Source organism: bacterium, assembly GCA_024226335.1.
Lineage (GTDB): Bacteria > Myxococcota_A > UBA9160 > SZUA-336 > SZUA-336 > JAAELY01.
Genome location: JAAELY010000333.1, coordinates 1 through 57,671 on the forward strand (window position 1 = coordinate 1; position 57,671 = coordinate 57,671).

Annotated in this window: 55 protein-coding genes and 1 pseudogene (1 of these 56 running past the window's edge); 19 read left to right on the top strand and 37 right to left on the bottom strand. The window is 60.9% G+C overall.

Annotated elements, in window-relative coordinates; translation table 11 throughout:
- The 5 genes from GY725_17125 to GY725_17145 all read right to left on the bottom strand — a co-directional run.
- Positions 1–505: enoyl-CoA hydratase/isomerase family protein (locus tag GY725_17125; GenBank protein MCP4005914.1), on the bottom strand; the 505-nt coding region annotated here is incomplete at its 3' end.
- Between the two features lie 29 nt (positions 506–534).
- Positions 535–771: a hypothetical protein gene (locus GY725_17130; protein MCP4005915.1), complete on the bottom strand. Its 237-nt coding sequence runs from the start codon at positions 769–771 to the stop codon at positions 535–537.
- A complete protein-coding gene (locus GY725_17135) occupies positions 768–1,436 on the bottom strand; it encodes a helix-turn-helix transcriptional regulator (protein ID MCP4005916.1) in 669 nt (222 codons plus the stop codon). The genes GY725_17130 and GY725_17135 overlap by 4 nt, the downstream gene beginning before the upstream one ends.
- A gap of 199 nt (positions 1,437–1,635) precedes the next feature.
- Entirely contained in the window at positions 1,636–3,873 is a 2,238-nt protein-coding gene (locus GY725_17140; protein MCP4005917.1) for a hypothetical protein, read from the bottom strand.
- Positions 3,874–4,041: 168 nt separating this feature from the next.
- Entirely contained in the window at positions 4,042–4,860 is an 819-nt protein-coding gene (locus tag GY725_17145; protein MCP4005918.1) for a glycosyltransferase family 2 protein, read from the bottom strand.
- Between the two features lie 111 nt (positions 4,861–4,971).
- On the opposite strand from GY725_17145, the gene GY725_17150 reads away from it, so the two are divergent.
- Entirely contained in the window at positions 4,972–5,721 is a 750-nt protein-coding gene (locus GY725_17150) for a transaldolase (GenBank protein ID MCP4005919.1), read from the top strand.
- Positions 5,722–5,746: 25 nt separating this feature from the next.
- Here GY725_17150 and GY725_17155 read toward each other — a convergent pair whose 3' ends face one another.
- The 10 genes from GY725_17155 to GY725_17200 form a co-directional block, all read right to left on the bottom strand.
- Positions 5,747–6,403 (bottom strand): SIS domain-containing protein, encoded by a 657-nt coding sequence (locus GY725_17155; protein ID MCP4005920.1) that lies wholly within the window; start codon positions 6,401–6,403, stop codon positions 5,747–5,749.
- Entirely contained in the window at positions 6,369–7,430 is a 1,062-nt protein-coding gene (locus GY725_17160; protein MCP4005921.1) for an alpha-ketoacid dehydrogenase subunit beta, read from the bottom strand. Before GY725_17160 ends, GY725_17155 begins: the two co-directional genes overlap by 35 nt.
- 3 nt (positions 7,431–7,433) lie before the next feature.
- Complete coding sequence (locus GY725_17165) at positions 7,434–8,375, bottom strand: thiamine pyrophosphate-dependent dehydrogenase E1 component subunit alpha (protein MCP4005922.1); 942 nt, start codon at positions 8,373–8,375, stop codon at positions 7,434–7,436.
- 16 nt (positions 8,376–8,391) lie between these two features.
- Positions 8,392–9,681 carry a UDP-glucose/GDP-mannose dehydrogenase family protein gene (locus GY725_17170; protein MCP4005923.1) on the bottom strand — a complete coding sequence of 430 codons (1,290 nt, stop codon included), beginning with the start codon at positions 9,679–9,681 and terminating at the stop codon, positions 8,392–8,394.
- A gap of 26 nt (positions 9,682–9,707) precedes the next feature.
- The gene (locus GY725_17175) at positions 9,708–10,634 is read right to left on the bottom strand and encodes a Gfo/Idh/MocA family oxidoreductase (GenBank protein ID MCP4005924.1); all 927 of its coding nucleotides are present in this window, start codon (positions 10,632–10,634) and stop codon (positions 9,708–9,710) included.
- Complete coding sequence (locus GY725_17180) at positions 10,631–12,187, bottom strand: adenylyltransferase/cytidyltransferase family protein (protein MCP4005925.1); 1,557 nt, start codon at positions 12,185–12,187, stop codon at positions 10,631–10,633. The genes GY725_17175 and GY725_17180 overlap by 4 nt, the downstream gene beginning before the upstream one ends.
- Positions 12,184–13,134 (bottom strand): NAD-dependent epimerase/dehydratase family protein, encoded by a 951-nt coding sequence (locus tag GY725_17185; GenBank protein ID MCP4005926.1) that lies wholly within the window; start codon positions 13,132–13,134, stop codon positions 12,184–12,186. Before GY725_17185 ends, GY725_17180 begins: the two co-directional genes overlap by 4 nt.
- A gap of 54 nt (positions 13,135–13,188) precedes the next feature.
- Entirely contained in the window at positions 13,189–14,190 is a 1,002-nt protein-coding gene (locus GY725_17190) for an SDR family oxidoreductase (protein ID MCP4005927.1), read from the bottom strand.
- Between the two features lie 104 nt (positions 14,191–14,294).
- The gene (locus tag GY725_17195) at positions 14,295–14,477 is read right to left on the bottom strand and encodes a hypothetical protein (protein MCP4005928.1); all 183 of its coding nucleotides are present in this window, start codon (positions 14,475–14,477) and stop codon (positions 14,295–14,297) included.
- A 333-nt stretch (positions 14,478–14,810) separates the two neighbouring features.
- Positions 14,811–15,032 (bottom strand): hypothetical protein, encoded by a 222-nt coding sequence (locus GY725_17200; protein ID MCP4005929.1) that lies wholly within the window; start codon positions 15,030–15,032, stop codon positions 14,811–14,813.
- Between the two features lie 71 nt (positions 15,033–15,103).
- On the opposite strand from GY725_17200, the gene GY725_17205 reads away from it, so the two are divergent.
- From GY725_17205 to GY725_17230, 6 genes are read left to right on the top strand one after another with little or no spacing between them, the layout of a single operon-like run.
- Positions 15,104–15,994, top strand: coding sequence for an NAD-dependent epimerase/dehydratase family protein (locus GY725_17205; protein MCP4005930.1), 891 nt, complete (start codon positions 15,104–15,106; stop codon positions 15,992–15,994).
- On the top strand, positions 15,994–16,653 hold the full coding sequence (locus GY725_17210; protein ID MCP4005931.1) for a class I SAM-dependent methyltransferase: 660 nt from the start codon (positions 15,994–15,996) through the stop codon (positions 16,651–16,653). Before GY725_17205 ends, GY725_17210 begins: the two co-directional genes overlap by 1 nt.
- 57 nt (positions 16,654–16,710) lie before the next feature.
- A complete protein-coding gene (locus GY725_17215) occupies positions 16,711–17,703 on the top strand; it encodes an NAD-dependent epimerase/dehydratase family protein (GenBank protein MCP4005932.1) in 993 nt (330 codons plus the stop codon).
- A 24-nt stretch (positions 17,704–17,727) separates the two neighbouring features.
- Positions 17,728–18,552: an SDR family NAD(P)-dependent oxidoreductase gene (locus tag GY725_17220; protein MCP4005933.1), complete on the top strand. Its 825-nt coding sequence runs from the start codon at positions 17,728–17,730 to the stop codon at positions 18,550–18,552.
- Between the two features lie 22 nt (positions 18,553–18,574).
- Positions 18,575–20,374, top strand: a complete 1,800-nt coding sequence (locus GY725_17225; protein ID MCP4005934.1) for a thiamine pyrophosphate-binding protein — start codon at positions 18,575–18,577, stop codon at positions 20,372–20,374.
- Positions 20,375–20,406: 32 nt separating this feature from the next.
- A complete protein-coding gene (locus GY725_17230; GenBank protein MCP4005935.1) occupies positions 20,407–21,264 on the top strand; it encodes an FkbM family methyltransferase in 858 nt (285 codons plus the stop codon).
- Between the two features lie 16 nt (positions 21,265–21,280).
- Here GY725_17230 and GY725_17235 read toward each other — a convergent pair whose 3' ends face one another.
- The 4 genes from GY725_17235 to GY725_17250 form a co-directional block, all read right to left on the bottom strand.
- Complete coding sequence (locus GY725_17235) at positions 21,281–23,455, bottom strand: hypothetical protein (protein MCP4005936.1); 2,175 nt, start codon at positions 23,453–23,455, stop codon at positions 21,281–21,283.
- A gap of 141 nt (positions 23,456–23,596) precedes the next feature.
- Positions 23,597–24,388, bottom strand: coding sequence for a phosphotransferase (locus GY725_17240; protein ID MCP4005937.1), 792 nt, complete (start codon positions 24,386–24,388; stop codon positions 23,597–23,599).
- Positions 24,389–24,621: 233 nt separating this feature from the next.
- Positions 24,622–25,017 carry a hypothetical protein gene (locus GY725_17245; GenBank protein ID MCP4005938.1) on the bottom strand — a complete coding sequence of 132 codons (396 nt, stop codon included), beginning with the start codon at positions 25,015–25,017 and terminating at the stop codon, positions 24,622–24,624.
- A gap of 26 nt (positions 25,018–25,043) precedes the next feature.
- Entirely contained in the window at positions 25,044–25,721 is a 678-nt protein-coding gene (locus GY725_17250) for a DUF4336 domain-containing protein (protein ID MCP4005939.1), read from the bottom strand.
- A 104-nt stretch (positions 25,722–25,825) separates the two neighbouring features.
- Here GY725_17250 and GY725_17255 point away from each other — a divergent pair, with 104 nt between their 5' ends.
- Together GY725_17255 and GY725_17260 are read left to right on the top strand one after the other, a co-directional pair.
- Complete coding sequence (locus tag GY725_17255) at positions 25,826–26,590, top strand: glucose 1-dehydrogenase (protein MCP4005940.1); 765 nt, start codon at positions 25,826–25,828, stop codon at positions 26,588–26,590.
- Positions 26,590–28,155, top strand: coding sequence for a long-chain-fatty-acid--CoA ligase (locus GY725_17260; protein ID MCP4005941.1), 1,566 nt, complete (start codon positions 26,590–26,592; stop codon positions 28,153–28,155). The genes GY725_17255 and GY725_17260 overlap by 1 nt, the downstream gene beginning before the upstream one ends.
- 12 nt (positions 28,156–28,167) lie before the next feature.
- On the opposite strand, the gene GY725_17265 is transcribed toward GY725_17260, so the two are convergent.
- Positions 28,168–29,463, bottom strand: coding sequence for an MBL fold metallo-hydrolase (locus GY725_17265; protein ID MCP4005942.1), 1,296 nt, complete (start codon positions 29,461–29,463; stop codon positions 28,168–28,170).
- An 11-nt stretch (positions 29,464–29,474) separates the two neighbouring features.
- The gene (locus GY725_17270) at positions 29,475–30,656 is read right to left on the bottom strand and encodes a CoA transferase (GenBank protein ID MCP4005943.1); all 1,182 of its coding nucleotides are present in this window, start codon (positions 30,654–30,656) and stop codon (positions 29,475–29,477) included.
- Positions 30,657–30,807: 151 nt separating this feature from the next.
- On the opposite strand from GY725_17270, the gene GY725_17275 reads away from it, so the two are divergent.
- Entirely contained in the window at positions 30,808–32,241 is a 1,434-nt protein-coding gene (locus tag GY725_17275) for an amidase (GenBank protein MCP4005944.1), read from the top strand.
- A gap of 243 nt (positions 32,242–32,484) precedes the next feature.
- Here the strand turns inward: GY725_17275 and GY725_17280 are convergent, their stop codons facing one another.
- The gene (locus GY725_17280; GenBank protein ID MCP4005945.1) at positions 32,485–32,982 is read right to left on the bottom strand and encodes a hypothetical protein; all 498 of its coding nucleotides are present in this window, start codon (positions 32,980–32,982) and stop codon (positions 32,485–32,487) included.
- Between the two features lie 186 nt (positions 32,983–33,168).
- On the opposite strand from GY725_17280, the gene GY725_17285 reads away from it, so the two are divergent.
- Positions 33,169–33,666, top strand: a complete 498-nt coding sequence (locus GY725_17285; protein ID MCP4005946.1) for a YajQ family cyclic di-GMP-binding protein — start codon at positions 33,169–33,171, stop codon at positions 33,664–33,666.
- Between the two features lie 33 nt (positions 33,667–33,699).
- Here GY725_17285 and GY725_17290 read toward each other — a convergent pair whose 3' ends face one another.
- A complete protein-coding gene (locus GY725_17290) occupies positions 33,700–35,166 on the bottom strand; it encodes a wax ester/triacylglycerol synthase family O-acyltransferase (GenBank protein MCP4005947.1) in 1,467 nt (488 codons plus the stop codon).
- Positions 35,167–35,366: 200 nt separating this feature from the next.
- On the opposite strand from GY725_17290, the gene GY725_17295 reads away from it, so the two are divergent.
- Positions 35,367–36,563 carry a TIGR04372 family glycosyltransferase gene (locus GY725_17295; GenBank protein ID MCP4005948.1) on the top strand — a complete coding sequence of 399 codons (1,197 nt, stop codon included), beginning with the start codon at positions 35,367–35,369 and terminating at the stop codon, positions 36,561–36,563.
- A gap of 479 nt (positions 36,564–37,042) precedes the next feature.
- Here GY725_17295 and GY725_17300 read toward each other — a convergent pair.
- The 6 genes and pseudogenes from GY725_17300 to GY725_17325 form a co-directional block, all read right to left on the bottom strand.
- A pseudogene (locus tag GY725_17300) lies at positions 37,043–37,383 on the bottom strand (LLM class flavin-dependent oxidoreductase).
- Positions 37,384–37,432: 49 nt separating this feature from the next.
- Entirely contained in the window at positions 37,433–37,852 is a 420-nt protein-coding gene (locus GY725_17305; protein MCP4005949.1) for a GFA family protein, read from the bottom strand.
- A gap of 23 nt (positions 37,853–37,875) precedes the next feature.
- On the bottom strand, positions 37,876–38,361 hold the full coding sequence (locus GY725_17310; GenBank protein ID MCP4005950.1) for a dihydrofolate reductase: 486 nt from the start codon (positions 38,359–38,361) through the stop codon (positions 37,876–37,878).
- Between the two features lie 3 nt (positions 38,362–38,364).
- The gene (locus tag GY725_17315; GenBank protein MCP4005951.1) at positions 38,365–39,159 is read right to left on the bottom strand and encodes a thymidylate synthase; all 795 of its coding nucleotides are present in this window, start codon (positions 39,157–39,159) and stop codon (positions 38,365–38,367) included.
- A 78-nt stretch (positions 39,160–39,237) separates the two neighbouring features.
- Positions 39,238–40,545 carry a VWA domain-containing protein gene (locus tag GY725_17320; GenBank protein ID MCP4005952.1) on the bottom strand — a complete coding sequence of 436 codons (1,308 nt, stop codon included), beginning with the start codon at positions 40,543–40,545 and terminating at the stop codon, positions 39,238–39,240.
- A 288-nt stretch (positions 40,546–40,833) separates the two neighbouring features.
- Positions 40,834–41,307 (bottom strand): MarR family transcriptional regulator, encoded by a 474-nt coding sequence (locus tag GY725_17325; GenBank protein MCP4005953.1) that lies wholly within the window; start codon positions 41,305–41,307, stop codon positions 40,834–40,836.
- A 64-nt stretch (positions 41,308–41,371) separates the two neighbouring features.
- On the opposite strand from GY725_17325, the gene GY725_17330 reads away from it, so the two are divergent.
- Positions 41,372–42,133 (top strand): methyltransferase domain-containing protein, encoded by a 762-nt coding sequence (locus tag GY725_17330; protein MCP4005954.1) that lies wholly within the window; start codon positions 41,372–41,374, stop codon positions 42,131–42,133.
- A gap of 13 nt (positions 42,134–42,146) precedes the next feature.
- Here the strand turns inward: GY725_17330 and GY725_17335 are convergent, their stop codons facing one another.
- Positions 42,147–42,986: an outer membrane lipoprotein-sorting protein gene (locus GY725_17335; protein ID MCP4005955.1), complete on the bottom strand. Its 840-nt coding sequence runs from the start codon at positions 42,984–42,986 to the stop codon at positions 42,147–42,149.
- 138 nt (positions 42,987–43,124) lie between these two features.
- Between GY725_17335 and GY725_17340 the strand changes: the two genes are divergently transcribed.
- Both GY725_17340 and GY725_17345 read left to right on the top strand, forming a co-directional pair.
- Positions 43,125–44,315: a M20 family metallopeptidase gene (locus GY725_17340; protein MCP4005956.1), complete on the top strand. Its 1,191-nt coding sequence runs from the start codon at positions 43,125–43,127 to the stop codon at positions 44,313–44,315.
- Complete coding sequence (locus GY725_17345) at positions 44,312–45,547, top strand: aspartate aminotransferase family protein (GenBank protein MCP4005957.1); 1,236 nt, start codon at positions 44,312–44,314, stop codon at positions 45,545–45,547. The genes GY725_17340 and GY725_17345 overlap by 4 nt, the downstream gene beginning before the upstream one ends.
- A 185-nt stretch (positions 45,548–45,732) precedes the next feature.
- Here GY725_17345 and GY725_17350 read toward each other — a convergent pair whose 3' ends face one another.
- Together GY725_17350 and GY725_17355 are read right to left on the bottom strand one after the other, a co-directional pair.
- Complete coding sequence (locus GY725_17350) at positions 45,733–47,421, bottom strand: NAD(P)/FAD-dependent oxidoreductase (GenBank protein ID MCP4005958.1); 1,689 nt, start codon at positions 47,419–47,421, stop codon at positions 45,733–45,735.
- Entirely contained in the window at positions 47,333–49,795 is a 2,463-nt protein-coding gene (locus tag GY725_17355; protein ID MCP4005959.1) for a PBP1A family penicillin-binding protein, read from the bottom strand. The genes GY725_17350 and GY725_17355 overlap by 89 nt, the downstream gene beginning before the upstream one ends.
- Positions 49,796–49,922: 127 nt before the next feature.
- On the opposite strand from GY725_17355, the gene gshB reads away from it, so the two are divergent.
- The 4 genes from gshB to GY725_17375 all read left to right on the top strand — a co-directional run bounded on the left by gshB (position 49,923) and on the right by GY725_17375 (position 53,231).
- The gene (gene gshB / locus GY725_17360) at positions 49,923–50,879 is read left to right on the top strand and encodes a glutathione synthase (protein ID MCP4005960.1); all 957 of its coding nucleotides are present in this window, start codon (positions 49,923–49,925) and stop codon (positions 50,877–50,879) included.
- Position 50,880: 1 nt separating this feature from the next.
- Entirely contained in the window at positions 50,881–51,852 is a 972-nt protein-coding gene (locus tag GY725_17365) for a phosphoribosylaminoimidazolesuccinocarboxamide synthase (protein ID MCP4005961.1), read from the top strand.
- Positions 51,853–52,081: 229 nt separating this feature from the next.
- Positions 52,082–52,570, top strand: a complete 489-nt coding sequence (locus GY725_17370; protein ID MCP4005962.1) for a hypothetical protein — start codon at positions 52,082–52,084, stop codon at positions 52,568–52,570.
- Between the two features lie 136 nt (positions 52,571–52,706).
- Positions 52,707–53,231 carry a methylated-DNA--[protein]-cysteine S-methyltransferase gene (locus GY725_17375; GenBank protein MCP4005963.1) on the top strand — a complete coding sequence of 175 codons (525 nt, stop codon included), beginning with the start codon at positions 52,707–52,709 and terminating at the stop codon, positions 53,229–53,231.
- Positions 53,232–53,305: 74 nt separating this feature from the next.
- Here GY725_17375 and GY725_17380 read toward each other — a convergent pair whose 3' ends face one another.
- From GY725_17380 to GY725_17400, 5 genes are all read right to left on the bottom strand, one after another.
- On the bottom strand, positions 53,306–54,502 hold the full coding sequence (locus tag GY725_17380) for an aminotransferase class I/II-fold pyridoxal phosphate-dependent enzyme (protein ID MCP4005964.1): 1,197 nt from the start codon (positions 54,500–54,502) through the stop codon (positions 53,306–53,308).
- Positions 54,499–55,416, bottom strand: a complete 918-nt coding sequence (locus GY725_17385; protein ID MCP4005965.1) for a PHP domain-containing protein — start codon at positions 55,414–55,416, stop codon at positions 54,499–54,501. Before GY725_17385 ends, GY725_17380 begins: the two co-directional genes overlap by 4 nt.
- Positions 55,417–56,361 (bottom strand): hypothetical protein, encoded by a 945-nt coding sequence (locus GY725_17390; protein MCP4005966.1) that lies wholly within the window; start codon positions 56,359–56,361, stop codon positions 55,417–55,419.
- A complete protein-coding gene (locus GY725_17395; GenBank protein MCP4005967.1) occupies positions 56,358–57,209 on the bottom strand; it encodes a hypothetical protein in 852 nt (283 codons plus the stop codon). Before GY725_17395 ends, GY725_17390 begins: the two co-directional genes overlap by 4 nt.
- Positions 57,210–57,276: 67 nt before the next feature.
- Positions 57,277–57,671, bottom strand: the 3' portion of a protein-coding gene (locus GY725_17400; GenBank protein MCP4005968.1) for an NAD(P)-dependent glycerol-3-phosphate dehydrogenase. 604 nt of this gene lie beyond the right edge of the window; only the last 395 of its 999 coding nucleotides appear in the window; the start codon falls outside the window, past its right edge — the gene reads right to left on this strand; the stop codon is at positions 57,277–57,279.

Here is a 57,671-nt window from a genome sequence, read left to right on the forward strand (position 1 = left end):
CGTCACCGGGGACCAGGCCGAAACCGTAGTGATCATCCAGGATGATCGCGTCGTCAGAGGCGATCACAATGTCCATCATCAGACCGATCTCACTGTGAAACCCGAAGCCTGGGAACGCACAGATCGTCGGAAATTCGACATCGTGGATCAGGGAGATCAGCATCTGACGACCGTCGTAGAACATGTTCTCGTAGGTCGCGCGCTTCGGGTCACCGCCCATGGCCGGCTCTTCGATCTGGGCCCAGCTATCGTTGTCGAAACCACGCATCCAGTTCTCGCCCTTGGCCGTGAAGATGAGCACCTCATTCTTCGGATCAGAGCCGATGGTGCGGAATAGCTGCCAGATGGCACGGTGCAGCTCAGCGTTCCACTGAACTTCGCCACCCAGCGTGTGCATGCAGACGTAAAGAACACCGTCGTCACGGCGCTCCATTTCAAAGTGCTCCTTGAAGAGTTCCTTGTATTCTTTGAACTCCGGTGTGGGGATCCAGTTGGTAAGTGACATGTCTGATTCTCCGTGGTTATTAGTTGGGTTCAGTTGATCTGTGCGGCCAGACCTCGTACGGGTCTACCGGTCTGTTCATAGATCTCGAGTCCGAGCATGGGTAGGTCGAGTCCGCCATAGATCGTGTGGTCGCCGACGAAAAGCACGGGACCGCTTGCGAGTACCTGCTCGAGGCCAGTCGAAACAGGGTTCGCCAGCAAGGAGAGCGGGCGGAAGACTCTTTGGAGACGTTCCAGGGAAATGGGTGCAAAGTCTACGTCGCTCACGAAGATTCCCTTTCGAGCTGGTCCAACGAAACGAGATCCTCTTCCGCAATGGCGGAAGCCTCGTCATCGGGGAGGCCTAGCAGTCGCAACGCGAGCGCGGTGAAGGCGATTTCGGACTCAGCGGGCAGTTCGCCTTCGAGACGTCTGCGCAGCAGAGTTTCAGCGCCGCCGCTGATCATCGTGAAGACGATCTCGAGATCATCAAAGTGGAAGCGTCCAGAATCGAGACCGCGCTGAATATCTCGCCGCCCGAAGACGCCCAGGCTCATGCTACCCACGGCCATCAGTTCCCCTGCGCGCAATGCGAACCGTCCAAGCGTCGGGTCTTCGACATAGACGCGGAACGAGTGACGCAGGCAGGTGGCAATCACCCGAGCCGGATCGTCGCGCATGGGTTCGCTGAGCACGTCGAGTCTGCGAACGAGTTCGGCGAGAGTCTTTTCGACGACCGCCTCCAGACAGGCTTCCTTGGAATCGAAGTGGTTGTAGAAGCTGCCCTTCGCGACGTCTGCCAGATCAGTGATGTCCTGGATGGTGGTAGCCCCGACACCCTGTGACGCGAACACCTGGCGGGCGGCCGTCAGTACGGCAGTTCGGGTTCGGAGACGTCTCCGGTCGGCTCGGTTGTTGGGCTTGGCTTCGGGCATGTCCGAATTGATACTCATAAATGACCAAATAGTCAAATTTGACGAAGAGGTCATTTGGCGAATGGCGAACCGATATCTCGGACTGGCCTCCCTAAAGAGTTGATTTTGCGCGCTTTTCTTCGCCTCAAAGGCTGGTGAAAAGGGTGGGTCGCGGGAGCGTCCGAAGCTCCCGCGTCGAATTCAGGTCAGCGAAACCTCATCGCTCCGCTCGGGGCGGCTACTGAAATCCGCGTATCGCTGGCGCGGCCCGGTCCACTTTGAGGGGGTAGGAGCCGCCACTGCGTCGGTAGATGTTTTCCAGTCTTCCGTGTAGACCCCGCCAGTCTGCGTTTTCCTGTGCCTCCTCCACCATTCGTGCGTAGCTCGAGAGGAACTCCTCGGGGATCGGCGCAGACCCGGGCTGTGACCAGGAGAACACCCAGGCGTCGTCCTCTCGCCACGCGACCGACAACCAGTCGCCGATGTTCTCCGGTCGGAACAGCTCGGCGTGGGGTAGAACGTCGAAGAGCGGACGCGAAGTGTCGACGAGGAAGTAGTCGAGTCCGGCCTCGCGAAGAAGAGAACGAGCTCGCTTGGGGGATTCGAAAAGCACTTCTTCGTATTTCAACGACATACCGAAGGAAAGGAATCCCTCTATGCGCGGGCTCGGCGCCATGCTCAGGTGGTAGGGGCCGTTGAGCGACCAGACGCGGGCATTGGGCTCCAGCGTTCTGGCCAGTCGCTCGGCCGGTCTCCACAAGGAGCGGTCCTGTTCGTATACGTCCGCAAATGAAAGCGTACCGCTCACGAAGCGCAGGCCCGTTTCAATTCGTCGAGGTCCGAGTTGTTTGGCCTCGCTCAGGAAGGCGAACACCGCGACCAGTGCCGGAAGCCCGTAACTCAAAAAGTCGCGCGCGCGCAGATTGCTCATGCGCTGCCAGATCGGTTGCCACGCGATGCTCAATCCGACGACCACGAGGAAAAGCGTGAAAGCATAGAAGCGAAGCATGGACGTCGGCTGGTTGACGATATGACCCAGGCCAAAGGCAACGATCGCCAGGCTCGCCAGTGCTGCGGCAACTCTTCGCAATGCGGCGGGCGTGGCCTGGTGGCGCGAGATCAGTGCAGACGTGGCGAGCAACGGAAGCGCGAGGTACTCGTGTGCGCATAAGGCTCGCACGGACTTCAGTCGGAATACTTCGTGCCAGTATTCCCACACGCTGCCGGGAATTTCGATCGGATGAACGCCGCCAAATCCCGGAGGCGATCCCTCCGTCATGAGCAGCATGAGGTAGGGACTGACCCAGCTGCTGAGCTTCTGCTGATCGGCGAGTTCCCAGAAGATGCGGAACGGAACGATATCGGCCATTCCGGTCACGCTCTGGTTAAAGGCAAAGTTCCCCAACAACACGAGTCCGCCCGCGAGTCCGGCGGCCGCGCAAGCGATAAACACGCCCTGTCTCTGTTGGAAAAGGGCGCGCAATCCCATGAGCCCGAGCAGTCCGGCCGCAAACGGGAACACGGACGGCACGAAGATCACCAGGCTCATGATCATCAGCGCGGTGCAGAAAGCCCAGAGTCGCCGGTCGCGGGCTCCGGCTGCGTCGAGTCGCACCACCATCCACACGAGTCCGGCCAGTAGAGCCATCATCATGATGTGTTGTTTCTCGAACGACGCCCAGCTCCACTGGTCGAGCATACCGGTGAGGTAGAGCGCGACGGCCATCAGTCCCCACCAGCGAGAGCCAATCGCCGTGCGCACGAGTGAGAACACCACCAGGGCCGATACGAGCACGAATGAACAGGTTGCGAGCTGGGCACCGATGAGATCCGTCAGCAGGAGGCTCAGGAAAACCGCACCCGCGCCTTTGGTGTGGTAGTAGTGGTACCAGAGTTCGTTAGGCCAGATGCCTTGTGTTTCAACGACTCGCCTGTAGTACGGGAAGTAGTGCGTCGCCACATCGCTCACGCTGTGAGGCTGAAGACCTTTGACGACGATCAGGTAGAGGCCGGCAAGCCCGACCGATGCGAGCAGCGCAGCCCGACCGATGGTCAGCGCGCGGCTGGGCGATCCGCCGTCAGCCGGCGTGGGCAGGCGCGGAGTGATTGCGCCTCGGTGACGCCAGAATTCGAAAACACCCGGAAATGAGATCGCGACCAGCGGCAGGCTCAGCGCGATCATCATCTTCCGTTCGTACAGACCGGCGTAGCCCAGGAACTGGAAGGCGATGTGAAGTACTGCGCTTCCCAGGTAGAAACCCAGGATGAAGCGGTCCAGGGAAGTGAGCGGCAGGCGTCGGCGGCGTTCGGGAATGGCCAGTACGAGGGAACCGAGTCCGTAGAGCAAGGCCATCAGATAGCCGATGAAGAGCGCGCGCAGAACGGAGTACGTCAGATAGGAGAAACCGCCCGGCTGGTAGAAGCGCTCCTGGTAGATATCGTTACTGGCGAACCAGACTACGATGCCTGCGTACACGCAGACGAAACCAATCCACGCGGCGATGAAACCCGGGGAGCGGAGAGCAGAAGAACCAGGTCGCCGCCGTGACTTCCGCTGGAGGCGAATCTGGAGCCAGAGGGTACAAAGCAGCAGGGACAGGATCGCGACCAGCCAGGAGAACAAAGGCTCAGCCCCGGAGCCGGGTCATCCCTTTTCTGCCCGGGCTTCCTCGACCGGTTGAATCGCCAGGTCATCTGCAGAGCCCACGGGCCCGAGGCGACGCCCATACCCGACCTGCCCGATACGCCGGATCACCAAGTCCAGCAGCATATGCGCCACCGAGAACAGGTTGAGCAGGGTCAGCGCACTCGACTTGCCTTCCTCACGCTCTCGAACGACCACCGGAATCTCCAGGTGGCTGGCCCCCTGATTGAGCACCCGGGCGATCAGGTCGGCCTGGAAACCGAAGCCCTGATAATCTGTGTGCCAGCGCATGACGTTGTAACGCAGGTGAAGTGCCATGCCGTTGTAGTAGCGGATGCGGTAGCCCGTGATGGCGTTTACCACGAGGGTGTAAGTGCGGGACAACGCGCGCCGGGGTAGTGACTTCCCCTCGCAACGCTCGTGATAGGGAATGACGACATCCGCAGCGCCGAGGTGTCGCAAGACCTGAACCAGCGTCTCACGCGATTCCACGTCATCTCCACAGACGAGGCGGTAGTAGCGCCCGCGGCCCTGGAACGCACCTTCGATGTAGTTTTGTCCCAGACCCTTGTTGTACTCGTTGACGATCAGCCGGATCGGTCGATGCGCTCGCGCACGCTGATAAGAGTTGATCAGGTCTACCGAGCGATCGCGAGACGCGTCGTCGATCACGATGATCTCGTAGGAACAGCCGACTTCGTCGACTGCGGCCAGCACAGTGTCGAGAGTCGACTCGATGTTCTTCTCTTCGTTGTAGCAGGCGATGAAGAGAGTTATGTCGAGTTCGCCTTCGAGTTTGACCTCGGATTCGGAGCTCATCTTGACGGCCTCCCTCCATTAAAACGGTTCCAGCTATGTAGCACTATTGCAGTAATGGAGCATCTCGCACTATGATGTCCGAACCCCCCTTTGACTATTCTCATTGAGTATATGTTGGGGAGTGCGTTTTTGGCCCAGCTCGATTCGACCGGGATCCCGGCTTTTGGACTGAAACTCTTTCTCGACGGCGCAAAGCTCTCTGATATGCGCCTCGCCCGCGAAGCGGGGCACGTATCGGGTTTCACGACCAATCCGACGCTGATGCGGAAAGACGGCGTCACCAACTACGAAGCCTTTGCGCGTGAGGTGATCGAGGCGATCCCCGACATGCCGCTGAGCTTCGAGGTCTTCTCAGACGAGATGGGCGAGATGGAGCGCGAGGCGCGCACCATTTCCAGCTGGGGCGGAGAGGTCTACGTCAAGATCCCCGTGACCAATACGCTCGGGGAGTCGACGGTACCGCTGATCGAGAAGCTGTCGGCGGACGGAATTCGCATCAATGTGACGGCCCTGATGACGTTGGACCAGGTGCGGACCTCGACGCTGGCCCTGCATCCAGATACACCGGGCATTATTTCGGTGTTCGCCGGCCGGATCGCCGACACAGGCATCGATCCGGTGCCCGTCATGGCCAAGGCCCGTGGAATCGTCACGGAGCGTCCCGGAGTCGAACTGCTCTGGGCCAGTCCTCGCGAGATTCTCAACGTCTACCAGGCAGAGCAGGTCGGTTGTCACATCATCACCTGCACCGCGGATGTGATCGCCAAGCTGAAACTGGCCGGCAAGAACCTGGACGCTTTCTCGCTGGAGACTGTGGAGATGTTCCGTCGCGATGCGCTCGCGGCGGGTTACAAGATCTGAGGAATCGATCCGAGCTGAACTCGGATCAGACCCCGCTCGACTCCCATTTCATCTCATTGCGTCTCAGGGTCGGGTGGGACACCAGCAGATGCCAGACGACCGCCTGGAAGGCCTCGGTATGGGGTGTGATCGTCGACGGATTCACAACCGGAATAAGAACGCAGGCATCGGCCACCTTGGCAGTGTGACCTCCGTCCCGGCCTACGATTCCGATGACCGCGGCGCCTACCTTCTGGGCGAGTTCCAGAGCACGCACGATGTTCATGCTCACGTTCTTTTCCGCATTTCCGCCACCAACGGAAAGCACGAGGATGGCATCTTCCGGACGCAGGTGACTTCCCTCCAACCAGAAGGAGAAGGACGTATCCCAGCCCTCGTCGTTCACCCGCGCCGTCAGTTCCGACACATTGTCGGTGGGTGTATACGCCTCGATACCCGCGATCTTGCGGAAGTCATTCACTGCGTGACTCGCGTTGGCGGCGCTGCCGCCCACGCCGATGACGAAGAGCCGACCACCGCGCTCGCGCACGCCCGCCAGAATTTCGACTGCGGCATCGATCTGCCCGTTGTCCAGTGCGCCGCAGATCTGGGCCGCTTCTTTCAGGTATGCAGATGTGTAGCCGCCGTCGCTCACTTCGCCTCCCGACTCAGAACGGTCCGGTAAAGGACGGGTCTGGGACATCGAGTGTGTCTTCGGGGGCCACGGAAGCGAAGGGATCCTCGCTGGGCAGGCCCATCAGTCTTTTCGCTGCGGCCACGATGTGGCCGTCAGTCGGATAGTAGTAGTTCGACAGCGCCCGGGTCGTGGGCGTGGGCGAATGAGGCAGAGTGATTCGCACGGGGGGGGCCTTCAGTGTGTCGAGAGCCTGCTCGACCACCCGCGTAATGATCTCCGCGGCGAAGCTCGCGTTGCGGTTTGCGTGGTCACAGACCACCAGCCGACCGGTCTTGCGAACCGACTCCAGAATCATCGCGTCATCCAGCGGCTGGATGCTGCGCAGGTCGATCAGCTCGGCCTCCACCCCGTCATCCGCCAGGCTCCTCACCGCCTTTGTCGCTTCGAGTGTCATGTACGAGCTGCTGACGATGGTCACGTCTTTGCCGGGGTGAATCAGGTTGGGTTCACCGATCGGCACGCGGTAGTGACCCTCGGGTACTGGCCCGAACGTCTTGTAGAGCCAGCGATGTTCGAGGATGACCACCGGGTTTTCATCCTCGATGGCGGAAATCAGCAGACCCTTGGCGTCGTAGGGCGTCGCCGGAAGGAGCACGCGCAATCCCGGTACGTGCGCGAACCAGGCGTGCATGCTCTGCGAGTGCTGGGAGCCCTGACCCCAGCCTCGTCCGATGATCATGCGCATGACCATCGGAACGCTTGCCTGGCCGCCGAACATGTAGTGCCACTTGGCGGCCTGGTTCACGATCTGCTCCATGGCAGGCATCGCGAACTCCTGGCGGACGTGCGTCATGACCGGGCGAATGCCCACTAGTCCCGCGCCGAGTAGCACGCCGGTCATGGCGTTTTCGCTAATGGGTGTTTCGAATACCCGCTCGGGGCCGTGCTTTTCCAGCAGTCCGGTCGTGGAGCCGAAGATGCCGCTCACGTCGGGCGCACCCAGGCCCATGAGAATGACGCGTTCGTCGCGCCGCATGCAGATGTCGAGGGCTTCGTTCAGTGCATCTGCGTAGTGAAGCTCGCGCTCACCCATGAACTACGCGAACACCGACGCGTCCATTTCGGCACGCTCCGGAAAAGGGCTCGCCTGTGCAAACTCGACTGCATCGTCGATTTCTAGCGCCAGTTCGCTCTCTAGCCGTTCGATCGCTTTCGCATCGATCAGCTTCTCTGCAATGAGGCGTTCCGTTTCGATTCGCACTGGATCTCGTTCAAGCCAGTCTTCGAATTCGCCCGGCGGTCGGTACCCCAGGCGCGTATCGTCGAGTGGTCCACAGTGCTCCAGGTAGCGGTAGGTGAGGAACTCCAGGAATCCTGGGCCACCGCCGTCACGGATGCGTGAGATCATTTGACCCGCGACATCGAAAACTGTCTCGACATCCTGACCATCCACCTGCTCACCCGGCACTCCCAGTCCGGCCGCAACGTCGACGATGCGCCGCCCATGCGGCTGGCGTTCGGATTGCGGTGTGAGCACCGAGTACAGATTGTTCTCGCATACGAAGAGCACCGGCAGCTTGTGCAGTGCGGCAAAACTCAGGGTTTCGGCAAAGACTCCGGTTTCGGCTGCGCCGTCGCCGAAAAAGATGGTCGTCGTTGCGCTGTTTCCGAGCAGGCGCGAACCGAATGAGGCTCCCACTGCGATCGGGATGGTGCTTCCCACAATGGGGACGCAGCCCAGGAAACCGACGCTGCGGTCGATCAGGTGCATCGATCCACCTTTGCCGCGCGCGCAGCCGGTAGCCTTGCCGTACAGTTCAGCGACCATCGCCTTCAGGTCGCCGCCTTTCGCCAGATAGTGGGCGTGGGAGCGATGTGCGCTCATCGCCAGGTCCTTGGCTGAAAGATGGGCGCAAACACCGGCGGCGACGGCTTCCTGGCCAATGCTGAAATGAGTAGGGCAGCGAATCTGCTGTTCCGGGTACAACGCGACGAGCCGTTCCTCGACACGACGGATGCGAAGCAGCGTACGGAACAGCGCGGTTCGCGTTTCGTTACCTGGTGGGATCAAGGTTCTTCAACCGTAGCGGAGGACCTGCAGCTTCGCTATCGGGCTCGCCTAGTGTGCAGTACTCCAGTCCTGCGTCAGAGCAGCGCTCAGCGTCGAGAGTTCGATAGGGATCGAGTACGAAACGCCCGCGCAAGCGGCTGGCGATCTGTTTCGGATCAATGTCGGTGAACTCAGGCCAGGGCGTCATGATCGCGAGCGCATCGGCGCCCTCACATGCGTCCAAAGCGGAGTCCGCCTGTTCAAGATCCAGAGGCATCGCGGCACTCGCGGGTACGGCCGGGTCGAAAACCCGCGCATTCACCTGCGGAAGCGCCTCGAGTAGCGCCAGGGATGGCGAGTTCTTGGTGGATTTCGTATCGCGCTTGTAGGCCAGGCCCCAGACGGCCAGTTGTGGGTTCTCGAGACCGACGAGAACGTGCCTGTGCAAACTGCGCAATGCCCAGTCGCGTCGGTGTCGACTGTTTGCGAGCCAGGCGCGCACCACGCCCGTGTCGGTTCCCGCCTTTTCGCCCAGTGCACAGATCGTGGCGAGATCACGCTCCAGGTTTCCACCGGCGATGCCCAGTCCCGGCTCCAGGTACGAGTGCGGACCGATCCGCGCGTCGAGTCGCAGCGCGGGTACGATCTCCGACCAGTGCGCGCCGATCTGTTCGCAGATTTCGGCGAGAGTGTTTGCAGTACTGATTGAACTCACAAGGCACGCGTTGATCGCGATCTTCGCCAGTTCCGCGCTTTCGTAGCGCATCGGCAGGATCTTGCAGTCGAACGCCCGGAGGAAACTCTCGTACGCGGCAGGAAGCGGCGCATCCGGATCCGCGCAACCGACGATCAAGCGCTCGGGGTGGAGCGCTCTTTCCATCGCACGTCCGAAGATCAGCGTTTCCACCTGGTAGTAGAGTGGGGCCTGGCGCTGGCGAGGTCGCGTAAACCCCGGTGTGACCTGACTGAGCACGACCCGCGTGGTCTCCGACGGAGTGTTTGCCTCGACCTCCGAAAGCAGCGCATCGATGCCGGAGAGGTCACTCCGTCCCTGATCGTCGGTGGGCACGTCGGGTGCGACTACAACGACCTGGCAGATCGCCAGGTCGGCTGCTTTTGAGGTGAAGCGCAATCGGGTGGCGTTCGAACGCATCAGTTCGGTCAACGAGGGCTCGCGCACAGGGGGGGCGCCGCGTTTCAGGTCGGCGATCGCGGCCGGATCGGGATCGAAGGCCACGACGTCGAAGCCGAGCTCTGCGGCCGCGACTCCCGAGCACAGGCCCAGGTGCGTCATGCCGGCATAGCCGATCGTCGGAAGGTTCACGAGGCGTCGGAGTCGAGAGCCGCCTCCGAGAGACGCTGCAGTTCTCGCGCGATCCAGCGGTCGTTCGCGATGTTCCCCGGTCTTCCCGAATCGCACAGATCCCGGAAAAATCGGTACTCCAGCTCCCAGGTCGGATCGGCCTGCGTCAGCACGACGGAATGCTCAGGCGGTCGGCCGCTGGGCAGCACGCGCTCGCGTTCGGTGAAGCGGCTCGGTCCCCATTTGCACAGCGACTCGATGTGCGCACTGCCGTGTTCTCCGTACACGTCGACCGTCATGTGGTTGCGCCAGGATACCAGCGTTGCTTCGATTTCGATCGCCGGTATTCCCGCAGATGCAGCAGTGAAGTGGTCGAAGGCGCGGTTCTCGAAGCGATGCGCAGCGCGCAACTCGAACGAGCGACCCGGCTCGCCCAGCCAGAAGAGCATGGTGTCGAGCAGATGTGATCCCAGATCGGGAATCACGCCAGCGCCTTGATCGCGCCAGCCCGACGAGCGCACGTCTCGGGCCGTCCCGTTGCCGTAGAACATGCGCACCAGGTACAGATCGCCGAGCTTTCCCGAATCGAGCAGTTCCTTCAAGCGCACGAAGTGGGGTTCAAAGCGGTGGTTGTAGGCCGTGTAGCACACGGCGTGGGAACGTGCGGACAGAGCCTCGAGTGCTCCGAGTTCCACGTCCGTGCCCAGCAGGGGCTTTTCGACCAGCACGTGCTTCCCGGCCTCGAGTAGATAGGCGAGGAGTTCCAGTTTCGCGTCATCGGGTACGCAGAGGAGCGCCGCGTCATAGGAATCGAGTGGCAGGTCTTTGAGCGAGCGGTGGTCCGCGTCCGACAGCACCGGATCGACCGTCGCCACTACGCTGTCGCCGGCGATTTTCAGTCGCTTGCGGCCCTGCACGCCCAGGCCGACGACGACGACCCTCATTCTACGGCGTATTCCGCGCGGCGCTGGATCTGGTCGATCTTCTCGAGCAGATCGTTCGGTGTCACGGGGATGTTTCCGTCGCGCTCGCATTCGATCGCAGCGGCCAGCGAACCCAGTGTCGCGGCGATGACTTCGACCCCGGTGGCCTTGAGCGCAAGCGTCGAGTACGCGAGAAGCGCGTCACCGGCACCGACGGCGTCGACCACCGTATCGGCAAAGCTATTGATGACGAAGAACGCTCGCATATCTCCGATTTCGCGCTCTCGATAGACCAGAGCGCCTCGGGATCCGAGCTTGAGGATCAGCGTCTTGGTCTTCGAGCGCTGGAAGAGATCGAGCGCGAGCGGTCTCACGACCGAATCCTGATCGGCCAGTGCGAAGCGCGCTTCCTTTTCGTTGGGCGTGATCAAATCGAAACCGGGGAAGTCGAGGATGTTCCCCCAGCGACTGGCGACCTGGCTGTCCGCGACGCGGAACGCCCTTTCCGGGATGGCCTCGATCAGTCGTGGGCAGGTAACGCGATCGAAGATGCCGTGACGGAAATCGCTGAAAACGACTGCATCGCACGAGGTGTCGGAGGTGCGTGCGCAGAGCTCCTCGAGAATCTTGTCCGAAATCGTACGGTTGTCGAGCGTGTCGACTTTCAGCAGGCGATAGCCGCCGGCGATGAAGGCGTCTTTTACCGTTGTGGGACGCGTCGGATCGACGATCGGGTCACACTTCACTCCCGCTTCCGCAAGGTCGTCGAGTACGAACTCGCGCATCTCGTCGTCGCCCATCACCGTGGACAAGGTGACCTCTGCTCCTGCGGCGCGCAGGTGCTTTGCCACGACGGCGGCGCCTCCCGCGAAACGATTCTTGCTCTCGTAGCGCACGCTGAAGGTCGGCGTCTTGGCGTTGCTCCCGATCAGACTGCAGTAGGTCAGGCTATCGACGATCACATCGCCTACAACGTGCGCGCGCACGCTACGGCAGGCGTCGAGAGCCGAGCGCAGATCGTCGAAAGAGATGTCCTCCGCTTCCATCAGTGTGACCAGGTTCTCGGTCGACAGATTGGGTGGAGAGTTTTCGATGAACTTGGACGACGAGTAGACGATATCGCCCGGAGTGAAGATGATCTCCCCTCCGTACGATTCCAGCACGTCCATTTCTTCTTGGGTCTTGGGGTGCACGCCACCGTCGACGTATTCGTACCCCTTCGCGAAGTAGTCGGGCTGTATCGCGCGCAGGTTCTCCAGGGCCGTCGGAGTTCGATCGATGACCACGAAATCAACCATCTCGAGTGCTGCGAGGTTCATGGCCCGCAGTTCTTCCGGCACATAGGGGCGGAAGTTTGCCTTGGAGATGTGCGAGTCGGAGGTCATGCTCGCGATCAGCACATCCGCCTTGCTGCGCGCGTAGAGCAGGTGACGGATATGTCCGGGATGCACTACGTCGAAGGTGCCGTGACACATGATCACCTTCTGCTGCCTGGGTCGGGCCCCGACCTTTTCGATGATCTCGGCCGACGTCTTGATCTTGTGGCGGAACTCGGCTCCGATGTCGAGCTTCATTTCGGGCTCCTCCGGTCGAGGTTCTCGAACCAGGTCGCGGTTGCCGCCGAGATCGAATCCGGATCCCAAAGCGGTGCGTCTTGCCAATCCTCGATTCGTTCGAGGATCCGTGCCACACCTTCCTCGAAGCGAACCTCCGGCTTCCAGCCCAGATCCTTCGAGATCTTTGAGATATCGGCGAATGTGCAATCAGGCTCGCCGGGTCGTTTCGGGATGTGTACGACGTCACCTCCGAGCAATTCGACGAGGCGATTCACGGATTGCGGGCGGCCCGCGCCTACATTGAAGACCTCGCCCAGTCGCCCGCGCTGCGCCGCCGCGAGGAAGGCCTGCGCGATGTCCGTCACATAGACGAAGTCCCGAGTCTGGGTGCCGTCGCCGACGACGGTGAGTGGTTTCCCTGCGAGTTTCTGGCGCAGGAAGACGCCGAACACTGCACCGTATGCCCCCGTCGTTCTCGAGCGGATGCCGTACGCGTTGAAGATGCGGATCGAGTTGACGGGAAGCCCGTACACGCTGTGCCAGTGGAAGACCGCCTGCTCACCCTGATACTTGCTCAGCGCATAGGGGTATTCGGGTGAGATCGGATGTGACTCCGTGGTCGGTACATCCGCCAGGCCGTAGCACGAAGACGAAGCTGCGTAGACCAGTTTGTCTACGGCGGCCGCTCTGGCGCATTCGAGTACCTGTACAGTGCCCTGTACGTTTACCGACATGTAGTCGATGGGGCGCTCGATCGACGGTACGATGTCGCCGATGCCGGCGAAGTGAAATACGTACTTTGCGCCGCGGAAAATCGCGCCTTCGGGCGACAAGCTGCGGATGTCGGTTTTCTCCAGACTCAGCCGCGAGTCGTCGCCGTGATGGACCAGGTTGGATTCTCGCCCGCCAACCAGGTTGTCGATGACCCGCACCTCGAAGTCATTCGAGAGGAGGAGATCGACCATATGGCTGCCGATGAATCCGGCGCCCCCAGTGACGATGGCGACGTCCCTCACGACTCAGTTTACCGCCCGGGCCTGCATCCAGCGGACGTTGTAGTAGGCATCGTCATCCATGCTATTGGGCAGCTTGCCTGCTTTGAAGGCCCTGCACAGATCGCGAACTGCATCTTCTGCAGATCGTTTCGGTGCAAAATCCAGTACGCGACGCACTTTGTCGGAATTGATGTGATACGAGCGCAAGTCATCGCTGCTCTCTGTCACGATGTCGATTGGCCCGCCGTCTGGGATTTCTGCCTCTACGACCTTGCGCACGATTTCTGCGAGATCGGCAATCGAGTGATTCTGGAAGCCGATATTGAAGGTCTCGCCCTGGATCTTGTCCGCGGGAGCTTCCAGGAACATCTGGTAGGCATCGGCCATATCGTTGATGTGCAGGTTCGGCCGACGCTGCGCTCCGCCGAAGACCGTGATCTTCCGTCGGTTGACCGCGTGGTTCGTGAGGATGTTCACCGACAGATCGAGACGCTGGCGAGGGCTGTAGCCGCAGATCGTGGCTGGCCGAATGATCACGCCCGTGAAGTCATCCGCCAGGTGCTTCTTGAGTAGCGGCTCGCACATGCCCTTGAACTTGTTGTACAGCGTGAGCGGAACCAGCGGGTGGTCCTCGGTCACGTCGGGTGCTTCGCTTACGCCGTATACGGAGCTCGTCGAGCAGTACACGAAGCGACGCACTCCGGCCTCTTTCGCGGCGACGACCAGCGGTTCGAAGCAATCGTAGTTGATCGTCTTGCTCAATCCCTCGTCGAGTTCGAAGCTCGGGTCGTTGGAGATGCACGCCAGGTGCAAAACGGCATCGACTCCTTGCATGGACTCGGCCAGCTTCGTCGTATCCCGGATGTCGCCCTCGACGATCTCCAGGCGATCACTCGACGGGAGACCCTCACTTCCGAAGATCAGACGGTCGTAGACGACCACCTCGTAACCCGCATCCAGTAGTTGCGGTGTCAGGACGCAACCCACATACCCGGCACCACCTGTCACCAGAACCTTCACGACTATGCCTCCCCCGTCGATACGGCTGGAATAGTGCGCAACCGCCGGGGCGTCGTCAAAGCATCTTCTGTCGCAAAGACTCCTGGCTACGGGTCGAGAAGACGCGAGTGTTACCTGAGGAAGTCGCGACCCATGCGGGCCCCCGAGCGATAGGTGTAGTGCTCGGGCCGCCAGAGATCCTTCAAGCGAACCTGCAACCGCTCGTTCTCTTCATCGAACTTCGTTGTACCTGCAGCGATATCGAGGACCTCCGCGGTCAGCGCGACGATCTCCTCTTCAGTGTTGTTGATCACGGTCAGTCCGGCGCGAGCGTATTCCTCAGTCGTTCACAGTTTGCACAGTTCCGAGTTGAGGGTCTCGGGAAAGGACAGAATTTGCCCTCGCGCTCGAACAATTTTGGGACGAACCGATCCCGCGCCGCAAGCGGCCCGTCGGCCACGGAGATCGCGTTCGCGACCCGTGCTGGATGGCCGATTAGATGGGTCGCCCATGCGTACGGCATTGCCGCCCCGGGTGGTGACCGCGGGCATCGCAGGCACGTCGCATTTGATCTCGGAATCGCAGAAAGTCTGAGCGAAATTGCCCCAAGAACCCGCTTCGCGGCTGTGGAAACAGACGAACCAGGGCTAGTCCCGCAGCGCGGCTTCTCCGCGTGCCTCACAAAGCTCCGATAGCGGAGCGACTGGGCCTCTGTCCTTCCAGCGGCTAAGCACGAGTGCGGCACCCGCATTCCCGTCTTGCTCGAACACATTGTTGCGCGTCGAATACCCGAGCACGGGATCCTTCGCGATCGCATTTCGGCCCATCACCGAAGTCGGTGTGTCCGAAGGAGTTTTCGTATCGTACACTCGGCGTACCGTCGCTCGTGTGGACAATGGGAACCATTTGAACTGTCTCAACCAACGGGGAACGCAATTCCATGCTGGAGCATCTGAACGTCGAACCGAAGCTGGCCTCGCGCACGGTCGTGCTGGGGGCGGGCGGCTTCGTGGGCGGCGCCATCACTCGGCGATTGCGGGCCGCTGGCGCCGAAACCGTCGGGCTCTCCCGTCCAGACCTCGATCTGCAGGCCCCGGGCGCGGGCGAACAACTCGCCGGGTTGCTTCGGGAATCGGACGCGCTGGTGTGCGTCGCCGCCATCGCGCCGGTCAAGAATATCGGGATGTTGAAGGACAATCTGACGATCATCGAGACGATCCGTACCGCGATCGCTGCTCAGCCGGTCTCTCATATCGTCAATATCGGCTCCGATGCGATCTACGCGGATTCAAGGGAACCGCTTGGCGAGAGTTCGAGCGCCTCGCCCGGTAGCCTGCACGGCATCATGCATTTGACGCGGGAAGTCATTCTCGCTGAAGCGGCCGGCGAAACGCCCTTCACCACACTCAGGCCCACACTCATCTACGGCATCGATGATCCGCACAACGGCTACGGTCCCAATCGGTTCCGCCGTCTGGCCGCCCAGGGAGCCGAGATCGTCCTCTTTGGTGAGGGGGAGGAACAGCGCGATCACGTCTGGGTTGAGGATGTCGCGGATCTCGCACTACGCATTCTCTCCCATCGCAGCAGAGGGGTGCTCAACGCAGCAACGGGCTCGCTGATTTCGTTCAGAGAGGCAGCAGAGCGAGTCATTTCTCATTTCGGGCAAACCGTGGCGATCAAGGCAAGCCCGCGCTCGGGCCCGATGCCCCACGACGGCTATCGGCCGTTTGATCCCACAGCGACTTATGAGGCTTTTCCGGAGTTTCGCTACACACCGCCCGACGCGGGATTTGCGAAAGTGCACGCGCAGTTGGCGGGTGCCGATTGATGGGCAGTGAAGTCGATCTTCTGCGCTCTTTGCCGAAGACCCAGCGCAATCTCGCGCGTCGCGAGTCTGCCAAGGATCCGGAGGTCGTGCGCATCTCGAAACAGTTCGGCGAGATGTACTTCGACGGGCCGCGCGAGTACGGCTATGGCGGCTATCGCTACGACGGCCGGTGGGTGCCGGTGGCAAAGGACATGATCGCTCACTTTGATCTCAAACCCGGACAGCGGGTCCTCGATGTGGGCTGTGCCAAGGGCTTTCTGGTCAAGGACCTGATGGATGCGATGCCGGGGCTGGAGGTCTTCGGGGTCGATATTTCCGAGTACGCTCTGTCGAATTGCCATCCAGATGTAGTCGGGCGCCTGCAGCTCGGCAGCGTCGAGCATCTGCCTTTCCCGGAGGGTCGTTTTGATTGTGTTATCTCACTGGATTGCGTACACAATCTGCCCCGTGACAGGGCCAAAACTGCTCTTGGGGAAATTCAGAGGCTGTCGGCGGGACGGGCTTTCGTGCGCGTCGATAGTTATCACACCGCCGAACAGAAGGCGGTATTCGAAAGCTGGGTTCTGACCGCAGCATTCCACGACTATCCACAGGGATGGCTCGACCTGTTCGAGGAAGCGGGATATACCGGCGATTACGCTTGGACGATCATATCGTGACGGATCGAGACCGCTGCAGCGGGCTGGTCATCGACGAACTTCGGAGTATCTGGCGGCATGGGTAGAACGTACGCAATTCTCGGCGGTGGCGGTTCCTTCGGTATCCACGCCGCGCTCTATCTTCTGGACAAGGCCGATCCCAAGAAGGTGATCGGTATCGGTCGCAATCCGTTGCGTCCGGAGCCGTTCTCGCTCGGGATCGAGGCTCGCGATGGCTACGAATACCACGCCCGTCACGTCACCCACGAACTCGATCTGCTGCTCGAGTTGTTCGACCGGGAAAGGCCAGAGGTCATCGTCAATTTCGCGGCCCAGGGCGAGGGCGCCGTGTCGTGGAAGCACTCCTGGCGATTCTTCGAGACCAACTCGATGGCAATGGCCCGGCTCGCGGAAGAACTCATGAAGTGCGATTGGCTCGAGCACTTCATACAGATCGGCACGTCGGAGATGTATGGGTCGGTTGAATACGCCGTGAAAGAAGATGAGCCGATCAAGCCCACGAGTCCGTACGCTGCGTCCAAGGTTGCTTTCGACATGCATCTGCTGGCGGTCAACAAGTTCCTCGGATTTCCGATGAGCATCATCCGCCCTTGCAACTGCTATTGCCCGGGCCAACTCCTGCACCGCGTCATCCCGAAGGCGATCTGGGCCGGATTGACCGGCAACAGATTGCCCCTGCATGGTGGGGGAAAGGCGGAAAAGTCCTATATGCACGCGCGCGACCTCGGTCGCGCGATTCATCTGGTTGCTGAGCGTGGGCCCAACGGAGAGGTCTTCAATGCGGGGCCGGCCGAGCCGACATCGATTCGAGAAGTGGTAGAGCGCTGCGCGGGCGCACTCGGAATACCGTTCGAAGATCTGTGCGAAGTGACTGACGAGCGCCTCGGACAGGACTCGCGCTATTGGCTCGATTCCAGTGCCATCAAGGATGCAACTGGATGGCAACCCCAGATCGGTTGGGACGAGGGTCTGGCCGAGATGGTTGATTGGGGTCGCAAGTATCTCGACGGTATTCGCGATTGGCCAACGGATTACACACTGCGAGCGTGACAAGGCGCGGCCCGAGGCCGAAAGATGAGTGACACTTCCGATCGCAAGCAGGATGTCCGCACCGCCGTCGTGCTCGGTGCCAGCGCTGACATCGGTATTGCCCTCACGCAACGCCTGCTGGACGACGACTATCGAGTCGTGGGATTTGCGCGTGATATCCGACGGCTCGCTGCTCTCAAGAGCGCGGAGAGATTCAGCGCGATTGCTTGTGATCTCGCCGATCCTTCCAGTGTCGCAGCCGCGCTCAACTCTTACGAACAGCTGGATCTCTCCTGGCAACTCTTCGTATCAGCCGCCGGCACCATGGAGCCCATCGGGCGTTTCACGGATCTCGACTTCGACGCCTGGGAGCGCTCGGTGACCGTCAACTCGACGGCACAGCTGCGTGTTCTGCACGGGCTCTGGCCGAAGCGTGCGGTGGGAGAAGTCGACGTCATGTTGATGGCGGGCGGCGGTACCAATAATCCGTTCAGGAATTATTCGGCCTACTGCGTCGCGAAAATCGCTCTTATCAAGATGTGCGAGTTGCTCGACGACGAGGAGCCCGAACTCAATATCTTCATCGTCGGCCCCGGTTTCGTGCCGACACGGATTCACGAGGAGACACTCCGAGCCGGTGCTCGCGCGGACGAAGGCTATCAAAAGGCAGTCGACTTCCTGAAGACGGAAGGCACCAGCCATGATGATATCTACGCCAATCTGAAGTGGTGTATGGAAAAGGGCAGATCGGTTGCCGGTGGGCGGAACTTCTCTACCGTTCACGACCCCTGGCGCGAGGGAGGGGCCGAGCTCGGAGAGAAGCTGAAGGCGGACGGGAATGCGTATCGGCTGCGCCGGGCGCAACCGTGAAAGTCAGGACACGGCGAAGGTGATGACGAAGACCAAACTCTCAGACTACGTTGCCGATTTTCTGGCCGAGCAGGGCATCGGTCACGTTTTCATCATTTCTGGCGGTGCTTCGATCCACCTGCTGCATTCGATCTCGGAACACTCGGTGCTGCAGCACATCTGCCCGCACCACGAGCAAGCCGGAGCCATGGCCGCTGAAGCCTACTCGCGGGTGACTGGAAATCTCGGTTGCGCGATCGGCACCAGCGGTCCCGGTGCTACGAACATGATCACCGGAATCGCGGGTGCCTGGTTTGATTCGGTGCCTTGCCTGTACCTTACGGGTCAGGTCACCACCTTTCGCATGAAGGGCGACACCGGAGTGCGACAACTCGGTTTTCAAGAGACCGAGATCATCCCGATGGTTGAACCGATCACGAAGTACGCGGTGCAGATCTCAGACCCGATGGATATTCGCTATGAGCTCGAGAAAGCCGTGCACCTGGCGAAGACGGGTCGACCCGGGCCCGTGGTAGTAGATATTCCCGACGATCTGCAGAGGGACTTCATCGAAGTAGAAGCGCTTCGGGGCTTTACTCCGGATGAAGAACGTTCGACGCTGTCGCCGAGCGCGGGAGAACTCGATGCGATCGCCGCCATACTCAGTGAGGCCGATCGGCCCGTACTGATGCTCGGCTGGGGCGTGCGGCTCGCCGGAGGTGAAGCGGAGGCGCGACGACTCGTCAGTCGCCTGGGGATTCCCGTACTCACCAGCTGGGCGGCCAGGGATCTCGTGGATTCGAATTTCAAACACCTGGTCGGCACCGTCGGCACGCATGGCACCCGTGCAGGGAACTTCGCGATGCAGAACGCGGATGCCGTGTTGTGCATCGGTGCACGTCTCAGTACGCGTGAGACCGGTTCTCCGATAAAGAGCTGGGCGCGGCAAGCGCAAACTATTGTCGTCGATGTGGATGAAGCGGAATTGGGCAAGTTTCCGAGATTCGGAAAACCTCTGGACGTCGCCGTTCACGCGGATGGAAGAGCTTTCATCAGTGCTCTTCTGGACAGGCTTGAGGATTGCCAGCTACCCGACGTCTCGGATTGGTGCGGGCGTACCGAAGACTGGAAGGCTCGCTATCCGGTGTGCGATGCCTCTGCGCAGGAAGAATCGACCATCAATCCCTATGTATTCGTCGATGCACTCTCCGCCGTCATGCCTCCGAACGAGCACATCTTCATCGACACAGGTTGCTCGATTGCCTGGATGATGCAGGGATTCGACATCCGCACGGGTCAACGGCTCTATCACGATTTCAACAATACGGCGATGGGGTGGGCGCTGCCGGCGGCGATTGGCGGCTGTCTCGCCCTCGACGGTAGACCCGTTACCTGTGTTTCAGGCGATGGCGGGATGATGATGAACTTGCAAGAACTGGGAACCATCAAGCGGCATCGTCTACCCGTCCGCATTTTCGTGCTCAATAACCGCGGCTACTCCATGGTCCAACAGACTCAGGAACAATGGCTAGGTGGCGAACACGTAGGCACGTCCCTGGAGGGCGGGCTCGACTTTCCGGATTTCGAGAAGCTCGCGGGAGCTTTCGATATTCCCTGCATCTCCATTGCGAAAAATGCATCGCTCCCAGAGGTGCTGGGGAAGGTGATGAAGATCGATGGGCCTCTGCTGGTCAATGTGGATATCCCTTCCGGAAAGCGTGTGGCTCCGCAGTCCAGATTCGGCTATCCGATCGAGGATGCGGAGCCTTTGTTGCCAAGGGACGAGTTTCTGGAAAACATGATCGTCGCACCCTTGCCGGTTTCTCTCAAACTTCCGGACTGATTCGTCAGTTCCAAGCTCAACACCAGGAAATCATGCACACGAACTTGTATTCCGATCTGTTCACGCTTATCAAGGCGAGCCCCGAACGCCATGCCAATAGCGATCCGCTGTGGCGCGTTCTACGGGCTGCTGCACGCGCCGAGGTGGAGAGAACTTTCTGTGACGGGGCGGGTGAGAAAGTTCCGTTTGGTCCGCTCGGTGTGCTCGAATTTCCCTATCACAACATGGGAAATATCGACTCCCTCGATCTGTTCGGGATCGACGAGTTGATCATTCTGGCTTTCTACGATTCGAACCGGGCGCGCTATGAGCGGGCCGTCGACTTCGGTGCCAACATCGGACTGCATTCCATAGGTATGGCGCGTGCCGGTTTCAGCGTGCGCTCGTTCGAGCCGGATCCCGTTCATTTCGGACTGCTCAAACGCAATCTCGGCTTGAACGCGGTCGAGACCGAGATCCACCAATCGGCGGTATCGATCGAGGCGGGCCGGGCCGAATTCGTACGCGTACTCGGCAACACGACGGGCAGCCATATTGCCGGTGCGAAGAAGGATCCTTACGGAAAACTCGACCGCTTTGAGGTCGAACTCGAAGCAGCAGAGGGTCATCTGCGCTGGGCCGATCTTGCGAAGATCGACATCGAAGGTCATGAGGCAGAGCTTTTGACCGGTCTGCCTATCGATGTATGGGCGGATACCGATGCCGTTCTCGAGGTCGGAACAGCGGAGAACGCCGAAATCATCTGGAACCACCTCGGACGAGCCGATGCCAATCTGTTCTCGCAGATGACGGGCTGGAGCAAGGTCACTTCGCTTTCAGAAATGCCGACGAGTCATAGAGACGGGTCGTTGTTCATCTCGTCGAAATCGGAAATGCCCTGGACTGGTTAGTCGTCGCGCGAGTCGCTCAGTTGGCGGCGCTACATACCTGACTCGTGCCGGGTGATTGTGCGAAGGTCGAGCGTCGCATTACCGCCCAGTCACCGATATCGCAGTCGGAGGCGCCTCCCGATACGGAACATCGCCGCTGGCCCGCTTCGTCGAGATCGTCGCTGCCCGCCAGTACATTGCGCAACTTCCAGGAGTCCGCATCTCTCAGCTCTCCGTCGTGGTCGACGTCACCGCATACGGGTGTTACGACCAGCACATTGAAGGCGGCGCCCACTGGCAGAGCGGCGCCGTTGCGGTTCCGGATCGACCAGCGCCCGGAAACTGAATCGTACTCAGTGCCCACGGGATTGCTATTGCCCAGGCCCGGGCCACCGCCGGGATTCCAGTTCTGAGTCACGATCAGGTCGACGCTGGGATGATCATTCAAGCTGGGATGATCGAGTTGTGTCGACTCGGGAGTGGAAGCGATGGATCCAATCGAAGCGATGTGTACGAACGCGTTGTCTTGGGTTCCGGACACGTAAACTGCAAATCGCTCGCCCGAGAGCATCGAAGAGAGATCCTGGTGGAATACGGACCAGCGAGTGCCGTCGTAACTCACACCGAGCGCAGAAGTCGTGATTTCGACGGAGAGTCCGTGCACGTCTGACTGAGCGATAAAGACGATCGCATTCGGATCACCATCGGACCAGGGATTCGAGAAGGGACTCGAGTTCGCAACGATGCGATTGGGATCGGATTCATGGCCAAACGACAGCGCATCGCGTTGCGGAATCCAGACGGCAAACCGCGAGTCGGCGGGTATCGTCGTGATCAGATCCGCACTCCCAAATACCCACGGTACCCGTTGGGACTTGGACTCTGCGAAGAAGGCCACACCCAGGTCATTGTTCGGATCTCCTTCAACCCGGGTGTGTGTCGCGAGGATCAACTCGTCGGAATCCCGCACCAGCAGAGGTTGATCCAGATCAGGTCCCGATTCGAAGCCGGCCGCGTGGGCGGGTGGGATGAAAAGATCGAAGACGTCGTTTGCGATCGGTTGGTTTCCGTCTTCGAGTTGAACGAACCAGCGGCCACCGACGGTGTCGAATCCGACCCGCGCAGGTTGCTCAAGTCCAGAGCTGTGAAGATTGGTGCGCTGGATCTGGAACAACGCGTACGGATTGTCATTCAGGCGCTCGTCGTCCAGGTAGCCGAAACTGGAACCCGCGGTTGCCGGAATGATCGCTGCCCGCAAGGCTTCCGCGATATAGACGTTGATGGTGTTGCCGATACTCCATGCTGCTCCGTCTTCGCGAATCAGTCGCCAACGGGATGTCAGAGCGTTGTAGACGGGCACGATCCCGCCAATCTGCGAGCTGCCCGCCTCGTCTCGTGTGCGCACGAGCAACTGCGCGTTCGGATCCCCATCGAGTCCCGGATGGACCACTTCAGTCTCGTTGCCGATCAGATTTCCCGGAGCGATGCTGTGTGTGAAACCGCGATTTCCGGAACCAATCGCCAGAACGTTCCAGACCGAGTCAGCCGCGATGCTACCGGGACCTCCGCCTGGAGCACGCCCAAGCAGTTCCCAACGCTGCTTCGTAAGATTCCAGCTTGCGAGAGCGGCATCCGGATTCGACACACCTGCGCTTCCGTTCGGATTGAAGTTGTGGGTAACGAAGAGCAGTGGTTGTTGTTGGTTCGACCTGGCCAGGGGATGGAAGAGCTGTGATCCCGTCGGTGCGCCTGAATCCGTTGTGGCGACGTGAAGGTAGTTCGCGCGCAAATCTTCTGGATCGGCAATGCCGATGATCTGGGTATTGCCCGTCTGCATACCGTTGATCGTGAAGTACTGATCCGCGGTCGGGTCCAGGCCGAGTACGGCCGTGAGCAGCTGAAGATTGATATCTCCATCGGTCATGAAGGCGACGAGCGTTCCGGTCACGTCACTGCCGTCCGGTGAACTCAGCCCGGAGAAGCCGCTCTCCAGCAACGAGAAGCTCATCGTCCCGTCGCTGAAAGAAAGCGATCGGATCGCGATGGGAGCACTGGCGGCGAAGGCCTGGCCGGGCGCAGCGCCCGGAACATCGAGGATGGCAAAGCCCGAAGCAACTGGACCGCTGAAGGAAAGATCCAGCTGATCGGCACGCCCGGATGATCCGCTCAATAGAAGAAAAGCCAGGGCCATCAGCACCGTACGCAACAACATCAGGGAGCCTCCGCCATCTATTCTACACCAGTATCCGCTCCTGTCTCTATAGGAGAATAGGGGCAGTGTCCTGCCGTTGAGTTGCCGCCGAATTGCACATCGCGATCAGGCTCCCTGGGGAAGACGTGGAGCAGGTCGAGGTCAGGACAGGTTTCCCCTCGTGTAGCGTTGCCATAGATCCGTCGCGATACGTTCCGCATCGACATCCAGTTTCATGCGCGCAAATCCGCGGCAGATGTTCTTCACGTCGCGAAACAGCAGACGACGAGCGTGCGGGCTGGTGCGGGCGTCTACCGCCTGGGGAAGGTCGATCACGCACACTCGGCCTCGATCGAACAGGACGTTATAAGCGGACAGATCGCCATGAATCAGATCGCAGCGCAAAAACCTCTCGATGTTCTGAAGCAATGCGTTCAAAGCCGCTTCAGCTTCTTCCGCACTCAATCTGACGTGCTGAAGTAGGGGAGCGACCGCATCGGGTGTGCCGATGTGCTCCATCAAGATGGCGTCTGCACTTCGTTCATACGGCTCTGGTACATCCGCGCCCGCGTCGAATAGCAGGCACAGGTTTTCCCATTCGCGCCCGATCCAGTCGTGGTGGGCCATCAATCGACCCTTGCGGGTCTTGTTGCGCATGGCGCGATTTGACCGCGCATCGCCTCTGTTTTGACCGGCGTCGTAGAGTTCTGAGTTCGCGAACGCGCGGAAGCGCTGGGCCCGGTACACCTTGGCGATTGCGCGCTCGACACCCGTATGGGGCGCCGTACGAACCGCGTAGACGGTCGCCTCCTTGCCATCGCCGATGACGCCGAGAACCTCTGTAATGAGGCCGTCGGCGCCGAATGTCTGCATGAGTGCGGACTGCTCCGCCAAAGCGAGTTGGCCGCGAGTGAAGCCGGCCTGAGACAGGTCGGTACCGTGTTTTCCGGGCATGGAGCCTCCGTACAGGTGACGGGAACGAGCCGCGGACATACGCCGCCACTCGTAGAAGCTCCGGATCCTCAGCCCTGTTGAATCAGGCTGCCCGGGTCAGGAACGCTCGGAGGCGCAAGTCACAACGAAGTGCGTCGTTATGGATCGACAAGTCGTCACGATGTGCCTCCTCTCGCAGAGCGTTCCCAGTTGAAGAAAATCGTATCCGATTTCAGCTGGGAGGCCAAGCCCTTTCAGGCCTGCATCTTGGCGGCGAATCGACCCAGGAGGTCGCGCATCGTGTCGTCGGTCTGGATACCGCCAATCGGCCAGCCGTCGAGCATGAATGTAGGCACTCCGGTGACCTCGGCTTCCACGCAGCGTTCTGTCTGCTCCTGGAGTTCGAGCAACCAGGAATCGTCGCCAAGGACTGTGAGGTCGCGCGAAACCCGCCGAACGTTCTCACTTCCCACGCCTTTGCTCCGGGCTCCGCGCTTCCATGACGAGAAACGGGTCAGGTCGACTGGAAGCCATTTCAACTCGATTTCGAGCTGCGCCAAGTCGGGTTTCATGCGCTCCATCACCGTGTGGGCGATGAAACAGATCGAAGAGGCGAAGTCGAAATAGACCGGAACGCAGAGGTTTCCCATCCGATTTCCGCCGCCCGTCCGGGATTTCAGCCGATGCGCGCGTAGGCTTCGCGCAGAGCCTGGCGGCCTCCGGTTTCCAGAACATCCCCGTGTGTGACGATCACGCGATCGAAATCCCATTCGAGGATTCGATCGATACCAGCGCGAATCGCCTTCTTGTCCCGCATCGAGACACGTGCGATTCGCGACGGGCCGAAGCGCTTGTAGGCGCCTACGAGGCGCAGAAAGATGCGCGTGGTGCGGGTTTCGGCGCCATGGAAGTTGAACGCGAGGTCGGTCAATACGAGTGTGCGAGTTGCGGGGTGCAGGAACACGACCTCCTCCAGGAAGTCGGAGCCGCGCACCCAGATCTGGTCCAGGTCAGACGCCCAACCTTCGGGAGCCTCGTCGTTCAATGTCTGGCCCTTGGGGAGATCCGAGATTTTCTCGGCCAGTCCCGGTGCCAGGTGGAGTTGGGCATCCGGGTAGCTCCGCATGTTTTCGGCGACGAAGAAGTGGTGAACCTTGTTGGGTGCGACCACGAATTTTACGGGTCCGAGAGTGCTCAGGGCTTGACGCAACGCAGCGCTGAGCGGCCCGGGAGAATGAACGAATAGGGATCCGTCCCTCAGCCTGATGACGGTCGTTCGCGTTCCGAATTCGGCAATCCCGATCTTCAAAGGGTGATCGATCACCCACAATCCACGGTCCAACGAGCGCAGCATCGAGATCCTCCGTAGTCAGAATAACGCACATACTCGAGGCTTGTAGAGCTATTGCCCCGGACGTGAGACAATGACTCATCTTCCGCGGACATGGGAGTTCCGATGTGCAGAAACTATTCGATCTGAGCGGAAAGGTCGCGGTCGTCACGGGATCGTCGAAGGGCATTGGCAAGGCTATTGCCGAAGCCATGGCGCAGCACGGCGCCCGCGTGGTCGTTTCGAGTCGCAAACTCGACGCCTGTGAAAACGTGGTCGAAGGCATCCGCGAACGCGGCGGCGAGGCGATCGCAGTCGCCTGCAATATCTCCTACAAGGAGGAGTTGCAGAATCTGGTCGACGAGGCCCGCAAGGCGTTCGGTCAGATCGATGTCTGTGTGTGCAACGCGGCGGTGAATCCGTACTTTGGCACGAGCCAGGATATTCCCGACAGCGCGTTCGACAAGGTCATGAACTGCAATATTCGCAGCAATCACTGGCTGTGTCAGATGGTGATTCCCGAGATGGCCGAGCATGGTGACGGCTCCGTGATCATCGTTTCGTCGGTCGGGGGTTTGATCGGATCCCGGGAGCTAGGCGCGTACGGGATCTCGAAGGCGGCTGATATGCAGATTGCGCGAAACCTGGCGGTCGAATGGGGTCCCAAGAACGTGCGCATCAATTGCATTGCACCCGGACTCATCCGCACTGATTTCGCGCGCGCGCTCTGGGAGAATCCGGTGATCTACGAACAGACGGTCAAAAACTATCCATTGCGACGAATCGGCGAGCCCGAAGAAGTCGCCGGCGCGGCCGTCTTCATGGCCTCCGCGTCGGGAAGCTTCATTACCGGACAGACGATCGTCATTGACGGCGGAGGCACGATCACCTGATGCGCCTACACGATTTCATCGAGTATCACGCGAGAGTTCGACCCGATAGGGAGTTCGCCATCCAGGGTTCGCATTCCATGACCTATGCAGAGGCGAATGTGGAGGCGAATCGTCTGGCCAATGGACTGGTGTCCGTCGGTCTCGAGGTCGGCGATCGCTTCGCCTATCTGTCGAAAAACTCGATCGACATGGCCCTGATGAATTTCGCCGCGGCGAAAGTGGGCGCCGTGCCCGTGCCCCTGAACTATCGACTCGCGCCACCGGAGTGGGCGTACATCATCAACGACGCGGAAGCGAAGCTGGTGATTGCCGCAGGTGACCATCCGAAGGGCATCGATTCGGTGCGCGACAAACTGAAGAGCGCGAAGACCTTCATCGCGCTCGGCGACGTACCCCAAGGATGGGAATCGTATCGGGGCTGGGTGGGCGAACAAGCGGAAACCGACCCGGGTCGCGAGATTACCGATCGGAACGAGTTGTACCAGATGTATACCAGCGGCACGACGGGGCATCCCAAGGGTGCGATCCAGCGGCACCATGCGGTCATTTCGAATGTGTCGCAACTAATGACTTCGTTGACCATCCGTCCCGGACCCGGCAGTCGCACGTTGATCGTCGCACCGATGTATCACGCGGCCGCAGCCATCTCGGTGATGGCGGCGATCATTTCCGGCGCAACCCTCGTGATTCAAGAGGATTTCGATCCAGCGGCGGTCGTACGTGAATTGTCGGAAGGCGATATCTCGTGGTGCACACTGGTGCCCGCGATGATCCAAGCGTGCCTGGTCATGGTGCCCGACGTGGCGGAGCGTCGCTATCCATCGCTCAAGATCATTACGTACGGCGCTTCCCCGATTGCGGAAGACACGCTGCGCACAGCCATGGAAGTCTTCGGATGCGGTTTCCACCAGGGATTCGGCATGACTGAAACCACGGCCGCCGTCACCGTATTGACCGAAGAAGATCACGTGGCGGCGCTCGCCGGGCGATCCGAACTCCTGCTCTCAGCGGGTCGCGCGATCACGGGTACTGATGTGCGAATCGTCGACGAGAACGATGTGGAGGTGGCGCGGGGCGAAGTCGGCGAGATTATCGCGCGCGGTCCACAGATCATGAAGGGGTACTGGAACCTGCCCGAGGCCAGCGAGAAGGCGTTGAAAGGCGGTTGGATGCACACCGGCGACGCCGCGATCATGGACGAAGAAGGCTATATCTACATCCAGGATCGCATCAAGGACATGATCGTTTCCGGTGGCGAGAACGTATACCCGCGCGAGATCGAGAATGCCCTGTTCGAACACGAAGCGATCATCGACGCGGCCGTGATCGGGATTCCCGACGCGAAGTTTGGCGAGGCCATCCTGGCTTTCGTAGTGACCAAGCCAGGTACGAGTCTGAGCGTCGACGAGGTGATCGCACACTCGCGTGACCGGATTGCCGGCTACAAGGTGCCTCGCCAGGTCGAGTTCATCGCCGAACTACCGCGAAACGCCAGCGGAAAGGTCCTGAAGAAGGACCTGCGCGAGCCGTATTGGGAAGGTCAGAAGCGACGCGTCGGGGGCTGAGCGGTATTGTCTTCAATCCTTCGCCAGGCTCTCTGATTCGCGGGCCGCGTGACCGTAGATTCCCTTGGCCATCAGCGAGAGTTCGCCCCTGCGTCGCGCTGCATAGATTTCGGCCCGGGCCGCGTGTGCACTGCGGTCGGACGGAGTCGCGAGTGTGGCCATCTCGATTAGTTCGCAAGCGAGTCGGAACTCGCTGGCTTCGGCGAGGTCCTGGGCGCGCTGGATGAGAACGTCGATGCCACCGGCCAGTTGCGCGATCTCGTTCGAGAGCACCTGCGCCGGAGCCGGCTTGAGATGGGCTGGATTTCCGTCGTACCAGCCACCATAGAGTCGCCAGATGTTGTGCAGCACGAACTCCGGTTCGTCGTAGACGGGACGCAGATAGGGTTTTTGAAGCAACTCGTCGGGAAGCTTGACCTCGTGCACGATCTGATCGAGACGCGCGCCGCCGTTCATCAGTTCGAGTGTCTGCTCTACGAGGATCTCGAGTGCCCGCGCGATGTCATCGAGCATGCCTCGAATGCGGGTTTCACCGGCGACCGGAAGACCGTGTGCGGGCAGTAACAACTCCGCGCCCAGCGCAGACATTTCGCGAAGTGCTTTCGCCCACTCGAGCGGAAAGCGTTGCACCTTTTGCGGGTTACCGGCGTTCGGGAACACCCAGGTGATGAAGTCACCCGCGCAGATCGCCTTGCGCGAGGGAATCCAGGCCCAGAGGTGATCGTCCGTCTCGCCTCTGGCGTGACGGAACTCCATATCGAGTTCTCCGACCTGCAAGCGCAGACGGTCGCGGAAGGTCGTATCGGGGCGCACCCAGGTGCTGGGACCGAAGGATTGGACGGTCTCGGCCGCCACCATGCCTCCGAGCGTTCGGACGCGCCCGAACTGGCGGGCATTGATCACGCCGTTGTAGCCGTTCGTGAACTGATAGCGTTCGAAGCGATCGGGCAGGTTCTCGTGTCCGACGATGCGCGGCTGGCCGTGGCCCGCTCTTCGTCCTTCTTCGATCATCCTCTGGGTTCCACCCACGTGGTCCACGTGACCGTGGGTGTAGGCGATCGTGTGGATTGGAGCTTCGCTCCAACTCCGCAGTGACTTGAGAATCCCCTCGGCGAAGGCTTCCAGGCTCGTGTCGAACAAAACCAGCCCTTCACCGGTATCGAATGCCACCACGTGCGAGAAGGCTTCGACCACAGCGATTTGATCGGCGACCTCAGAAAGCTCGGCGGTCGTGCGATTGACTGAGCCGGGGCCCTCGTAGATTCCTTCGTCGATAAAGCGGGCAGAGAGCCCGAGTAGGTCTGGCATGGAATTTCCCTCTATCCCAGGACTTTCGCGTCTTTCAATTCGTTGATCTCCGTCCGATCCAACCCGATTTCCGCAAGCACCTCTTCGGTGTGTTCGCCGAGTGCGGGAGCGGGCAGCCGTATCTCCGACGGCGTGGCATCGAAGCGTTCTGCGGGGCGTGGTTGGCGGATGCGCCCGACGACCGGGTGGTCCATTTCGACGATCAACTCGTTCTCGACGATCTGTGGGTCGTGCCAGAGTTCGTCAAGATTGCGAATGGGTGCACACGGTACCTGGCGCGCGTCGAAGCGCTCGAGCCATTCGTCGGTCGTTCGCTCGCGGGTCACTTCTTCGGTCATGTTCAGACGATCGTCGATGTGCTGGATGCGTCCGACGGCCGTCTGGAAACGCTCGTCTTCCAGCCAGTCCGGCCGCTCGAGTGCAAGGCACAAGCCCCGCCATTCTTCGTCGGAAACCGCGCCTACCGTCATGTATCCGTCGGCCGTCTCGAAGACCAGATCCTTCGCCAGACGTCGATCGCGCGTATCGTCGTGATCGACGAAGGTGTGTCGGGCCATCGCTTCGGGCCACAGGAACGCGACCATCGCATCGAGCATCGCGAGCTTGACGTGCTGGCCTTTTCCGGTGCGCTCTCGCGAGAGCAAGGCGGCCGTAATCGATTGAGCTGCGGTCAGGGCGGTCAGCTTGTCGGGGATGATCAGACGCATCATCTGCGGTCGCCCGGTCTTCCAATCGGCTTGAACGGCCGCCAGACCGGAGAGGGCCTGGATCACTGGATCGTACACACGTTTGTCGGAGTAGGGGCCAGACTCACCAAAACCGCTGATCGACACGTAGATGAGGTCGGGCTTCACCGCGCGCAGATCGGCTTCGCCTATTCCCATCTGTTCGGCTTTTCCGGGTCGGAAGTTCTGAACGAAAACGTCCGCGTCGGCCACCAATCGTTTCAGCACTTCGAGCCCTCTCGTCTGTTTCAGATCGAGCACGACTGAGCGCTTGTTGCGGTTGCTGGTGAGGAAGATCGCGGGAAAGCCGTTGCGATGCGAACCAAAAGCACGCACCAGGTCACCGATGCCAGGCGGCTCGATCTTGATGACGTCCGCGCCCTGGTCGGCGAGGATGCGGGTTGCGATCGGACCCGAGATCATCGCCGTTGCATCGATGACTTTGAATCCTGTAAGCGGACCGGACACTCGTTCGCTCCCCTTCAAATGTGGTTGGTGTGTGGCGGCTACTGCCGACGGTCCACTGTCTCAGACCCGACCCGCCGGATCAAACCGCACCGGGCACTTCCGGCGGCCTGTTAGACTGGGCAGGACCGATGAACGGTCGGAGGAGCGGCAGATGGGATTCTCGGAGTATGGTCAGTACGACGGTCTGGGCCTCGCGGAACTCGTGCGAAACTCCGAAGTTTCGCCCGCGGAACTGGTCGAGGAGGCGATCGCCCGGATCGAGCGCCACAACCCGATGCTGAATGCGATCGTGCACAAAGCCTATGACGACGCACGTCAGAGTGCAGCATCCGAGTTGCCGGACGGACCCTTCCGAGGTGTGCCGTTTCTGATCAAAGATCTCGGGTGTGCGGTAGCGGGCATGCCCAGAACCAGTGGCAGCCGTTTTCTGCAACACGAATTCGACACGGAAGACAGCGAACTCACGCGTCGCTATCGCAAGGCCGGAGTGGTGATCCTCGGCAAGACCAATACACCCGAGTTGGGTATTACCGGAACCACCGAGTCGGCGCTGCTCGGGGCCTGTCGCAATCCTTGGAATCCCGAGCACATCTCGGGCGGTTCATCGGGAGGGGCCGCTTCGGCGACGGCCGCGGGTATGGTTCCGCTCGCCCATGCTAGTGACGGCCTGGGTTCGATCCGCATCCCCGCGGCGTGTTGCGGGCTGTTTGGGTTGAAGACGACACGCGACCGCAATCCAAATGGTCAGCGTGACGGTGCTCGCGCGCTCGGGTTCTCGGTGGATCACGTCGTCTCGCGTAGCGTGCGCGATAGCGCGGCAATGCTCGACGCGACTGGCTATCCCGAAGCGTCATCACCCTACGCACCACCGCCCAAGGAGCGGCCCTATCTGGACGAAGTCAGTACCGCACCGGGAAGGTTGCGGATTGCATATTCCAGCGAGACGCCGCGAGGTGTGGCCATTCACGAGGAGAACCAGAGAGCCTTCGAGATGACGGTGAGTCTGCTCGAAGAACTGGGGCACGAGGTCATCGAGCGAGGTCTGGGTGTGGACTATCGGGAACTCTACCGCGCGCAGTCCGCCGTAGCGGCGGCCAATGCGGCAGCGAATCTCAAGGAGATGAGTGAGCGGGTCGGCCGCGAGCCCGAACCCGACGAACTCGAACCGCTTACTTGGGCGGGAATTCGTGCGGGACAGAAGCTATCGGGCGAAGTCGTCATGGCCGGTTGGCGCAAGTTACGCGAATTGAATCGCGAGGTCCTGTCGCTATTCGAGGATGTCGATGTATTTCTCAGTCCGGTCATGGGAACACCGCCACCGCAGATCGGGCATATCGATCCAGTGAACTTGAAACCGCGCGAGGTGAGTCGCAGACAGGCTACGGTCTTCCCGTTTACTCCGCCCTTCAATTTCACCGGCCAACCCGCGATGTCGGTACCACTATTCGAAAGCAGTGATGGTCTTCCACTCGGAATGCAGTTCGCAAGTCGCTATGCGGACGAAGCAACCCTGTTTCGATTGGCTGCACAGCTCGAACAGGCTCAGCCCTGGATCGGGCGCAAACCGCAGGTGTCGGACCTCTAGGGAACCTCTGCACAGGGAGGCTGCGGCTGCGAAGCGCGATGCATCCGCCTGCGCTGCGTCGCGCGACCCTCTGCAGATCTACGGATCTGCGATCGGATCACGCTTCTTGCTCAGGCGGCGACTTCCGCTTCTCGCTCGAATCCTCCCTGTGCAGAGATTCCCTGGCAGACGACCGGGGTGCGCGAACGCGCACCCCGGCATCTTTCGTTCGCTTGTCTCGGTTCAGTGCTCTTCTGCAACCCGCTAGAAGCGAATCGCACGCGTCCGGATCAGTGTCGCCAGATGCGAGCGCTGATCTTCATCGAGGAGTTCGTGAAACTCCCGCAATGTGACGGCGACCGCACGCTGTACGGCGCGAGCGGCTTCGACCCGCTTCTGCGTGGCCGCATCCGTGCGTTCCATGTCGAAGGTATCGGCGTCGAACGCATCGGCGACGTCGGCTGCGGCACGCCGCAGATCGACGGCGGATTGCTCTCGCTCGATTTTCAGGCGTTCCAGGATGCGTGACGCCTCATTGACCTGATCCTGAGTCAGATCGAGGCGGTGGGCCAGAAAGCGGAGGGGCCGCCTCGTGCCGAGTCCCGAGGATCCGAACACGGAATCCTGCTCACGGCGGCTGGAGAACACGGTTTTGCAGCCGCGTGGCGAAGTGCTCCGATGGCGCTCTTCGCCGGCGATGTCGGGTCCGCAGGCGGCCCACTCGTAGTGTCTGCGCGCACGGCGCCAGTGTCGATGGTGCATTCTATTCTCCTCTCGCGGGGGCTCTTGCGTCCCCGCGGGGTGTCCTACGCGGGCGGAAGTGCCTCGCGCGGGTCGGGCCAGGGCGGCGCCGACTCCTGGATTTTCGGGCAGGCTCTTCGGGAGATCAATGCAGTTCCGACGCTGCAGGCATGGGTAGTCCTGGGCAAGAGCCGCTATAGTCGCGCAATGCCACAGTATTCATTCGATGTATCCACCGGGGTCGATCTCCAAGAAGTCGACAATGCCAGCAATCAGGCCCGAAAAGAGATTGCTCAGCGCTACGATTTCCGCGGTTCGAAATGCACGATCGAATTCGAACGAAAGGCGGCATCGCTGACGATCGAAGGCGATGACGCGTTTCGCGTCAAGACAGTGATCGAGGTGCTTCGCGAGAAGCTGATCAAACGCAAAGTGCCGGTCCGAAACCTGGACATGGGTGAAGATGAACCTGCCGGGGCCGGTCGCGTGCGGCGCAAGATCTCGCTCATCCAGGGCATCGACTCGGATACCGCCAAGAAGATCGTCAAGGAAGTCAAAGCGCAGAAGTTCAAGAAGGCGCAGGTCGCGATTCAGGGCGAAGAGTTGCGGGTATCGAGTCCCGCCAAGGACGTCCTTCAGGAAGTCATCACCTTTTTGAAGAGTCAGGACTACGGAATCGAACTCGAATTCGGAAACTACCGATAGACGGCGTTCCGTTTCCGATTGCAGGCCGGGAAACTATTCGGCTTCGGCGGTCTGTTTCGCGGCTTCCTTGAGTTCTTCGAGCGACTCGTGCAAGAAGTCCATCAGGTCCCAAACGTCCGGCATCAGTTCCCTGCAGACGATGATTCCGAAATCGAGACTTCCGTTGTAGCTCTGCACTGTGATGTTCACACCCACGCCGTCGTTGATCGCCGATACCGGGTAGTTGCCTACGAGCCTCGAGCCCACTCCGTAGAGCGGGAACTGCGGTCCCGGTACGTTTGAGATCACGACGTTGAACGGCACGTCGATCCAATCCGCAACGGTCGCCCGCGCGATCACACGAGCCGCGCGAGCCGCAACGGCGGGCGGCGCGAATTGCGCGAAATCCTGTAGCAGTGTTGCGGGCAGCGCATTGTGCTGTTCCTTCGCGATCCTCATGGATTCGTGAATCCTCGCCAGGCGAATCAAAGGGTCGGAAACATCAGTGTGCAGTGACGCACTCATGGCTGAAACCTGATTGCCGAAACTTCCCGCCTGTTCTTCGGTGCGCACGGAGACAGGCACCATCGCAATCAACGGATCTGCAGGCAGTTCCTTCTGCTCGAGCAGATAGCGACGTAGGGCTCCAGAACACAGCGCCAGGACCACGTCGTTGACCGTCACGCCCAGCTGGCTCTTGATGTCCTTCACGTCCGCGAGCGGCACCGAGCCGAACGCGAAGCGCCGATGCGGCGTGATGCGATCATTGAATGGCGTGCGCGGTGCACGGGTCGAGGCTTCCGAGAGCAGTTCGTCGGGTTTGCGTCCCGCGATCCGGCGAATCACCGAAGTTCCCGGAAGCTCGCCGAATCCAAGGGATCTGGTGAGCGCGGGAAGATTGCGCAAGGAGTCGCGTCCGAGACGGAAGGCCTTGCGAGGAGTCCCCGCAACCGCCCAGAGTCCACGTGCGAGCATCTCCAATTGTGAAGGTTCCGGTTCCGGACGCCAGGCGCGCCGGGGTGGATCAACGATGCGCGGAACCGGGTCGAGGTCGAGCAGGCTTGTGAGGATCTCCGCACCTGAAACGCCGTCGATCGCGCAGTGATGGATCTTCGTAAGCTGTGCGAAGAGTCCCTTCTCGAGGCCCTCGATCACATACAGCTCCCAGAGCGGACGGCTGCGATCCAGAGGGCGAGCGACGATGCGGGATACCTGTTCAGCGAGTTGGTGCGCATCGCCCGGAGGTGGCAGGCCAATGTTTCGCACATGGAAATCGAGGTCAAAATCCGGATCCTCGATCCAGTAGGGATGATCCAATCCCAGCGGAACCTCCACCAGTCGGCGGCGATACGGCGGTAGAAGATGGATTCGATCGCTGATTAGTTGTTTGATGTCTTCGAAGCTTGCCGGTGCACCTGGGGAGGTCGATGGATCGAAGATCGCCAGACCGGAAACGTGGCCGTAGGTGGTCGGAGTTTCGAGGTTGAGAAAGCTGGTATCGAGCCCGGTGAGCTGTTCCATGGCGTGCCTCTAGCCGTTGTTGGAAAAGCGAAACTGCCAGAGTCCTCTTCTACACCCTTTTCAGGCAGAAGGGTCGAAAATGCTCCGGCGTGGATCCCCTTGAAGCCCGGCGCCGAGAGCGTGCGCCGGGCATCCGGAGATCGTAACTTCGGGTGAATGGGTCAATCCTGCGAGACAGCGCAGCACTGGGAGCCTCGGAGTTGAAGCGCACGCTGTTGGGGCGGATCGGACGGCGCCTGGAGCGCTGGTATCAGTCCCTGGCGCGGCGTGTTTTTGGCTTGCCCGTTCTCTTGTTACAGCGCTTGTTCGATTTTCGCTTTGTGGCTTTTACAACCGGACGTATCGGCCATCTGGCGTCTGAGCCCGATCTGTTCATCAAAGAAGGGCGACTCGATCTCAGGCCTGATTTCCGCGAGATTGTCCTGGTCAGACCCGATCGGATCGCCAATGCGAGCATGCTCGAATACTGGGCGCAGTATCTACGCATCGTCCGTTCGCCGCTCCTCACGTGGTTGCTGTGGCCATTCGCGAAGGACCCGCGACTGATCTACGACACCCAGGCCTACGCGACTGTGCAGAAATCGACCGCGACCTACGGCAGAATCCTCACGGACTGGGGAGATCGCGCTCCGTTGCTCGAGTTGACTTCGGAACATCGACGTCGCGGCGAGCGAGTGTTGCGGGAACTCGGTGTGCCCGAGGGAGCGTGGTTTGTCGCCGCTCACTGCCGCGAGAGCGGATTTGCTCCCAAAGACCAACAGAACTTCCGAAACGCCGACGCTCTTACCTTTATTCCCGCAATCGAGGAGATCGTCAGTCGCGGTGGCTGGTGTATTCGACTCGGCGACTCGACGATGAAGCCGCTGCCGTCGATGCGCAATGTCGTCGATTATGCCCTCAGCGACGCCAAGTCGGACTGGATGGATGTCTTTCTGTGCGCCAGTGCAAGGTGTTTTCTCGGCAGTGCATCGGGGCTGGCGAATCTATCGCCGATATTCGGTGTGCCGTCGGCGCAAGCGAACCAGGTTCCGTTGTCGGTCGTGGTGCCTTGTGGCAACCCCATGATTGGAATTCCGAAACTGGTGTGGTCTGAAACGGAGGCGCGTTATCTCGATTTCAAGGGAATATTCGACTCTTCGGTCGAGAGCTTCCGCTACGACGAAGACTGGGATGAAGCGGGTTATCGATTGGTCGACAACACGGCCGACGAAATCCTCGAACTGGTTCGCGAACTGCTGGAGTATGCAGACGGAGCGCCCGGATACACGCCGGATGACGAACGCCTACAAGCGGCTTTCAAAGGCTTGATGCACGACGGGCACTACAGCTACGGCGCTCCCGGTCGTGTCGGCCGCGACTTCCTTAGGCGCCACGAAACACTTCTTCCGGGCGGTTGAGTCGAAGTGGGTTCCTCCCTCGACCCGGCTGGGAGGGGAGACGGGTGGTGTGAACCGGGTTGAGGGGGAGGGGCTAGTGGTTCAACTCTCCAAATCCGACCTGCACTTGGCAGGGCCGGATTTCACCGGCGTTGTTTCTGAGGGCGAGAACAACGCAGGCTGCGGGTGGAAAGTCTGTTCCAGACAGGCGGGAGTAAACGGCTGTGGACCCGACTGGGACAATGGACCGCTAGCGGTCGTGGGGAGGGTCTGGTGTACGGGGGTTGGAGTCTGTGGCTCCGTTGCCCAGGTCTGCCCGGCGATCAAGAGCATTCCCGTCAGCAGCATGATTCCAGCAATAACGTCGGTCGGGCTCAGGCAGCGTCGCATTCCAATCCTCCACGGCGGGTCAGCCCGCCTTCTGATAAGGATCATCGGGGGATCGGGGTTCTTCCGCTGTGAAGTGCTTCACTGCCGGCGAAAAACCTGGCGAAAATCTCTCAAGTAGCTGAAATAGAAAAAAAGTTCTGATTTAGGCCCTGTCCGAGCTCTCGAGCGATCTGGTTCAGCACCTCTGGCTCCGCGCCAACTCCCAGAGTGAACCGACCGTGACTCAGGTCATCGAGTGTCATCAACTCCTTGGCGAAGGGCACCGGGTGGCGGAAGTTGGCCGACGCAACCAGAGTTCCCAGGCGGATTCGAGACGTGACCAGGGCCGCAGCGGCCAATGTAGGAACGGCGCCGAACCACGGACCATCGCGCAGATTGCGCCAGGTGAGGTGGTCGTAGGTCCACGCGTGATCGAGCCGAGTTGCTCGACCATCTGCCAGCGTTCCCGCATCACGGACCAACGTTCCTCGGGTAGGATTACGACGCCGAAACGCAAGAACTCAGCTGCCGCCCGGGTTCTTGTCGAATTGCCGGACGTCTTCGGGAATCTCGACCCAGTCTTGTTTGCTCGATGTCCAGACGTGGAGCCGCGGCTTCAGCGAGCGCGTGTCATCGAGCGTGCCCGGTTTGATATTGACGGTGGTCGCCATGGAAATGGGCATGTGATGGATCCGTGTGCCGCAATCCGCACAGAAGAAACACTCGACGGTCTTGCCAGAGTCTGTTTGGCGCTCGAAGCTGCGCGGTTCCCCGGCGGTCAGCGTGAAGGATTCCCGCGGTGTGATCATGCTCATGCCGAAAGCGCTACCGGATTGACGCTGACACTCCGTACAATGACACGCTGCGATGGGCGGTTCCGGGCCTTCGATGCGGTAGCGGATCTTGCCGCACTGACATCCACCTTCGATCCCCGGTTCCATACTTCGAGTATTGCAGCTGATCGCTATTCGCGCCGCTCCAGGGTGAGCAAGCTGAAGGCGTATTCGTGTTGCTCATCGGCCGAGAAATCGCGTCGCCAGGTTTCCCGCCATTGCGTGCGGTCGAAGCTCGGAAACAGCGTTTCGCCCGCAACGTCGGCGTGGACCTCTGTCAGGTAGAAAGTTCGCGCCAGCGGAAGGGCCGCTGCATACAAAGCCGCACCGCCGATCACCAAAGCCTCCGGTGCGTTCGCAGTCAATGCGATGGCGCGCTCCAGACTGTGAGCTACGACCACGCCCTCCGGCGAAAACCCAGGATCTCTACTCAGGACCAGGTTTTCGCGTTTTGGCAGGGGCCGGCCGATCGATTCGAAGGTTCGGCGTCCCATGATCACCGGCTTGCCCAGCGTGGTGCGTTTGAAGTGCGCGAGATCTTCGGGCAGGCGCCAGGGCAGTTCGCCCCTTGTGCCAATGACGCGATTTCGCGCGACCGCTGCGATCAGCGAAAGCACTTCTCAAACGGCGATCGGCGCTTTGATCGCCGGGTGGCTGCGGTAGTCCACGAGTTCGATATCGTCGATGCCGAAGTCGAAGATCGATTGCACCTCGGGATTGAGTTTGAGTATCGGCAGAGCGTAGGGCTCGCGCGAAAGCTGCTCGTCGGCCTGATCGAGGTGGTTCAGGTACAAGTGTGTGTCTCCGAGAGTGTGCACGAAGTCGCCGACCTCCAGCTGGGTCACCTGCGCGATCGCGTGAGTGAGCAGCGCGTACGAGGCGATGTTGAAAGGCACACCGAGAAAGATGTCAGCGCTGCGCTGATACAGCTGACACGAGAGTCGCCCATCGGCGACGTAGAACTGGAACAAGAGGTGGCAGGGCGGCAGAGCCATCTCGTCGAGTTCGCCGACATTCCAGGCGTTCACGATCAGTCTGCGTGAATTGGGATCGCTGCGGATCTGATCGATCACCCGCGAAATCTGATCGACCGTACTGCCATCGGCGCAGCGCCAGGAGCGCCACTGCGAACCGTAGACCGGACCGAGATCCCCATTCGCGTCGGCCCACTCGTCCCAGATACTCACCCCGTGTTCGTGCAGATAGGCCAGGTTCGTATCTCCACGCAGGAACCAGAGAAGTTCGTGGAAGATCGACCGCAGATGCAGCTTCTTGGTCGTGAGTGCGGGGAATCCCTGTGCGAGGTCGAAACGCATCTGCCAGCCGAATACGCTGAGCGTTCCGGTACCCGTACGGTCTTCCTTGCGGTTTCCGTTCTTGCGAACGTGCTCCAGGAGTTTCAGATAGGCGTCCACTGTACTCCCCTCCCCAGGGAGCCTCAGTATAGGCTTCCACCGACGCCGACGCGCGCTGCAAGGCGCGCTGGATCGAAATCAGTCCCTTGGACTGGCGGGTACCTGTTCCTCGACCTGCACGTCCAGGTCCCGGCTGCGCTTCAGCCGCGCCGCTTCCATCTGGGCTCCGAGCTCCTTGCGCAGACTGTCGTCGCGCTCGGTCTCGATCGCCACGCGACGCTCGCGGGCGACCAGAAGCTTGTTCTCGAGTAGACGCGCGCGGCGCTTCAGGATGCGAGCCGGAAGGGGCTTTGAATTCGCCTCACCCATCAAGTTCACATCCACCCGGATCACGCCCCGAGACTGGTCGGTCGACAGAGCGCTCACTTCCAGTTGATTGATGCCTTCGGCGAGCGGAACGAATGCCGAAAAGCTCCCATCCGCGTCCAGAAGCACGTCGCTGGCCAGCCTGCCCGTCGTCTTGTTGCGGATCTCCAGGCGCTGGATGTCGGCCAGATCAAGGTCCTCGAAGGCGGCGATCAGATCGGCCGGATGCGCCACCGGCGTGAATACGCCCTCGCTCACGGAGGCCATCTCCTCGGTGACCAGCGGATCGGCCGTGGCGACCTTGCCGATTGCGAATGTGTCGAAGCGAATGCCCTTGCGGGATTCGTCGCGCGCAGTCGAAATCGCGAGTCGCGCATTACTCATCCGCGAGCGCGGGTCCGGTAGGGTCGGCTGGCCGTCCGTCATGAAGAGCACGATCTTGCGGGCATCTGGCCGGGTTTCGCTGGCCGCGTCCAGGCCGCCGGTAAGCTCGGCGGAAGCTGCCCGAACCGCTGCCGCGATGTTCGTCTTACCGTGCGGTCCTTCATCGAGCAGGCGGTCGAGTCCGCGCGCGACCTTCTTGAAATTGCTGGTCAGAGGCACCGCGGTAAACGCGTCGCGGGTCTGGGGTCGGCGGTCGCCCGAGAAAGACACCACGCCGACCCGCGTCGTCTCTGGATCCAGTTGATCGAGAAGAGTGCGAGCGGCCGCAATCTCCGCGGCCAGGATCGAGTCCCCGGGATCGGTACTCGCGGTCGAAATCATCCAGGTAAAGAACGGGAAGAGGAAGGAGCCTTGCTTGCGACCCGTATCGCCGTTTCCGTCTACGTCGGCCCCCGATGGCGCAGCCGTACTCGTAGAGACGTCAATGACCACGACGACGTCGAACTTGCCCGACTTCCCACCCAGTGCGAGAGCTCGCCCGGAGACGAAGACGCGGCCTTCTTCCGTAGCGACCTCGGTGTTGTTCTGAGGCGAGTCCACCGTGAGCCTGAGCTTGCCGGTGGAATCGGCCATGGCCGAAGCTTCGAGCAGGAAGGCAATGGCCAGAACGGCCAGGCAGGCGGTGCGCGGATACATGTCGACCTCCGTCGACCGTTCCCCCTTCGGTCCCTGCCAGCCTTTTCGGACAGGGATGCTCGTTACCTGATTGTTTTTGAGGGGAAATCACCATTACTGAAAAACCCGCTTTCGGTGCTCGAAACAGTACATCGGGAGTCGTTTTCCCGAGTTGCGGGGCCTGAACTAGCAGTTGCCCGCTATTGCTCAGGAAGCCCTTGACAAACCTGAGCTTTTCCCCTACAATGCCGCCGTCCTTTGATATTGAAAACGGTTCGGCTCGCTTCGGCGGGCCATTTTTTTGTCGATCTATTTCGCCTTTTGTTTGCTTTTTCGAGTCGCCGCATAGCGCTCGAGCCGATCCGCGAGGTTCCCGCTTATGCGGGTAAACACCTCCAGGTCTTCTGGGTCCAGGTCTGCCCAGATGGTGTCGATCGCGTCTTGCCGTCGCGCTCTCAGACCGCGCATGACCCGTCTTCCCGATCCGGACAATCCGTACTCCCGCTGCCGCGCGTCCCGAGTACCGATCGAAACCCGAATCAGGTCCCGGTCGATCAACTGCCGGATCGTTTTCGAAACCGCGGCCGGTGAGCAATCGCGGCTGCGCGCGAACATCGAAGGCATGAAGTGCTCGGAGGAAATTTCCTCGAGTACCCGCCATTGGGCTTCCGTGAGTCCCGCAGAACTGGCGAGTTGTTCTCTGCGCACGGCAAAGCTCTCGCTCAAGCGTTGAAGTGCTTCCAGCCCCGCATCGATGGCATCGGCTCGTCTTGCTTTATTCATCGTACTCATATATTAACTGTGGTTAAGTAATTTCACAAGCACGACGAGGCCCGGGAGGCTCAAAATGGACATCAACCAATCGATCCAGAAGCGCTTTGGCGAAGCCGCGAACCAGTACGCGGTGGCCGGTGTGCTCTCCACGGGACCCGACTTCGAACGCCTGATCCAGGCAGCGGAACTGAAGGGACACGAACGGGTACTGGATCTGGCGACCGGCACCGCCCATACCGCACTCGCGTTCGCTCCCCATGTGCAGGAGGTCGTCGGTCTGGATCTGACACAAGCGATGTTGGAGGCCGCAGCGAACCTGGCCCGGGAACGAGGTGTCGACAATCTGATCCTGCAAAAGGGCCTGGCAGAAGCCCTGCCTTTTCCGGACGCGTGTTTCGATCTGGTCGTTGCGCGCCAGGGGCCTCACCACTTCCGCGCAATCGGGAAGGCAATCTGTGAAGCAGCTCGAGTCTTGAAACCGGGAGGGATATTCGCAGTCATCGACTCGATCTCACTCGACGATCCGCTCCTGGACACGTTCATGAACGCGGTTGAGATTCTGCGCGATTCATCCCATGTGCGAAATCACAACCTGGCGCAGTGGCGGGGATTCTGCGAAGTAGCCGGGATGCGCGTCGAAGCGCAGGACGCCTGGCGAGTGCGGCTCGAGTTTGACGATTGGCTCGAGCGAGGTGGCACTTCGCCCACCGCATCGGCCCAACTGCGCCAGATGTTCGACACGGCGACTGCAGAAGTCCGGGAAGCCTACGAAATCGATACTCCCCGGAGCTATGACTTCAGTCTGCCCGTTGGTCTCACCAAAGCGCGTCTTTGAGGCATCGGCCGTTTCAGCGTCGTTCCAGGCGCCGAATGCTGAACATGCTCTCGCGCAAGTCCGGCTCCGTTTCGAGCTTGGTGATGACCCGTTCGGTTCTGGTCTGGTCCAGCAGGCTCCGCATCGTGGACTGTCGAGGCACTGCTATGCCTCGAATCGTCTCGATCTCATCCGGATTCGCCCGGTACTCTTTGACTTCGATGCCAGCGGCGTCCCAATAACGCGTGCGAATCGGAATCCAGTGCTCCCGGTGGACGAAGACTCGAAGCCGTGAGTACTGTGATCCTGAATCTGCTTTCGGAAAAACATCGATGACATAGCAGGGTTCGCCTTTCTCTGTCTCGTTGGCGACGCGTTTGTAGAGGCTGTCCTCGAGTTCGCGCGGCAGGATGTCCTCCATCGAAAAGTCCGTACCCAGAATGGACTCGCCCAGGTTCACTCGCCGCACTTTTCGCGCGCTCGGAAAGTACACGAACTGGTCGTCCGGCCGGCCTTCGTTTTGGATGACCAGGTAGCCCGAGCCTTTCATGTCGCGGGGTTTGGTGTACTTGAGGAGGGATTTCGAAAGCACGCGCTTGCCCGCGGCTTCACCCGCATCGCGAAAGTCCTTGTAACGCAATCGGAGCGCGCTGACCTGCGTGTTTCCCGCGGCGTCGGAAGAACTCAGGGTCTCTCGCTGATCGGAGGCCAGTAATCGGTTCTCCAGAACGCGCGCAAAGATCTCCTTGCCGGTCAGTGCCGAGCTCTCCGGCACTGCGTCCTCGGTTCCGACAGAGCCCACGGGCGGAAGGGACTCGGCCGCCTCGACGCAAAACGCAAACACGACTCCCAGAATTACTCCCAGTACTCTCATAGGCCATATCCTCTCACGCGGGTTCTGTCCCATCCAGTGCCCGGGTCAGTGTTCAGGTACACCGAAGACCTCTTCGCCGGCTTGCGAAGCTGAGGCCAAGCCTGCGTATACTTCTACCACGGAGGAAACTCGATGGTGCTGACCGAGTTGAAGAAAGAGATCTGCGAGGCGATCGAGGCGATGCGGGGTGACCTGATCAGCGTTTCGCGCGAGATTCACGCGAATCCCGAGCTCTCATTCGAGGAGTTCAAGGCTGCTGAGCTACTGGCTGACACCGGTCGCCGCGGCGGACTCGATGTAGAGGTCGGCGTCTACGGTCTCGATACTGCGCTCCAGGCGGAGTTCGGCGATCCGAACGCGCCATGTGTCGCACTCCTATCGGAATACGATGCGTTGCCAGAGATCGGACACGCCTGCGGGCACAACCTGATTGCTACATCGGCGCTCGGGGCGAGTCTCGTACTAGCAGCGCTCGGGGAGCGGTTGCCCGGTCGGGTTCGATGGCTGGGTACGCCGGCGGAGGAGCACGGTGGTGGCAAGGAACTGATGGCACGTGAAGGTGCATTCGACCGTGTCGATGCTGCGCTCATGATTCATCCGGCCGGGATCAACCTCGTGACCATGCCCTGCATCGCGATCGCCTACGTCGAGGTTTCCTATCACGGCCGTGCGGCGCACGCTTCGGCCATGCCGTCCGCCGGGATCAATGCGCTCGATGCGCTCGTGATTGCCTATCAGGCGATCGGAGCGCTGCGCCAGCACATCAAAGTGACGGAGCGACTGCACGGAATCATCACCAACGGTGGGCAGGCGGCGAACATCGTGCCCGAACTGGCAAAGGGATCCTTCGTTGCGCGCGCCGCCGATGCTTCCGAACTCGCGCTATTGAAGAAACGCGTCGAGGGTTGCCTGCGCAGCGGGGCCGAGGCGACCGGCGCGCGGCTGGAGATGGAGTGGGGCGACGTGGACTACATGGACTTGAACACGAGTTGGCCTCTCGCGAAGGCCTTCCAGGCGAACGCCGAAAGTCTGGGGCGGGATTTCTTTCCGTTCGACAAACTACCCGCTGGGATTCAGGGGAGTACGGATATGGGCAATGTGAGTCATCGCTTGCCTTCGATTCACCCGATGATCGCTTCGGCTCCACCAAACTGCACGATCCACAACGCTGAATTCACGGAGTGGTCCGGTGGAGAGATGGGTGATGCTGCCCTGATTGACGGCGCGAAAGCACTCGCCATGACCGCTCTGGATTTTCTGTGTGATGAAACACTTCGCAAGCAAGCCGCTGAGGCGTTCAAAGCTTCAACCGCGGGAGCCACCCTGTGAGCGACGTTACACTCCCCAAGAAGGGCATTGAGCGCAAAGAGCTGTTCGCGCGCATGGAAGAGCGCAAAGCAAAGGATGCGAACTGGCGGGCCGCGCGCACATTCAGCCTTCTCTACCCGGTGGGTGAGGAGGTGGATTCCGTTCTGTCCGAAGCGAATAATCTCTACCTGTACGAGAACGCGCTCAACCCGTTCCGCTTTCCAAGCCTGCGAGAGATGGAAGTCGAGATCGTCTCGATGACGACGAATCTACTCAACGGCGGCGAAAATGCCGGAGGCTGCCTGACCTCAGGCGGTACCGAGTCGATTCTCATGGCTTCGAAGACGGCGCGCGAGCGTGCAAAGAAGGAGCGGGGCGTAACCCGTCCCAAGTTGCTCGCGCCGCATTCCGCGCACCCGGCGTTTGCAAAGGCGGCGCTCTACCTGGGCATGGAGCATGTGCAGATTCCATTGCGCGACGACTACCGAGCAGATCCCAAAGCGGCCGCCGAATTGATCGACGACGATACGGCGATGGTCGTGGGTTCCGCTCCCTGTTACCCGTTTGGCGTGATCGATCCAATCGAAGAACTCGCTGGACTCGCAGCCGAGCGCGGTATTGCCTTCCATACCGATGCATGTCTGGGCGGGTTCATGCTGCCGTTCTTCGAGCGCATAGGTGAGCCAATTCCCCCGTTCGACTTTCGAGTGGAAGGTGTATCGACGATCTCTGCTGATGTGCACAAGTACGGCTACTCCACCAAGGGTTGTTCTGTGATCGCACATCGCGATGAGGCTTCACTGAAAGCGAACCAGCTCTTCGTTTATTCGGAGTGGCCGGGCGGGATCTACGGCTCGTTCGCCATGGCGGGCGCACGACCGGCCGCACCCATCGCGGCGGGCTGGGCGATTCTCAACTATCTGGGCGAAGAGGGTTACACTCGTCTGGCCAGCGTCGTTCGCGACACGGTCCGCAAATTCCAGGCGGGCATCAACGAGATCGATGGATTGAACGTGATTGGCGAGCCGCAGATGACGTTATTCGCCTTTGGTTCGGACAAATACGATATCGCGGCAATCGGCGATGTGATGGACGATCGCGGCTGGTGCCTGGACAGACAGGGAAATCCAGACGCTCTGCACATGATGCTCTCGCCAGCACACGCCGAAGTTGCGGACGAGTTCTTGTCGGATCTACGCGATGCCGTGAAGACTCATGGAGAATCCCAGGGCAAGGAAGCGCGCTACTCCTGATGGCGCGCTTCTGAGGCCGGCTAGGGAACCTCTGCACAGGGAGGCTGCGGCTGCGAAGCGCGATGCATCCGCCTGCGCTGCGTGGCGCGACCCCTTGCAGATCTACGGATCTGCGATCGGATCACGCTTCTTGCTCAGGCGGCGACTCCCGCTTCTCGCTCGAATCCTCCCTGTGCAGAGATTCCCTAGCGCTTCAGTCCCAGTTCGTGCGCAATTTCGAGCGCTGCGTTTCGTCCGGGTGCGCCCATGACTCCACCACCCGGATGCGTTCCGGAGCCGCATAGGAAAAGCCCGGGGAGCGGAGTGCGATAGCGTGACCAGTCGGGAACTGGCCTCATGAACAGCAGGCGATCCATGCTCATGGCCCCGTGGAAGATATTTCCGCCGGTCAAGCCGAACTCGCGCTCCAGGTCCGGGGCTACCAGAGTTTCGGCGTGTTCGATGCTGTTCTGGAATCCCGGTGCGACTCTCTCTATCGCCGCGAACACTCGGTCTCGCATCTCGTCGCGCAAACTCGGCCAGCGCGGATCGTCGTTTGCCAGAGCGGGAGCGTATTGGCAGAAGATGGAGGCCACATAACGTCCTTCGGGGGCAAGGGTCGGGTCCAGCGTCGACGGAATTGTGAGTTCCACGACAGGCAGTTCAGAAACGCGACCCGCGTGGGCGTCATCATAGGCTCGCTCGATCCCGTCGAGGTCCGTAGGCCCGATGTGGATGGTACCCGTGAGCGGTTGTGTTTCGCGGTCCGCAATCGCGAAGTTCGGCAGTTCGTTTAGGGCCAGGTTGATTTTCACGACCGGGCTGCGGTAGTCGATGCCCGCGATCGCGCGGGTGAATTCTTCGGGCAAAACGGCCTTGTCGTCCAGGCTCGCAAACGTGCGCGCCGGATCTGCACTCGACACAACGGCATCGCATCTGATTTCCTCACCGTTCGCCAATGCCACGCCTACGCTTCGACCACTGCGGGTTACGATCTGCTCGACTTCTGCGTTGGTGCGCAGCTCCGCTCCGTGACGACGTGCCGCATCTGCAAGTGCTTCCGTGAGTGCTCCCATGCCGCCCTGGACGTACGACCACACGCCGCGATGTCCGCCTAGTGAACCCATCACGTGATGGAACAGCACGTAGCCGGTTCCGGGTTGGCTCGGTGCTGCGAACGCACCGATCACGGCGTCCGTCGCCAGTGTGGCTCGCAGCGGTTCCGCATCGAAGTACTCTTCGAGCAATGACCGCGCAGGGCCGAGTAGAAGCCGAGCGGCCTTGGGCAGATCGCGACCCAGCTTCAAACCCGCACGGGCGCCCAGCCAGAGTGGCTTCAAATCGGCAGGTCGACGGACGCGTACGTCCGGAGCGGGCGCATCCAGAGTTGGCTCGATGGCTGCTGCGATGCGCTCGAGGAGAGCCTCGTAGCGGGGATAGATCTCCGCGTCGTGAGCCGAGAACTTGCGGATGTCCGCCACGTTCTCACTCATCGAAGGTCCCAGCACCAGCGATCGGCCGTCGAGCAGCGGAGTAAAAGAGGACGGTGAGCGCGGTAGAAGACGCAGGCCGGAGCTTTCGAGCTGCAGGTCGCGCACGATCTGCGGGCGCAGAAGGGAGACGACGTAGGATGCGCGGGAGACCTTGTACCCGGGCCAGCATTCCTCGGTCACACACGCCCCGCCCAGGATCTCGCGACGCTCCAGTACCGTGACCCGGGCGCCCGCTCTCGCCAGATAGGCGGCGCAGATCAGCCCGTTATGTCCTCCGCCCAGGATCGCGACGTGAGGTGCATCCGTCACGAATTCAGTCCAGTCGCGGTCGCGATGTCTTCGTGATGGAAGGACTCGTCTCCTGCGGAGCCGTGCCTTCTCGGAAAGGCTGGAACGCTGCATCGGGATCGCCCGGAAGAGCGCGCAATCCGGTCTTGCGATTGATGCGCGAGAACACGATGCCGTCGGGTACCGGGAAGTCGCGTACGGTATGGCCTTTCAGTGAAGTCTTCATATAGTCCAGGAAAATCGGACTTGCGGCGCGAGACCCGGTCTCGTTCTTGCCCAGGTTCCTGGCCTGGTCGTAGCCTACCCAGACACCGGCAGCGATTTCGGGCGTGAAGCCGATGAACCACGCGTCGCGCAAATCGTTTGTGGTACCGGTCTTTCCGGCGACGGGTCGGCGCAGCGCACGCACGCGCCGACCGGTTCCGTCTTCGACGACGGCCCGCAGCATATCGGTCATCAAGTACGCAGTTATCGGATCGAATGGATTGTTCGGGTCGCGGAGATGGTCCTTTTGCTCGGTGTGGCCTGCGAGGACCACTGGGTCCGCAATGACGTCGATCTCGGCTTCGGCCGCGAGGCCGGGATCGAGTTCTTCTTCGTCGGGGATGGCCGTATCCTCGGCATCGTCGACCGTCAAGCTCGCCAGCAACGGAATATTCTCTTCGAGGATTTCACCGTTGCGATCCCGGATCTCGAGGATATAGATCGGATCGATGAGCCGGCCGCCTGCGGCGAAGCTCGTGTAGCCGCGCACCAGTTCACCCAAGGTCAGTTCGCTGTTCCCGAGCGCCAGCCCGAGGTTGTTCTCGAGCTTCGAAGAAATGCCAACGCGCCGCGCGAAACGCTTCACGGGACCGAGTCCTATATCGCTCAGAATCTTGATCGTCGCGACATTACGCGACTTCGCGAGAGCATTGCGGAGAGTGATGGGACCGTAGAACTTGTCGCTGTAGTTCTCCGGCTTCCACACCATTCCAGTGCTCTGATCTTCGTAGACGATCGCGGTGTCGTGCACGATGCTCGCCGGTGTGTAGCCGCCCTCGATGGCCGCAGCGTATACGAATGGCTTGAAGCCGGATCCCGGTTGACGTCGCGACTGCAGCGCGCGATTGAACTGGCTGCGGTTGAAGCTGTAACCGCCGATCATCGCCTGCAGGTGGCCTGTGCCCAGGTCGACCGCGACCAAAGAGCCCTCGGCCAAGGGTCTCTGAAACAACTGAAACTCGTCTCCGACCTTTTCGATCCAGACCAGATCGCCGGTATGCAGTGCCTCACTCATGCGTTTGATGCGCGGTAGGATGCCGTCGATTTTTGGATCGGGTACGCGCGCCCAGTTCGTTTGCTCGAACGTCAGGACTGTTTCGATCTCGACGCTCAGAGAAAGCGTAGCAGTGCCTTCTTTGTCATCGATGGCCGTGACCAGCCCGCGATAGACTTCTTCTTCACCGTGCCTGACCTCTGTGTTGGATTCGCTGATCGCAGCGAGTGTCGACAGCCACTCTTCTTGAGGAACGTTCTTGATCGGGCCGCGGTAGCCCTGGCGCCGATCGTGAGCGCGCAGTCCGCGTCGTACCGCGCGGTACGCGTTGAGTTGCCGCTGGGGATCGATCGTGGTCTTCACGCTCATGCCGCCCGTCAGCACGCGATCATTGCCGAAGCGCGTCACCAGATAGCGTCGGACTTCCTCGACGAAGTAGGAACTCGCAGCCCGCAACTCGTTCCAGCCGCGTGGATTGAAGACCAGTTCGCGGGCCAGTTCTTCCTGGTATTGCTCCTCGTTGATGAAGCGCTCGTTGCGCATGCGACCCAGGACCGACTTCTGCTTGCGCAACGCGGTTTCCCTGTTGCGAAACGGCGTCCACAGGGATGGCGCCGGCACCATGCCCGCGATCAGAGCGGCTTCCGCGGTATTGATCTCCGTGACACTCTTCGCGAAGTAGTTCTGCGCAGCGGCTTCGACGCCATAGGCCCCCGAACCCAGGTAGATCTGGTTCAGGTACAGGAAGAGGATCTGATTCTTGTCCAGGTCCCGTTCAATGCGGCGGGCGAGCACCATGTCTTTCATCTTGCGGATGAAACTGCGCTCGTTGGTCAGCAAGAAGGTCTTGGCCACCTGCTGGGTGATCGTGCTGCCGCCCTGTTTGACCGATCCGGCTCGCAGATTCTTGAGCGCCGCACGCATGATGCCGGGGTAGTCCAGGCCCTCGTGTTCGTAAAACGACGAATCTTCTGCGGCGATGAAGGCTTGCACCACGTGATCGGGGATCATCTCGATCGGCATGATGATGCGCCGCTCTTCGGCAAAACTCGCGATTTCCAGCCCGTCGCGGTCCAGGAACCGGGTGATCAGCTTGGGCCGATAGTCATCCAGGGAGCGGATCTCGGGCAGATCTCGAAGGATCAGGGCGTAGAATAGCGCCACCCCGGCCACGCAGGCGACCGCGCCGAGGACTACCAGTGCGAGCAGGATCTGGATGAGGCGTTTCAAGCGGCCTTTCTCGGCTCGATCAACCGAGGGAACTCGGCGCAAGCCTAACTGAGATCCCTTGGAAATCAAGCAGTTGCGGAGCATCACAGGTTTGACACTGGCGACGGTGCGGCCGTAGCATCCGCGAATGCGTCATCTCTTTATCGTCGATCCGCTGTCCGGTTTGAATCCGACGGCCGACACCACCGTGGTCTTCATGCGCGAGGCAGCGAAACGCGGTCACAGCATCGCCACCTGTGAAGTTTCCCAGCTGAGCATCGGTTCCGACGGGCAGTCCCAATCGGGCTGGGTCGAGACGCTGCTCGCCTCGGGGAATGCCTGGTACGAGTTGGGCGAGAGCGGATTCGGCCCCCTTTCGGACTTCGACGTGGTGTGGATGCGGAAGGATCCCCCGTACGACCTGGATTTCTTCTTCGTGACCCACCTGCTCAGCCTGACGCCCAGGACCACATTGGTCACCAACGATCCACACGGTCTGCGCGAGGTCACCGAGAAGCTGTTCGTGCTGCGCTACCCGGATCTATGCCCCGAAACCCTGATCAGCCGCAACATCGCCGAACTGGAGGCGTTTCGTGCGCGCCTGGGCGGGGAGATGATCATCAAGCCGCTCGACGGTTGCGGCGGGGAGGGCGTGTTTCACCTGACGCCCGACGACCGAAACACCAAGACCATTCTCGAAACGGCCACCCGACACGGCACACTTCTGCAGATTGCACAGGCCTACATCCCCGAGGTTCGAGACGGAGACAAGCGCATCATCCTGGTCGAGGGGGAGCCGATTGGCGCGGTCTTGCGCGTACCGCAACGCTGGGAGACCCGTTCCAATTTCCACGTCGGTGGAACGGCACAGAAGAGCGAAATCAGCGCGCGCGACAGAGAAATCTGCGAACGATTGAGACCTGCGCTACTCGAGTATGGCATTCTGTTTGCGGGTATCGACGTGATCGGGGACCGGCTCACCGAGGTCAACGTCACCAGTCCCACGGGTATTCAAGAGATCAACCAGCTCGACGGGGTGGAGCTCGAATCTCGCGTGCTCGACGCGGTCGAGGCGCGTCTCGTCAGTCAACGGGGAGAGATCTGAGATGGGTGGAGTCGAATTCTCTTTGCTTCAGAAACAATGCGGTCGCACGCTGGAAGCGACGGATCTTCCCGAGCTGGGCGAACGGACGGTTGGCAAGGTTCGCGACAACTATGTGAAAGGGGACGTGCGCACGATCGTCGTCAGCGATCGCATCAGCTGCTTCGACGTGGTCGTCGGCACCATCCCGTTCAAGGGCCAGGTGCTCAATCAACTGGCCGCGTTCTGGTTCGAAAAGACTCGCGGCATAGCCCAGAACCACGTGATCGACGTGCCCGATCCCTGTGTCACGACCTGCCGGGAATGCGAACTGCTTCCCGTCGAGTTCGTGTGGCGGGGGTACCTGACCGGTATCTCCAATACGGCGATCTGGAGGGCGTACGAAGCTGGAGAGCGAGATTACTGCGGCCATCGCCTGCCCGACGGCATGGTCAAGCACCAGAAGTTGCCCGAGCCGCTGCTCACCCCGACCACCAAGGCCGAAAAAGGGGATCACGACGAGCTGACCTCGCGCGAGGAACTGATCGCCAGTGGGGCGATCAGCGCGGATCTCTACGACGCTGCTGAGAAAATCGGTCGCGAGTTGTTCGAAATGGGCCAGGCCTGGGCTGCCAGTCGCGGACTGATCCTCGTCGATACGAAGTACGAGATGGGCCTGAACGAGAAGGGCGAGATCGTCGTCATCGACGAGGTCCACACGCCGGATTCCTCGCGTTACTGGCATGCCGAAACCTACGAATCCGCAATGGCCGACGGACGGGACCCGCAGGCGCTCGACAAAGAATACGTGCGGCGCTGGCTCGTAGAGCAGGGATACCGAGGGGATGGCCCCCCGCCGACGCTGCCCGACGAGGTTCGCTGCGAAGCGGCGCGCCGCTACATCGAGGCTTTCGAGTCGATCACGGGACGCGCATTCGAAGCTTCCACCGACGAGCCGATCCAGCGGATACGGCGCAATCTTAGTCTCGACGGCTGAGCGAACTCGCCGACAGCGACGGAAATCGGGCTGCAGACTCACATGCAGCCACGGTCGCTGAGCATTTTCTTGCCCGGAATCGTTGACAGAATCGAAATACGTCGAATAACTTTTCGATGTTCTGTCGTGGGATCCGTGTTCGTCGTCGGTGAAGCACGTGAGAGGTGCACCGGGGTTTGGCGAACAAATTGGATCTCACCGACGACGAGAACGAATTTGGGGGGAACCAATGGCAGCGAAAGTTGAAAAAACCGGTATCAAACGAGAGAAGGGGTATCTGTACTACCTCGACAAACAGGGCGATATTTCGCGGGTAGCAATGGCTCGCGGCGGAGGTCGCCAGACCAAGAAACGACCACAGAAGGTGCAGAAGGCGGGAGTCGAGAGAGAGGACGGATTCCTCTACTTCATCGACAAGCAGGGTGACGTCTGCAGGGCCAAGATGGCACGACGCGGTTCGGGCACTCGCCGCAAGAAGACGACGGCGCGCAAGAAGACGGCCAGTCGCAAGGCGCCCGGTCGCAAGAAGACGACGGCACGCAAGAAGACCGCGCGCAAGAAGACCGCCGGTCGCAAGAAGACGACAGCGCGCAAGAAGACCGCCGGTCGCAAGAAGACCACTGGTCGCAAGAAGACAACAGCGCGCAAGAAGACGGCCCGTCGCAAGAAGACGACCGCACGCAAGAAGACAGCGCGGAAAACGGCACGTCGGCGCTAGCCGAACCCGCCTCTTGCCTCTATCATACGAGGCGGTACTTAGAGGTTGGACGTCGAGGCGGGGGACAGCGACTGTCCCCCGCCTCTCCATTCTCGAAGTGGCGTGATCGCCAACGAGATCACGACACGGGTGGGCAATGTCGGAGACTCTCGCGACGTCGAGGATGGAAAGTCCCATCGGAGTGCTGCGCATCGCAGTGACCGAGAACGCTTTGGTCTGTGTTGATCTGCCGAGGTCTGCGGGTCTGGGATTCGCCGGTTGGTTGAAGCGCGTGCTACCGGAAGCCCAACGCGTCGAGTGGTTGCCGATGCTCGACAAGGTGGAGCAAGAGTTCGAAGACTACTTCGCCGGGCGTCGAAGGGTTTTCGACATCCCACTACAACGCATCGGTACCGAGTTTCAGCGCCGCGTCTGGGCTGCTCTCGAGGCGATTCCCTTCGGCGAAACCCGCAGCTACGGCGAGATCGCAAAACAGATCGGGCAGCCCGGTGCGTCGCGTGCGGTTGGCCTCGCAAACGGGGCGAATCCGCTTCCGATCGTGATTCCGTGTCACCGGGTGATCGCCGCCCACGGAAAGCTGGGAGGCTACGGCGGGGGGCTGGATGCCAAGCGGCGTCTGCTGGCGCTCGAGAAATCGACCGCTTCCGCCGTCCTGCTCTAGCACAAGGGTGGCACTGCGCCGCCTCGCCATGCCCAGCGGTGTTTTCGGCCGGGCCTCTAGGAGACGGATCAGGGCTAGCGAGCGATCGAGAGCGCCTCTTCGACGTCGGCAATCAGGTCGGCGGCGTCTTCTACTCCGCAGGAATAGCGCACCAGATTGTCGCGGATGCCGAGATCTGCGCGCTCCTCTGCCGTCTTGTCCCAGTAGGAAACGATGGTCGGTTGTTCAACCAGGGTCTCAACGCCTCCCAGGCTCGGGGCGATATACGGGATGGTGAGTGCGTCAATGAATTTTGACGCACTCTCGAGCGTGCCGCGTACCTCGAAGCTCACGACGCCACCGTAGCCACTCATATCGCGCGCGGCGGTCTCGTGATCCGGGTGGCTCGCCAGTCCGGGGTAGTGCACGCGCTCGATGGCCTCGTGCCGTTCCAGGAAGTTTGCCAGACGCAAGGCTGTGTCATTGGCCCGCTCGACGCGCAGGGAAAGGGTCTTGACGCCGCGCAGGATCAGGTACGCGGCATGCGGGTCTACCACGCCTCCCAGCACGCCGTGCAGTTCGCGGATGGGCTCGATCAGTTCGCGTTTCCCGATCAGCGCACCGCCCATCACGTCATTGTGTCCGGCCAGGTACTTGGTCGCCGAGTGCAGGACCAGGTCGGCGCCCAGCCCTATGGCCTGTTGATTGGTCGGAGTGGCGAAGGTCGAGTCGATGACCACCGTCGCGTCGTGTGCATGTGCGAGTTTGGCCGCACGAGGTACATCGACGACCCGGAGGTAGGGATTTGTGGGGGATTCGGAAAAGAACAGGTTCGCGCCATCTTTCAACGCGCTTTCGAGCCCGTCCAGATCGGCTGGATCGATTACGGTCGTGCGGATGCCCATCTTCGGGAGCACCGTCTGGGTGAACTGCCGGGTGCGGCGATAGCAATCGTGCGTCGTGACGATATGTCCGTCTTGCGGCACCAGCGCCAGGAGCAGGGTCGTGGCTGAATTCATGCCCGAGGCCGAGACGATGCAGTCCTCGCCCCCTTCGAGTTCGCAAAGCTTGGTTTCGAGGACTCGCGTGGTGGGGTTTCCGTAGCGGCCGTACTCGAAGCTGGGATTCCTGCCTTCCTGGTAGTCGATGACTTCCTGGGTGTCGCGGAACCAGTAGGTCGAGCTCTGCACCACAGGGGTGGTAAGAGAATCGGCCACACTCGGGCGGCCCTCGCGCTCGCCACCGTGGACGGCCCGGGTCGAGCTACCTGGCTTTCTTGGCTTGCTGCTCATGAGGGGCGGCCGAGGGTACTCGCCGTGCTCGCGGGGGTCAACATCTCAGCATTATCACGCCTTTGCGCGATTCGCGTTCGGATGCCCTCGTAGACCTTCGAGCCGATTTTCAGATTTCCGCGACCGCATCCCAGACGCACATCGGGCCGTGAGTTTCCGTGGAAATCGCTGCCACCGGTCTCGACCAGACCGAACTGGCGAGCGAATCGGCGCAGGCGCTTCACGTGATTCGAGCGATGCCCCGGATGTTGGACTTCGACACCGTCGAGTCCCAGTCGAACCAGCCGCTCGATGAAAATCTCCAGACCGCCCGGACCACTGACTCCTGTGGAAAGCGGCGGATGGGCCAGGCATGCGATGCCACCCGCGGCGTGGATCGAGTCGATGGCTTCTGCCGAACTCATGCCCGGGTGGTCGATGAATGCCGGGCGGCCGCGCCGCAGGTATTTCCCGAAGGCCTGATCCTCGTCTTCGACTGCTCCGCATTCAACCAGCGCGCGCGCGACGTGCGGTCGGCCGATCGAGCCGCGGCCGGCAATTTCTTGCACGCGCTCCAGTTCGAGAGGCACGCCCAACTCGTTCAAGCGCCCGACGATTCTGGCCGCGCGCTTCGATCGCATCTCCTGGGTCTGTTGCAGCCGTTCCACCAGGAATTCGCAGTCGGCATCGATGCCCAGGCCGAGGATGTGCAGGCGTCGTTCACCGTCATCGTCGGTCACCGAAATCTCTACTCCCGGTACGAACACCAGGCCCAGTTCGGCGCAATGACGCGCGGCATCGGATACGCCGCTCACGTCGTCGTGATCGGTCAACGCCAGGACATCGATCCCTTCGCGCTGGGCTTGTTCGATCAGCGCTTCGGGTGTCAGGTCTCCGTCCGAGGCGTCCGAGTGCGTGTGGAAGTCGCAGCGCACCTATTCAGCCGTTCCGGCCCAGGCAGAGAGGCGCGACAGGAAGAGTTGAATGAGGCGTGGGTGATCGACCTCGACTGCGTAGCGCACGCTGGCTCCAAGAGAATCCAACTGGCTCATCCGACCCCGTTCGAGCCCTTCGACGACCTGAGTGTCGATGACCTTGTCCTCGTAGCGGAACAGGTCGAGGTGAATCAGCGAAGCGATCGCGCTCGGATCGTGCAAGATCGCGCAGCGTTCGCCGTGCACCGGACGTTCCACTTCCATCATCGCGTCGAGAATGGCCGTGAGAGTTGCTGCGCGCGGCCCGACCCCGAAAGGCTGCTCGGGGAGATCTCGGTCGCGCAGCACGACGCAATTGGTCACGTCCAGTCCGATGACGCGCACATTCAACCCGGATCCCAGCACGGTCGCCGCGGCGAGCGGATCTGCGTAGCAGTTGAACTCTGCAACCGGCGTCACGTTCCCGTCGCAGAGCGACCCGCCCATCCAGACGATCTCGGTCTTGCCAAAAAGTGAGGCGTCTTCGTCGACAAGTGCGGCGATGTTCGTCAGAGGGCCCAGCGCAACGATTCGATCGACCCGGCGCTCCAGCAGGCTGTGGCGCAGCACCTCACGGGCGTCGGGCAGCGCACCGGGAGGCACCTCTGGAAGAGCGATTCCGCCGCGTCCGTCCTCGCCGTGCACTGAGATCGCGTCGGTCGTTTCCAGTGAAAGCGGACGGGCTGCACCCTTGCCCAGAGGCAGGTCGAGCCCGGCGAATGCGAGAAAGCGGCGCGCGTTGTCGGTCACGTGCTCCAGGGACGCGTTTCCGGCCACCGTCGTGATGGCCTCCACGCGCAGTTCGGGAGACGCCCAGGCGAGGGCCAGTGCGAGCAGATCGTCGAGACCGGGGTCCGTATCGATGTGGACCCGACGAACGAGCGCGGACGAACCGGAATTACTCACCTGGAATCGCTTCCGTAACCCGCTTCCTCGATACGTCCTTCGAGCACCAGGCGTCTACGACGCTGATACTCGGCTTCGCTCACGTAACCGGCGTAGCGCGCCGCCTCGAGCTGATCGAGTGCGCGAAGCTGCGCATCGCTGAGTTCTTTGGGATCGCGAGGTGCGGGAGTGACGGCTTCGTCGGCCGGCCCTGTTTCTTCCATCAAGATGGTTCTGCGACGCACCTGGCCGAAGCGGTAGCGCAGGCTCACCGGTTTCCGGTAGTAATCATTGCGCCAGTCGACCGCCAGTCCGCGCTTTCCGAAACGCACCTGTCCTTCACCGGCGACCAGCTTGAAGCTCGGTTGACCGACCGGCCGTACACTCGGAGTGCGATAATCGGATTCGCCGATCCGACTGCCTTTTTCGACCTCGGTCTCGATGCCGTAGAAATCGAGCATCAGCTGGTCGCCCTCGATCCAGATCGCAAGTGTCGTGGTGTGATCGGTGGTGAAGATGCCCAGGCGTCGATCGCGTGAGAACACGACCGCCATGACTTCCTGGTCCGGAGTCGCGTGGGTCAGAGCCTCGGAGATGCCCTCGGCCAGGTCGTAGACGTGGCTCGAGCGGATGGTCGGCGTCCGCTTTCCCTTCTCTTCCTCGTGGCTGATCGAGGCGAGGATGTGGGCGATGCGCACGTCGGCCAGAGTTGCAGGGTGATTGTATCCCCGGGGCACGACGTTCCCGTCTTCGACCTTCTCGCGCAGCTCGATCAGCATCGACTTGTTTTGGATCACGGTCTCGCGGATCAGCTTGGGACCGCATCCCGAAAAAATCACCGCGATGAGGAGAAAGGGCAGGCAGCGCATGGGCGCAGGGTACTCTACTCGCTGGATCCGGGCTTCAAGGATCTCGATTGGGCTCGATGGGGTCGAATCACTCCAGCTCGCTCTTCAGCTGCCGGGTCAGCAGTTCGACCACGCCCTGGCGGGGCTCCTTGTCTTCGTACAGGAGTTGGTAGATGCCCGTCGTGATGGGCATGTCGACTCGGTGTCGGGTAGCCAGCTCGTAGGCCGATCGCGCGGTTCGAACGCCTTCGGCGACCTGGGTCAGCGAGCCAAGGACCTCTTTCACCGGCCGCCCGCGGCCGATCTCCAGGCCGACCGATCGGTTGCGCGAGAGGTCGCCGGTGCACGTGAGCACGAGATCGCCGATGCCTGAAAGGCCCAGGAAAGTAAGGGGATTCGCGCCGAGCTCGACTCCCAGCCGGGTGATCTCAGCCAGCCCTCGGGTGATCAGTGCCGCACGGGCATTCAGGCCGAATTCCATTC

Coding starts and splice junctions, on each gene's coding strand:
- GY725_17135 (MCP4005916.1), bottom strand. CDS start 1,436: ATGAGTATCAATTCGGACATGCCCGAAGCCAAGCCCAACAACCGAGCC.
- GY725_17145 (MCP4005918.1), bottom strand. CDS start 4,860: ATGAGCTCCGAATCCGAGGTCAAACTCGAAGGCGAACTCGACATAACT.
- GY725_17150 (MCP4005919.1), top strand. CDS start 4,972: ATGTTGGGGAGTGCGTTTTTGGCCCAGCTCGATTCGACCGGGATCCCG.
- GY725_17155 (MCP4005920.1), bottom strand. CDS start 6,403: ATGTCCCAGACCCGTCCTTTACCGGACCGTTCTGAGTCGGGAGGCGAA.
- GY725_17160 (MCP4005921.1), bottom strand. CDS start 7,430: ATGGGTGAGCGCGAGCTTCACTACGCAGATGCACTGAACGAAGCCCTC.
- GY725_17170 (MCP4005923.1), bottom strand. CDS start 9,681: ATGACGCACCTGGGCCTGTGCTCGGGAGTCGCGGCCGCAGAGCTCGGC.
- GY725_17175 (MCP4005924.1), bottom strand. CDS start 10,634: ATGAGGGTCGTCGTCGTCGGCCTGGGCGTGCAGGGCCGCAAGCGACTG.
- GY725_17180 (MCP4005925.1), bottom strand. CDS start 12,187: ATGAAGCTCGACATCGGAGCCGAGTTCCGCCACAAGATCAAGACGTCG.
- GY725_17185 (MCP4005926.1), bottom strand. CDS start 13,134: ATGGTCGATCTCCTCCTCTCGAATGACTTCGAGGTGCGGGTCATCGAC.
- GY725_17205 (MCP4005930.1), top strand. CDS start 15,104: ATGCTGGAGCATCTGAACGTCGAACCGAAGCTGGCCTCGCGCACGGTC.
- GY725_17210 (MCP4005931.1), top strand. CDS start 15,994: ATGGGCAGTGAAGTCGATCTTCTGCGCTCTTTGCCGAAGACCCAGCGC.
- GY725_17215 (MCP4005932.1), top strand. CDS start 16,711: ATGGGTAGAACGTACGCAATTCTCGGCGGTGGCGGTTCCTTCGGTATC.
- GY725_17220 (MCP4005933.1), top strand. CDS start 17,728: ATGAGTGACACTTCCGATCGCAAGCAGGATGTCCGCACCGCCGTCGTG.
- GY725_17225 (MCP4005934.1), top strand. CDS start 18,575: ATGACGAAGACCAAACTCTCAGACTACGTTGCCGATTTTCTGGCCGAG.
- GY725_17230 (MCP4005935.1), top strand. CDS start 20,407: ATGCACACGAACTTGTATTCCGATCTGTTCACGCTTATCAAGGCGAGC.
- GY725_17235 (MCP4005936.1), bottom strand. CDS start 23,455: ATGTTGTTGCGTACGGTGCTGATGGCCCTGGCTTTTCTTCTATTGAGC.
- GY725_17240 (MCP4005937.1), bottom strand. CDS start 24,388: ATGCCCGGAAAACACGGTACCGACCTGTCTCAGGCCGGCTTCACTCGC.
- GY725_17245 (MCP4005938.1), bottom strand. CDS start 25,017: ATGGGAAACCTCTGCGTTCCGGTCTATTTCGACTTCGCCTCTTCGATC.
- GY725_17250 (MCP4005939.1), bottom strand. CDS start 25,721: ATGCTGCGCTCGTTGGACCGTGGATTGTGGGTGATCGATCACCCTTTG.
- GY725_17260 (MCP4005941.1), top strand. CDS start 26,590: ATGCGCCTACACGATTTCATCGAGTATCACGCGAGAGTTCGACCCGAT.
- GY725_17265 (MCP4005942.1), bottom strand. CDS start 29,463: ATGCCAGACCTACTCGGGCTCTCTGCCCGCTTTATCGACGAAGGAATC.
- GY725_17275 (MCP4005944.1), top strand. CDS start 30,808: ATGGGATTCTCGGAGTATGGTCAGTACGACGGTCTGGGCCTCGCGGAA.
- GY725_17280 (MCP4005945.1), bottom strand. CDS start 32,982: ATGCACCATCGACACTGGCGCCGTGCGCGCAGACACTACGAGTGGGCC.
- GY725_17285 (MCP4005946.1), top strand. CDS start 33,169: ATGCCACAGTATTCATTCGATGTATCCACCGGGGTCGATCTCCAAGAA.
- GY725_17290 (MCP4005947.1), bottom strand. CDS start 35,166: ATGGAACAGCTCACCGGGCTCGATACCAGCTTTCTCAACCTCGAAACT.
- GY725_17305 (MCP4005949.1), bottom strand. CDS start 37,852: ATGGAACCGGGGATCGAAGGTGGATGTCAGTGCGGCAAGATCCGCTAC.
- GY725_17320 (MCP4005952.1), bottom strand. CDS start 40,545: ATGTATCCGCGCACCGCCTGCCTGGCCGTTCTGGCCATTGCCTTCCTG.
- GY725_17325 (MCP4005953.1), bottom strand. CDS start 41,307: ATGAATAAAGCAAGACGAGCCGATGCCATCGATGCGGGGCTGGAAGCA.
- GY725_17330 (MCP4005954.1), top strand. CDS start 41,372: ATGGACATCAACCAATCGATCCAGAAGCGCTTTGGCGAAGCCGCGAAC.
- GY725_17335 (MCP4005955.1), bottom strand. CDS start 42,986: ATGAGAGTACTGGGAGTAATTCTGGGAGTCGTGTTTGCGTTTTGCGTC.
- GY725_17350 (MCP4005958.1), bottom strand. CDS start 47,421: ATGCAGCGTTCCAGCCTTTCCGAGAAGGCACGGCTCCGCAGGAGACGA.
- gshB (MCP4005960.1), top strand. CDS start 49,923: ATGCGTCATCTCTTTATCGTCGATCCGCTGTCCGGTTTGAATCCGACG.
- GY725_17365 (MCP4005961.1), top strand. CDS start 50,881: ATGGGTGGAGTCGAATTCTCTTTGCTTCAGAAACAATGCGGTCGCACG.
- GY725_17370 (MCP4005962.1), top strand. CDS start 52,082: ATGGCAGCGAAAGTTGAAAAAACCGGTATCAAACGAGAGAAGGGGTAT.
- GY725_17375 (MCP4005963.1), top strand. CDS start 52,707: ATGTCGGAGACTCTCGCGACGTCGAGGATGGAAAGTCCCATCGGAGTG.
- GY725_17380 (MCP4005964.1), bottom strand. CDS start 54,502: ATGAGCAGCAAGCCAAGAAAGCCAGGTAGCTCGACCCGGGCCGTCCAC.
- GY725_17395 (MCP4005967.1), bottom strand. CDS start 57,209: ATGCGCTGCCTGCCCTTTCTCCTCATCGCGGTGATTTTTTCGGGATGC.